58 protein-coding genes and 1 tRNA gene (1 of these 59 running past the window's edge) are annotated in these 57,671 nt (G+C 35.5%); 16 read left to right on the top strand and 43 right to left on the bottom strand.

Going from position 1 to position 57,671, the window contains the following annotated elements:
* The 4 genes in view from PUH65_RS06175 to PUH65_RS06160 are tightly spaced (at most 11 nt apart) and all read right to left on the bottom strand, a layout consistent with a single transcriptional unit that may run on beyond the window.
* Nucleotides 1–690, bottom strand: partial view of a protein-glutamate O-methyltransferase CheR gene (locus tag PUH65_RS06175; protein ID WP_305518968.1) — the 5' portion only. 132 nt of this gene lie to the left of the window's left edge; the window shows 690 of its 822 coding nt (coding positions 1–690); its start codon is at nucleotides 688–690; the stop codon falls past the left edge of the window.
* Nucleotides 691–694: 4 nt separating this feature from the next.
* Nucleotides 695–1,069, bottom strand: a complete 375-nt coding sequence (locus PUH65_RS06170) for a response regulator (protein ID WP_305518967.1) — start codon at nucleotides 1,067–1,069, stop codon at nucleotides 695–697.
* Between the two features lie 11 nt (nucleotides 1,070–1,080).
* Nucleotides 1,081–4,665, bottom strand: a complete 3,585-nt coding sequence (locus PUH65_RS06165) for a response regulator (protein WP_305518966.1) — start codon at nucleotides 4,663–4,665, stop codon at nucleotides 1,081–1,083.
* Nucleotides 4,655–5,797 (bottom strand): hybrid sensor histidine kinase/response regulator, encoded by a 1,143-nt coding sequence (locus tag PUH65_RS06160; protein WP_305518965.1) that lies wholly within the window; start codon nucleotides 5,795–5,797, stop codon nucleotides 4,655–4,657. Before PUH65_RS06160 ends, PUH65_RS06165 begins: the two co-directional genes overlap by 11 nt.
* A 174-nt stretch (nucleotides 5,798–5,971) precedes the next feature.
* Here PUH65_RS06160 and PUH65_RS06155 point away from each other — a divergent pair, with 174 nt between their 5' ends.
* Complete coding sequence (locus PUH65_RS06155) at nucleotides 5,972–7,522, top strand: serine hydrolase (RefSeq protein WP_305518964.1); 1,551 nt, start codon at nucleotides 5,972–5,974, stop codon at nucleotides 7,520–7,522.
* Nucleotides 7,523–7,591: 69 nt separating this feature from the next.
* Here the strand turns inward: PUH65_RS06155 and PUH65_RS06150 are convergent, their stop codons facing one another.
* Nucleotides 7,592–8,068 (bottom strand): histidine phosphatase family protein, encoded by a 477-nt coding sequence (locus PUH65_RS06150; RefSeq protein WP_305518963.1) that lies wholly within the window; start codon nucleotides 8,066–8,068, stop codon nucleotides 7,592–7,594.
* 237 nt (nucleotides 8,069–8,305) lie between these two features.
* On the opposite strand from PUH65_RS06150, the gene ruvX reads away from it, so the two are divergent.
* From ruvX to mazG, 4 genes are all read left to right on the top strand, one after another.
* Entirely contained in the window at nucleotides 8,306–8,722 is a 417-nt protein-coding gene (gene ruvX / locus PUH65_RS06145) for a Holliday junction resolvase RuvX (protein WP_305518961.1), read from the top strand.
* Entirely contained in the window at nucleotides 8,719–9,291 is a 573-nt protein-coding gene (def, locus tag PUH65_RS06140) for a peptide deformylase (protein ID WP_305518960.1), read from the top strand. Before ruvX ends, def begins: the two co-directional genes overlap by 4 nt.
* A gap of 55 nt (nucleotides 9,292–9,346) precedes the next feature.
* Nucleotides 9,347–9,895, top strand: a complete 549-nt coding sequence (locus tag PUH65_RS06135) for a DUF5606 domain-containing protein (protein ID WP_305518959.1) — start codon at nucleotides 9,347–9,349, stop codon at nucleotides 9,893–9,895.
* 114 nt (nucleotides 9,896–10,009) lie between these two features.
* Complete coding sequence (gene mazG / locus PUH65_RS06130) at nucleotides 10,010–10,777, top strand: nucleoside triphosphate pyrophosphohydrolase (protein ID WP_305518958.1); 768 nt, start codon at nucleotides 10,010–10,012, stop codon at nucleotides 10,775–10,777.
* 34 nt (nucleotides 10,778–10,811) lie between these two features.
* On the opposite strand, the gene PUH65_RS06125 is transcribed toward mazG, so the two are convergent.
* The 27 genes from PUH65_RS06125 to PUH65_RS05995 all read right to left on the bottom strand — a co-directional run bounded on the left by PUH65_RS06125 (nucleotide 10,812) and on the right by PUH65_RS05995 (nucleotide 35,285).
* Nucleotides 10,812–11,300 carry a hypothetical protein gene (locus tag PUH65_RS06125; RefSeq protein ID WP_305518957.1) on the bottom strand — a complete coding sequence of 163 codons (489 nt, stop codon included), beginning with the start codon at nucleotides 11,298–11,300 and terminating at the stop codon, nucleotides 10,812–10,814.
* On the bottom strand, nucleotides 11,297–11,668 hold the full coding sequence (locus PUH65_RS06120; RefSeq protein WP_305518956.1) for a hypothetical protein: 372 nt from the start codon (nucleotides 11,666–11,668) through the stop codon (nucleotides 11,297–11,299). The genes PUH65_RS06125 and PUH65_RS06120 overlap by 4 nt, the downstream gene beginning before the upstream one ends.
* A gap of 99 nt (nucleotides 11,669–11,767) precedes the next feature.
* Nucleotides 11,768–12,892: an ABC transporter permease gene (locus PUH65_RS06115; RefSeq protein WP_305518955.1), complete on the bottom strand. Its 1,125-nt coding sequence runs from the start codon at nucleotides 12,890–12,892 to the stop codon at nucleotides 11,768–11,770.
* A gap of 403 nt (nucleotides 12,893–13,295) precedes the next feature.
* Nucleotides 13,296–14,396 carry an ABC transporter permease gene (locus tag PUH65_RS06110; protein ID WP_305518954.1) on the bottom strand — a complete coding sequence of 367 codons (1,101 nt, stop codon included), beginning with the start codon at nucleotides 14,394–14,396 and terminating at the stop codon, nucleotides 13,296–13,298.
* Between the two features lie 29 nt (nucleotides 14,397–14,425).
* Nucleotides 14,426–14,788 (bottom strand): four helix bundle protein, encoded by a 363-nt coding sequence (locus tag PUH65_RS06105; RefSeq protein WP_305518952.1) that lies wholly within the window; start codon nucleotides 14,786–14,788, stop codon nucleotides 14,426–14,428.
* A gap of 57 nt (nucleotides 14,789–14,845) precedes the next feature.
* Nucleotides 14,846–15,601, bottom strand: coding sequence for an ABC transporter ATP-binding protein (locus PUH65_RS06100; protein WP_370692020.1), 756 nt, complete (start codon nucleotides 15,599–15,601; stop codon nucleotides 14,846–14,848).
* Nucleotide 15,602: 1 nt separating this feature from the next.
* Nucleotides 15,603–16,526, bottom strand: a complete 924-nt coding sequence (locus PUH65_RS06095) for an ABC transporter ATP-binding protein (protein ID WP_305518950.1) — start codon at nucleotides 16,524–16,526, stop codon at nucleotides 15,603–15,605.
* 229 nt (nucleotides 16,527–16,755) lie between these two features.
* Nucleotides 16,756–17,727 carry an HlyD family secretion protein gene (locus PUH65_RS06090; RefSeq protein ID WP_305518946.1) on the bottom strand — a complete coding sequence of 324 codons (972 nt, stop codon included), beginning with the start codon at nucleotides 17,725–17,727 and terminating at the stop codon, nucleotides 16,756–16,758.
* Nucleotides 17,728–17,793: 66 nt separating this feature from the next.
* On the bottom strand, nucleotides 17,794–19,041 hold the full coding sequence (locus tag PUH65_RS06085; protein WP_305518942.1) for a TolC family protein: 1,248 nt from the start codon (nucleotides 19,039–19,041) through the stop codon (nucleotides 17,794–17,796).
* Nucleotides 19,042–19,161: 120 nt separating this feature from the next.
* Nucleotides 19,162–19,758, bottom strand: coding sequence for a TetR/AcrR family transcriptional regulator (locus PUH65_RS06080; protein ID WP_305518940.1), 597 nt, complete (start codon nucleotides 19,756–19,758; stop codon nucleotides 19,162–19,164).
* A 131-nt stretch (nucleotides 19,759–19,889) separates the two neighbouring features.
* Nucleotides 19,890–21,269: an NADH-quinone oxidoreductase subunit N gene (locus tag PUH65_RS06075; protein WP_305518939.1), complete on the bottom strand. Its 1,380-nt coding sequence runs from the start codon at nucleotides 21,267–21,269 to the stop codon at nucleotides 19,890–19,892.
* Between the two features lie 85 nt (nucleotides 21,270–21,354).
* A complete protein-coding gene (locus PUH65_RS06070) occupies nucleotides 21,355–22,848 on the bottom strand; it encodes a NuoM family protein (RefSeq protein WP_305518938.1) in 1,494 nt (497 codons plus the stop codon).
* 3 nt (nucleotides 22,849–22,851) lie between these two features.
* Entirely contained in the window at nucleotides 22,852–24,747 is a 1,896-nt protein-coding gene (gene nuoL / locus PUH65_RS06065) for an NADH-quinone oxidoreductase subunit L (RefSeq protein WP_305518937.1), read from the bottom strand.
* Nucleotides 24,748–24,753: 6 nt separating this feature from the next.
* Nucleotides 24,754–25,083, bottom strand: a complete 330-nt coding sequence (gene nuoK / locus PUH65_RS06060; RefSeq protein WP_034720124.1) for an NADH-quinone oxidoreductase subunit NuoK — start codon at nucleotides 25,081–25,083, stop codon at nucleotides 24,754–24,756.
* 4 nt (nucleotides 25,084–25,087) lie between these two features.
* Nucleotides 25,088–25,582, bottom strand: a complete 495-nt coding sequence (locus tag PUH65_RS06055; protein ID WP_305518936.1) for an NADH-quinone oxidoreductase subunit J — start codon at nucleotides 25,580–25,582, stop codon at nucleotides 25,088–25,090.
* A gap of 1 nt (nucleotide 25,583) precedes the next feature.
* Entirely contained in the window at nucleotides 25,584–26,132 is a 549-nt protein-coding gene (locus tag PUH65_RS06050) for an NADH-quinone oxidoreductase subunit I (protein WP_305518935.1), read from the bottom strand.
* Between the two features lie 50 nt (nucleotides 26,133–26,182).
* Complete coding sequence (nuoH, locus tag PUH65_RS06045) at nucleotides 26,183–27,247, bottom strand: NADH-quinone oxidoreductase subunit NuoH (protein WP_305518934.1); 1,065 nt, start codon at nucleotides 27,245–27,247, stop codon at nucleotides 26,183–26,185.
* Between the two features lie 2 nt (nucleotides 27,248–27,249).
* Complete coding sequence (locus PUH65_RS06040; RefSeq protein WP_305518933.1) at nucleotides 27,250–28,248, bottom strand: 2Fe-2S iron-sulfur cluster-binding protein; 999 nt, start codon at nucleotides 28,246–28,248, stop codon at nucleotides 27,250–27,252.
* A gap of 26 nt (nucleotides 28,249–28,274) precedes the next feature.
* Complete coding sequence (locus PUH65_RS06035; protein WP_305518932.1) at nucleotides 28,275–29,102, bottom strand: hypothetical protein; 828 nt, start codon at nucleotides 29,100–29,102, stop codon at nucleotides 28,275–28,277.
* 47 nt (nucleotides 29,103–29,149) lie between these two features.
* Nucleotides 29,150–30,505, bottom strand: coding sequence for an NADH-quinone oxidoreductase subunit NuoF (gene nuoF, locus PUH65_RS06030; RefSeq protein ID WP_305518931.1), 1,356 nt, complete (start codon nucleotides 30,503–30,505; stop codon nucleotides 29,150–29,152).
* A 12-nt stretch (nucleotides 30,506–30,517) separates the two neighbouring features.
* Entirely contained in the window at nucleotides 30,518–31,027 is a 510-nt protein-coding gene (gene nuoE / locus PUH65_RS06025) for an NAD(P)H-dependent oxidoreductase subunit E (RefSeq protein ID WP_305518930.1), read from the bottom strand.
* Nucleotides 31,028–31,096: 69 nt separating this feature from the next.
* The gene (locus PUH65_RS06020; protein WP_305518929.1) at nucleotides 31,097–32,320 is read right to left on the bottom strand and encodes an NADH-quinone oxidoreductase subunit D; all 1,224 of its coding nucleotides are present in this window, start codon (nucleotides 32,318–32,320) and stop codon (nucleotides 31,097–31,099) included.
* 41 nt (nucleotides 32,321–32,361) lie between these two features.
* Nucleotides 32,362–32,856: an NADH-quinone oxidoreductase subunit C gene (locus tag PUH65_RS06015; protein WP_305518928.1), complete on the bottom strand. Its 495-nt coding sequence runs from the start codon at nucleotides 32,854–32,856 to the stop codon at nucleotides 32,362–32,364.
* Nucleotides 32,857–32,861: 5 nt separating this feature from the next.
* Nucleotides 32,862–33,419, bottom strand: coding sequence for an NADH-quinone oxidoreductase subunit B (locus PUH65_RS06010; protein ID WP_305518926.1), 558 nt, complete (start codon nucleotides 33,417–33,419; stop codon nucleotides 32,862–32,864).
* Between the two features lie 40 nt (nucleotides 33,420–33,459).
* The gene (locus tag PUH65_RS06005) at nucleotides 33,460–33,831 is read right to left on the bottom strand and encodes an NADH-quinone oxidoreductase subunit A (RefSeq protein WP_305518925.1); all 372 of its coding nucleotides are present in this window, start codon (nucleotides 33,829–33,831) and stop codon (nucleotides 33,460–33,462) included.
* A gap of 131 nt (nucleotides 33,832–33,962) precedes the next feature.
* Nucleotides 33,963–34,139, bottom strand: a complete 177-nt coding sequence (locus PUH65_RS06000; RefSeq protein WP_305518924.1) for a hypothetical protein — start codon at nucleotides 34,137–34,139, stop codon at nucleotides 33,963–33,965.
* 6 nt (nucleotides 34,140–34,145) lie between these two features.
* Nucleotides 34,146–35,285 carry a GTP cyclohydrolase gene (locus tag PUH65_RS05995; protein ID WP_305518923.1) on the bottom strand — a complete coding sequence of 380 codons (1,140 nt, stop codon included), beginning with the start codon at nucleotides 35,283–35,285 and terminating at the stop codon, nucleotides 34,146–34,148.
* Nucleotides 35,286–35,394: 109 nt separating this feature from the next.
* Between PUH65_RS05995 and PUH65_RS05990 the strand changes: the two genes are divergently transcribed.
* Nucleotides 35,395–36,102: a zinc metallopeptidase gene (locus PUH65_RS05990; RefSeq protein WP_305518922.1), complete on the top strand. Its 708-nt coding sequence runs from the start codon at nucleotides 35,395–35,397 to the stop codon at nucleotides 36,100–36,102.
* A gap of 76 nt (nucleotides 36,103–36,178) precedes the next feature.
* Here PUH65_RS05990 and PUH65_RS05985 read toward each other — a convergent pair whose 3' ends face one another.
* The 11 genes from PUH65_RS05985 to rbfA all read right to left on the bottom strand — a co-directional run bounded on the left by PUH65_RS05985 (nucleotide 36,179) and on the right by rbfA (nucleotide 48,571).
* Nucleotides 36,179–36,784: a YigZ family protein gene (locus PUH65_RS05985; RefSeq protein ID WP_305518921.1), complete on the bottom strand. Its 606-nt coding sequence runs from the start codon at nucleotides 36,782–36,784 to the stop codon at nucleotides 36,179–36,181.
* Between the two features lie 2 nt (nucleotides 36,785–36,786).
* Complete coding sequence (gene ribD / locus PUH65_RS05980; RefSeq protein ID WP_305518920.1) at nucleotides 36,787–37,809, bottom strand: bifunctional diaminohydroxyphosphoribosylaminopyrimidine deaminase/5-amino-6-(5-phosphoribosylamino)uracil reductase RibD; 1,023 nt, start codon at nucleotides 37,807–37,809, stop codon at nucleotides 36,787–36,789.
* A 56-nt stretch (nucleotides 37,810–37,865) separates the two neighbouring features.
* Nucleotides 37,866–38,459, bottom strand: coding sequence for a hypothetical protein (locus PUH65_RS05975; RefSeq protein ID WP_305518919.1), 594 nt, complete (start codon nucleotides 38,457–38,459; stop codon nucleotides 37,866–37,868).
* On the bottom strand, nucleotides 38,460–40,445 hold the full coding sequence (locus PUH65_RS05970) for a DUF349 domain-containing protein (protein ID WP_305518918.1): 1,986 nt from the start codon (nucleotides 40,443–40,445) through the stop codon (nucleotides 38,460–38,462).
* Nucleotides 40,446–40,511: 66 nt separating this feature from the next.
* Nucleotides 40,512–41,249, bottom strand: coding sequence for a shikimate dehydrogenase (locus PUH65_RS05965; RefSeq protein WP_305518917.1), 738 nt, complete (start codon nucleotides 41,247–41,249; stop codon nucleotides 40,512–40,514).
* A gap of 54 nt (nucleotides 41,250–41,303) precedes the next feature.
* Nucleotides 41,304–42,071, bottom strand: a complete 768-nt coding sequence (locus tag PUH65_RS05960) for an ion transporter (RefSeq protein ID WP_305518916.1) — start codon at nucleotides 42,069–42,071, stop codon at nucleotides 41,304–41,306.
* A gap of 108 nt (nucleotides 42,072–42,179) precedes the next feature.
* Entirely contained in the window at nucleotides 42,180–44,237 is a 2,058-nt protein-coding gene (locus PUH65_RS05955; RefSeq protein WP_305518915.1) for an endonuclease, read from the bottom strand.
* Nucleotides 44,238–44,433: 196 nt separating this feature from the next.
* Nucleotides 44,434–45,546, bottom strand: coding sequence for an endonuclease (locus tag PUH65_RS05950; RefSeq protein WP_305518914.1), 1,113 nt, complete (start codon nucleotides 45,544–45,546; stop codon nucleotides 44,434–44,436).
* A gap of 210 nt (nucleotides 45,547–45,756) precedes the next feature.
* Complete coding sequence (locus PUH65_RS05945; RefSeq protein ID WP_305518913.1) at nucleotides 45,757–46,875, bottom strand: endonuclease; 1,119 nt, start codon at nucleotides 46,873–46,875, stop codon at nucleotides 45,757–45,759.
* 97 nt (nucleotides 46,876–46,972) lie between these two features.
* Nucleotides 46,973–48,184: an ABC transporter permease gene (locus PUH65_RS05940; protein ID WP_305518912.1), complete on the bottom strand. Its 1,212-nt coding sequence runs from the start codon at nucleotides 48,182–48,184 to the stop codon at nucleotides 46,973–46,975.
* 24 nt (nucleotides 48,185–48,208) lie between these two features.
* Complete coding sequence (gene rbfA / locus PUH65_RS05935; RefSeq protein ID WP_305518911.1) at nucleotides 48,209–48,571, bottom strand: 30S ribosome-binding factor RbfA; 363 nt, start codon at nucleotides 48,569–48,571, stop codon at nucleotides 48,209–48,211.
* 313 nt (nucleotides 48,572–48,884) lie between these two features.
* Here rbfA and mce point away from each other — a divergent pair, with 313 nt between their 5' ends.
* The 10 genes from mce to PUH65_RS05885 all read left to right on the top strand — a co-directional run.
* A complete protein-coding gene (gene mce, locus PUH65_RS05930; protein ID WP_305518909.1) occupies nucleotides 48,885–49,289 on the top strand; it encodes a methylmalonyl-CoA epimerase in 405 nt (134 codons plus the stop codon).
* A 222-nt stretch (nucleotides 49,290–49,511) separates the two neighbouring features.
* Nucleotides 49,512–49,585: transfer RNA gene (locus tag PUH65_RS05925), tRNA-Ile, on the top strand.
* Between the two features lie 152 nt (nucleotides 49,586–49,737).
* On the top strand, nucleotides 49,738–50,658 hold the full coding sequence (locus PUH65_RS05920; protein ID WP_305518907.1) for a hypothetical protein: 921 nt from the start codon (nucleotides 49,738–49,740) through the stop codon (nucleotides 50,656–50,658).
* 95 nt (nucleotides 50,659–50,753) lie between these two features.
* Nucleotides 50,754–51,041 carry an AlpA family transcriptional regulator gene (locus tag PUH65_RS05915; protein WP_290217318.1) on the top strand — a complete coding sequence of 96 codons (288 nt, stop codon included), beginning with the start codon at nucleotides 50,754–50,756 and terminating at the stop codon, nucleotides 51,039–51,041.
* A 104-nt stretch (nucleotides 51,042–51,145) separates the two neighbouring features.
* A complete protein-coding gene (locus PUH65_RS05910; RefSeq protein WP_305518904.1) occupies nucleotides 51,146–52,306 on the top strand; it encodes a VapE domain-containing protein in 1,161 nt (386 codons plus the stop codon).
* 237 nt (nucleotides 52,307–52,543) lie between these two features.
* Nucleotides 52,544–53,410 carry a toprim domain-containing protein gene (locus PUH65_RS05905; protein ID WP_290217327.1) on the top strand — a complete coding sequence of 289 codons (867 nt, stop codon included), beginning with the start codon at nucleotides 52,544–52,546 and terminating at the stop codon, nucleotides 53,408–53,410.
* A 241-nt stretch (nucleotides 53,411–53,651) separates the two neighbouring features.
* A complete protein-coding gene (locus PUH65_RS05900) occupies nucleotides 53,652–54,107 on the top strand; it encodes a special sigma factor (RefSeq protein WP_290217328.1) in 456 nt (151 codons plus the stop codon).
* The gene (locus tag PUH65_RS05895; protein ID WP_290217329.1) at nucleotides 54,104–55,273 is read left to right on the top strand and encodes a relaxase/mobilization nuclease domain-containing protein; all 1,170 of its coding nucleotides are present in this window, start codon (nucleotides 54,104–54,106) and stop codon (nucleotides 55,271–55,273) included. Before PUH65_RS05900 ends, PUH65_RS05895 begins: the two co-directional genes overlap by 4 nt.
* Nucleotides 55,274–55,681: 408 nt before the next feature.
* Nucleotides 55,682–57,349 (top strand): T9SS type A sorting domain-containing protein, encoded by a 1,668-nt coding sequence (locus PUH65_RS05890; protein ID WP_290217330.1) that lies wholly within the window; start codon nucleotides 55,682–55,684, stop codon nucleotides 57,347–57,349.
* The coding region (locus PUH65_RS05885; RefSeq protein WP_305518900.1) for a hypothetical protein at nucleotides 57,346–57,671 on the top strand (326 nt) is incomplete at its 3' end. The genes PUH65_RS05890 and PUH65_RS05885, both read left to right, overlap by 4 nt.

Here is a 57,671-nt window from a genome sequence, read left to right as displayed (position 1 = left end):
GAAGACTTTTGTCTGGAGTTCCCGGTCAAAATAAATAATAACATTCCGACACAATATCAATTGAAATTCATTAAAAGAATTATCTGAAACTAAATTATGAGTAGAAAATATAATCTTTGATTTAAGTTCATCATTCAATTTTCCCAAAGAATAATTGGCCGTGTAATAATCAGAAAACTGTTCGCTTCCGCCTGCAGCAATATAATTTTCGGTGTAAAGTTTTATTTTACTTAATGGAATTAGTGAGTGCGCAGCATTTTCTAAAACTGCACTGTTAATGTCGGTTGCGTAGATGAGCGATTTGTGAAGAAGATTGAGTTCTTTTAAAAAGATGGCGACCGAATACGCTTCTTCACCCGTACTGCAACCGGCAACCCAAATCCTGATAAAAGGATAGGTTCCCAAGCGTGGCAGAATGTCACTTCTTAGAACGCGGTAAAATTCTGGATCTCGGAACATCTCCGTAACGTTGATGGTGATTTGCTCCAGGAAACGTTTAAAAAATCCAGGGTCTGTGCGGATTTTATATCTGTATTCCGCAAAACTCACAAAACCATCCATCTCGTAAAGTCGGATAATTCTGCGTTTCAGCGATGCTCGGGAATAACCAGTGAAATCATAACCGTATACTTCGAGCACATCCGAAAGAAGGGTTTCAACCAGTTCATCATTATTTTCGGTGGAATTCACTTTTTTAGTCGATTAATTGGTTGAGTAGTAAAAGCAGTTCATTTACATCTACAGGCTTAGAAATATATCCGTCAGCACCTGCTTCTATACATTTTTCGCGATCTCCAGTCATGGCTTGCGCCGTAATTGCGATAACGGGAATGTTTTTCAAATGTTCATCGTTTTTTATTTTGCCAATTGCTTCATAGCCATCCATTTCCGGCATCATCATATCCATTAAAACCACACCGATGTTTTTATTAGATGACAGCATCTGTAAGCCTTGTCCTGCACTAATCGCTGATACGCACTGGAATTTTTTTGCTTTTAAAACCGCGCTTAAAGCAAATATGTTTTTGCTGTCATCATCGATGATGAGAATTTCTTTTGCGTTTTTCATAAACTCAAATTTTAAATTTTGTCGTATAACCAAACTCTCAGTAAGGAAACCAACTGGTCAATATCTACAGGTTTTGAAATATAATCTGAGGCACCAACTGCGATACATTTTTCGCGATCACCCATCATGGCTTTTGAAGTTACTGCTAAAACAGGTAAATTTTTAAATTGGGAGGAAGATCTGATTTCGCGGATGGTTTCGTACCCGTCCATTTCCGGCATCATCATATCCATCAAAACAATGTCAATGTTGGATTTTTCTTCTTTTAATATTTTCATAGCTTCTTTACCGTCCATGGCGGGAATTACTTTCATGCCTTGAATTTCTAGGGCTTTGGTAAGCGAAAAGATATTCCGCACATCATCATCTGCCAGAAGCACTGTTTTGTTTTTCAGGATATTTCTTAATTCACCCAAATTTTCAAAACCTCCCGGTTTATCTTTATTTTTTTTCTGCTTTTCTTCTACCAGATGAAGGAATAAACCAGCTTCATCTAAAATACGTTGGTAGGAATATGCGGTCTTCACCACGATAGAATCTGCATATTTTTTGATGCGACTTTCTTCTCCCTGAGAAAGGCTTTTACCTGTAAATACAATAATTGGAAGATGCTCTAATCCTTTATTTTGTTTAATGGTCTCTAAAGTATCGTAGGCATTTTTACCAGGCATTCCCATATCCAGAATTACACAATCTATTTCTTTGTTGTGAAGAGAATCAATACTTTGGCTGACATTGCTCACAATATTCGTGGTGATATTGTTCGCACTTAAAAAGTAACTTAACGCTTTGGCATGTTGTTCATTTTCCTCTACAATTAATACTTTTTTGGGCGAACGATTTAAGGCATTTTCAAGTTTTGTGAAAACTTCCTGCATTTGTTCCAAAGCAAAAGGTTTATTAATAAAATCAACTGCACCTCTCAACAAACTTTCCTGTTTAAATTTCATGGATGACATGATGTGGACTGGAATAGGTTTCGTTTCTGGGTTTGATTTTAAGGCTTCCATCACTTGCCAACCATCCATAATCGGCAATTGAATATCTAATAAAATTGCAAGGGGTTTGAAAGTATCTGCCATTTCTAAACCGACGTCTCCACGAACAGCAACAATGACTTTGTAATTTTTTGTACGGGAAAAATCTCGCAGTATTTTTGCAAAATTGGTGTCATCTTCAATAATCAATATTACTTTGTCGCCCTCTTGAATATCGTCACGGTCATCTTGAATCGGCTGTGGAATATGATCTGCAATAAATCGTTCCGGCTGTTTTTCTACTTCAATAGTAGGGTATATCGTTTTTTCTACTTGAGGTTTAATTGGTTCAACTACCGTTTCTTCAGCATCAACTGGAAGTGTTAAAGTAAATACACTTCCTTCTCCTTCAGTGCTTTCCAAAGTTATTTCTCCACCTAATAAACGGGAGAGTTCACGACTTATTGAAAGACCTAAGCCAGTGCCACCATATTTTCTTTGGGTCGAACCATCTGCTTGTTGAAAGGCTTCAAATACCATTCTTAATTTGTCTTTCGGAATTCCAATTCCTGTGTCACTAACTTTAAAAAGTATTTTTTCTCTGGTAGCGTCATTAGAAACGTCCAAGGTCACACTTCCTTCCGAAGTAAATTTGATCGCATTGGAAAGCAGGTTTTTCAATACTTGCTCTAACCGCAGTTTATCAGTTTTTAAGAAGGTTGATGTTTCATCTTCGATTTCTATATTCAAAGCAAGATTTTTGTCTTTCGCTACAGGATTAAATAACATCTTCATATCAGTTGTTATTTCTTGTAACGGAACTTCGTTAAGATCCAAAGTCATTTTCCCGGATTCTATTTTCGAGAGATCCAAAATTTCATCTATTAATGTTAACAGACCTTGACCAGAACTCTGCATTACGGAAGCAAATTCAACATATTGTTCATCTAAATCTTCACTTTCAGTCATGAGTTTAGAGAGAAGTAAGATCGAATTCAAAGGGGTTCTCAGTTCGTGCGACATATTCGCCAGAAACTCAGATTTGTATTTGGTACTTTGTTCAAGTTCAAGGGATTTTTGTTGAATCTCAATGTTGTGTTGTTCGATTAGTGCATTTTTTTCTTCCAGTAAACCGGTTCTTTCTTCTAATTCCTGGTTGCTTTGCATTAATTCTTCTTGCTGCACTCGTAATTCTTCCTCCGAAGCCAATAATTTTTGTGACTGTGCTTCCAGTTCAGCATTGATGTTTTCCAATTCTGAATGCTGAGTTTGCAGTTCTTCTGATTGTGCCTGTGTTTCCTCCAGAAGTTCCTGCATTTTAATTCTGCTTTGGGCTCCATAAAAAGTTAAACCGATAATACTGGCAACCGCCTGTAGGAATTCTAGTTGCAATTGTGAATAAGTTCCAGTTGTTCCTAACTCAATAACACCCAGTGGAATATTATATCTTGTAATAGGGAACGCAATGATGTGCTTTGGCCGTGTATTTCCAGAGGCGTAAGTAATGGTTGATTCATCATTTACTATGTTTTGAATGCTTATTTCTTTCGCCGAGCGGAAAGCTTCACCCACAATTCCCTGGCCAACCTTTAAGGTTTTTTTAAGGGAACTAACGTCTAGCGCATAACTCTCTATAAGTTGAAGATGATTGCTGTCATCTTGCAGATAAATTACACCAACACTGCTTTTGGTATGATCGATGATGTTTTCTAAAATTTCGCGAGCCAATATTTCCATGCTCTTTTCGCCGATGGTACGTTGATTTAACTCTGCGATTGCAGAACTCATCCATTCTTTTTCTTCTAAAGACTTAAAAGAGTTCTGAAGGGCTGCTGCCATTTTATTCAGCGGTTCTGCTACAGAGCCCAGGCCATCTTTCACCTGTTGATTTTGAAGAATATTATAATCTCCGCCGGAAATCTGTGCGGCGACATTTTCAATGGCTATCAGACGGTTTTCGGTTTCAGCATTTTTGAGTTCCAGTTTCTCCGTCAGTTTATTTTTCTCATTGTAATCTTCAGAGACTTTTCGGAAAAAAACGAGTGTAATGATTATTGCGAGAAGCGATGAAAGAATAATAAGCAAAGGCGTGTAAGAAGCGAGTTCGTCCACATTTTCTGTACGATCTTTCAGGATGGCTTTTTCTTCGTTTTGCATATTGGCAATCGAAGTACGGATTTCATCCATATGCTTTTTACCCGATAATAATTGCTCCGTGGTTACAATATTGTTTTTTTTCTTCTCAAAGAGGTTATGGTCCAATATTTCTAACCTTGCGTCAATGTTTTCCTTTAATTTTTCGAAATTCTTATTTTGACTATCGGTATTGGTCATCTCAGATGACAATTGATTTATCACTCCCGAAATGTCTTCCTTTGCTTTTTTATAAGGTTCCAGGAATACTTCGTCATTCGTTAAAAGGTATCCGCGCTGTCCGGTTTCGGCATCTTTTACCAAAGAGAAAACATGATCCAAATCTTTAATGATGCGGTTGCTGTTGTGCACCATCTGTGAGTTGTTGATCAGATTTTTTATGCTGAGGTAGGATGCTAAAGAACTTATAAATAAAAGAACGAGAGCTATTCCTAATCCAAAGAGTAAATTTCTTTTAAATGTCATATTGTTTTTTGTTTTTTCCCTCTTTAGGATTTAGTGGTATTTTAAAATAAAACTCGGAACCTTCTCCAATTGTACTATCTACACCAATTTCTCCGTGGTGACGTTCTATAATTTCCTTGCAGATATACAATCCGATTCCCAATCCCTGAAAACGTTCAGAGGTTTCCTCAATCCGATAAAATTTATCGAAAACCTTTTGCAAATGTTCATTCGACATTCCGATTCCGTAATCTCGAACAGAAAAATAAACTTCATTGCCACGAATTTCAGATGTGATTTGAATTTCTTTACCATCGGGACCATATTTAATCGCATTGGTGATGAAATTTATGATCACTTGTTCTAATCGCATCTCATCTCCAAAAATAGTTCCATTAACGTTTGCGTTTTTTAAAATTTTGACTTGAGGGTTTGATTGCTGCATAATCTCAATAAGATGATCGAGCAAATCATCAAACTGAAAATGTTTTTTGTTGAACTTGAGTTTACCGCTTTCAATTTTAGAAATATCCAAAAGATCAGCGATAAGAATATTTAATTTATCAATCTGATTTTGAACCTTATGCAGACGTTTTCGAATGGTCTCTTTGTCGTCTTTATCCAGACTTCTTTCCAGCAATTGTATGTAACCTTTAATACTGGTCATCGGAGTTTTCAGTTCATGGCTTGCAATACTTATGAATTCGTCTTTTTTTCTTTCGGCTTCTTTCCGGAACTCAATTTCTTCGCGCAAGGCCATTTGCATTTCATTTAATGCACGGCTTTGTTCGTAAATTCGGTAAAATGTTTTTACTTTTAAAAGTAGAATATTCATATCAACCGGTTTACTGATATAATCGAGACCACCAGAAGAATAACCACGTGTAATCAATTTTACGTTGGCAGTGGCGGCAGAAAGGAAAATAATCGCAGTTTCTTTGGCTTTGCTGTAGCCCGAAATTGCTTCTGCAACTTCAAAACCATCCATGCCCGGCATCTGAACATCTAAGATGATTAAAACGTAAGACTTCTTCAGAATTTTTTTTAAGGCTTCCTCTCCGGATGCTGCAGTATCAACCTCGAAATCGTTTTTTTCGAGAACTTTTTTTAGAGAAATAATGTTTTCTGGAGAATCATCTACAATTAAAATCATTCGGTATATTTAAATTTAAGCACAAAAGATAACAAATATAATAATTTTGATCATTCTCGCAATAATTAGAAAGGTCTGTTTATCTCTATTTTACGGTGAAAATTTCGGCTCTTTTAAATCAAGTATGAGGAAATCTTTTTTAAATTTTCTATCTTCGTGCAAATCAAAATTTCAATGAAAACAAAATTCTCATTTTTTTTAATCCTTATTTCATTCTTTGCTTTTTCGCAGATTGAAGAAAAGAAACTCGACGAACTTATTCAGAATACTTTAAAAACTTTTGATGTTCCCGGAATGTCAGTAGGAATTATTAAAGATGGAAAAGTAATTTATTCAAAAGGGTTTGGCGTAAGATCACTTACCTCAAATCAAAAAATGACCGATGAAACTTTGGTTGGAATCGCCTCAAATTCTAAAGGTTTTACGGCGACCGCTTTAGCAATGTTGGCAGATGAGGGAAAATTGAAATTCGATGATAAAGTTTCGAAATATATTCCCGAATTTCAAATGAATGATGCGTACGTTTCTCAGGAAGTAACCATCAAAGATTTAATTACACACCGTGCTGGTCTTGGTTTAGGTCAAGGTGATTTGATGTTTTTCCCAGAAGGCGGACCATTAACTGTTAATGATATTGTTTATAATATAAGATACTTGAAACCCAACCATTCATTCCGTACCACTTTGGAATATAATAATGTAATGTTTATCGTTGCTGGAGAAGTTATTCATAGGGTTTCTGGTTTAAGTTGGGCAGAATTCATCGAACAACGAATTTTGAAACCCGTTGGCATGACTTCAAGTTATGGCAGTTATAACCGTGCAAAAGCTGCCAACGTTCCCAACATCATCGATGCTCACGCGCCGGTTGATGGGAAAGTAGTTGCTGTCCCTCACGACTGGAATGAAACTGGAAATGCTGCCGGTGGAATCATGAGTAACATTAAAGACATGAACACTTGGGCAGAATTTTTAATAAATGGTTTTACAACCAAAGATGGTAAGAAACTCGTAACCGATAAACAGATTCAGCAATTGTGGAATCTTCAGATCTCCACACCAGTTGCCTTAAAAAACCCGTATGACACTAATTTTAATGGTTATGGTCTTGGTTGGTTTATTACGGATGTAAAGGGTCACAAACAAGTTTATCATACTGGTGGATTAATTGGTACAGTAACGCAATTCACTTTAATTCCGGATATGAAATTAGGAATTGTAGTTTTGACCAATCAACAGAGTGGAGCAGCATTTAGCGCAATTACCAATACCATAAAAGATTCTTACTTAGGAGTTGCCGATAGAAACTGGCTTAAAACGTATGGCGACAGAATGATGAAAGTAAATGCGGAATATGCAAAAGAAAAAAAGGAAATATTCGCAAAATCTGAGGCCTTTAAAAAAGATAAAAACAGCCAGATTAAAACAGAACAAATTGTAGGAACTTATACTGATCCATGGTTTGGAGATGTTACGATTTCTAAAGAAGGAAATAGTTTGCGTATTTTCTGCAAAAATTCTCCGAGGTTAAAAGGGGAGTTGTTGCCTTATTCACCCAATGTAATGATTGCAAAATGGGATGACAGAAGTTATGATGCAGACGCTTTTGTAAATTTTAATTTAAATGAAAACGGAAAAGCAGAAGGCATGAAATTAAAACCAATTTCAGATGTTACCGATTTCAGTTTTGATTTTGCAGACTTAGATTTGCAGAGAACGAAATAATTTGATTGATTATAAAATGAAAATCCTCACCAATTTAATTTAGTGAGGATTTTTTTATAGATATAAAATTTAAATATTCTTTGGTTCATAAAAGAAAATTAATTTTTTATTCGCGATATGAAAATCTGACCAAGAATCACAGTCGATTTCAAAACCAGCAACACCGCACGTTGGGAACATAAACATATCATCGGACATGCTATTTGCGAAATTAGAGATTCCGTTGTTGTGAGAAAACATAGCCACCGAATTTAACTCATCATCTAAACCCACAGTAATATTTTCAAAATTTGTATCAGAGGCATTGTACAACTTTTGAATCGTTTCGATTTCTATTTGATATTCTTTATTGAAAATTTCACACGTAGAAAGCGCACGTAATGCAGGACTCGAAAAGAATTTTTCGATTTCGATATTTTTTTCTTTTAAAAAGTGAGACATTTTTTCCGCATCGTGTAGGCCTTTTTCAGCAAGAGGTCGATCGAAGTCATCGGTGTTTTCTGGCCAGTCGCTTTTTGCGTGTCTTACGAGAATTAATGTTTTCATGCTGAAATCTTTAAAACATTAAAATTATAAATTATTTTATTAACCACCTTGCAAAAAAATAGAAAACTGCTTAAAATCATTTAGACAAAACTTTTATCTGCAATCCCGAAATCTAGAGAATGTATTTGAAGAAAAATAGAGGTGTTTAATAAGGCTATAATTTTTTCTTATGTAATGAAATGAAAATATATTCCCACTCAAAATCATTTCAACAAAATTTTATTAAATTTGCAAACGATGTCACAGATTTTAGCAATTGATTATGGAAAAGCGCGGTGCGGTATTGCAGTCACCGATGATATGCAAATCATTGCGAGTGGTTTGGATACTGTTCCCAATAAAGATATTTTTCCTTTTTTAAAAAAATATTTTAGTGAGAATAAAGTAGAGCAGATTGTAATAGGGCTTCCGACTGATTTAAAAGGAAATTTAAATGAAGTGGAAGTTCATATTTTAAAGTTTATAGAAAAATTCAAATCCGAATTTCCAACGGTGGAAGTAGCCCGTTTTGATGAAAGGTTTACCTCCAAGATGGCTTCGTTTTTTATCTCCCAAAGTGGGAAAAGCAAAAAGAAACGCGAAGAAAAAGGATTGATTGATAAAGTGAGCGCAACGCTCATATTGCAAAATTATTTAGAGCAAAAACAAAAATGATATTACCGATTAGAGCATTTGGAGATGCTATTTTAAGAAAACATTGCCACGAAATCGATAAAGATTATCCTGAGTTGAAAACCTTGGTTGATAATTTATTTGAAACCATGCACAGCGCGAATGGTATTGGTTTAGCAGCACCACAAGTGGGTTTGGATATTCGATTATTTGTAGTTGATGTTTCCCCTTTGGCCGAAGATGAAGATTATGCTGATATCGCAGACGAATTAAAAGATTTTAAAAAGGTTTTCATCAATGCGAAAATTTTAGAAGAGTCTGGTGAAGAATGGAAATTCAACGAAGGTTGTTTGTCGATTCCCGATGTTCGCGAAGATGTGAAAAGAAAAGAAACCATTCTCATCGAATATTATGACGAAAATTTCGTTAAACATACCGACACTTTTTCCGATATTCGAGCCAGAGTGATTCAGCATGAATATGATCACATCGAAGGGGTTTTATTTACTGATCACTTAAGTTCATTAAAGAAAAAATTAGTCAAAGGAAAATTAATGAAAATTTCACAGGGAGATGTTTCTGTGAATTACAAAATGAGATTTCCGAAATAAATCCAATTCAATTTGGAGTATAAAATTATATTAAATTCAAACAAACAATAAAAAAATGCAGTTAGAAAAGATAATTTCAATTTCTGGGAAACCAGGTCTTTACAAATTGATTTCACAGTTGAAAAATGGTTTCATCATCGAAGATGTATTAACAAAGAAAAAAGTTAGTATTTCTAATTCTTCACAGGTGAGTTTACTTGATAATATCGCGATGTTTACTTTTGACAAGGAGGTTCCTTTGTTTCAGGTTTTTGAAAATGTTGCTAAAAACAGTGATTATAAAGAAACGGTTTCGCACAAATCAACTGATGCAGAATTGAGAGAATTTATGACAAAATCTTTACCTGATTATGATCATGAAAGGGTATATGTTTCTGATATCAAAAAATTGGCGCAATGGTATAATATCCTTCACAAAGCTGGTTATATAACGCCAGAAAGTTTTGTAAAAACAGAAGAAATAACGGAAGAAGAACCTGCAATTGTAGATACGAAAGACGCTAAAAAAACTGCTCCGAAAAAAGAAAAAACAACGACTCCAAAAGCAAAAGCATCGACTGCTGCGAAATCGGCACCGAAAAGTACGCATAGAAAAATGGGATAAATTCCTATTCTCTTATAAAATTACCTTGTCAAATTTAAAAGATTGACAAGGTTTTTTATTTCAACTAAATTTGCATTTCGCTTCCATCGTCAAACATCAAACACCTAACAATCTATGAACTCCAGACAAGAACAACTCGATGCTTTCAACCGTTTACTCGACATTATGAATGATCTGCGGGAAAAATGCCCGTGGGACCAGAAACAGACTTTGCAAACCCTTCGGCATTTAACTTTGGAAGAAGTGTATGAGCTTTCAGATGCTTTGCTGGAAGAAGATTTACAGGAGATTAAAAAAGAATTAGGCGACGTTTTACTGCATCTGGTTTTCTATGCGAAAATTGGGTCCGAAAAAGGAAGTTTTGATATTGCCGATGTCATCAATTCTTTAAATGAAAAATTAATTTTCCGCCATCCACATATTTATGGTGATGTTGAGGTGAAAGATGAAGAAGAGGTTAAGCAAAATTGGGAGCAACTGAAATTAAAGGAAGGTAATAAATCGATTCTTTCCGGCGTGACGAAAGGAACTCCGAGTTTGATTAAAGCCTACAGAATTCAGGACAAAGTAAAAGGAATCGGATTTGAATTTGCCAATGCTGAAGATGCCTGGAAAAAAGTAGAAGAAGAATTAACCGAGTTTCACGCCGAAACCAACTTGGATAAAAAGGAGCAGGAATTGGGAGACGTTTTCTTTTCTCTTGTTAATTATGCGCGAATTTCCGGCATCAATCCCGACACGGCTTTAGAAAGAACCAATAACAAATTCATCAACAGATTCCAGAAAATGGAAAATCTGGCTTTGAATAAAAATCTAAATTTGGCAGATTTGAATTTAGAGCAAATGGATCAATTGTGGGAAGAAGCAAAGAAAAATGAATAAACCGCCAGATTTCTGAAGGTTTATTATTAATTATTTAGTTAAAATACTCGTGGTATTTCTCCATAGATTCTTTTAATTCTTCTACAATTTTATTTCCCGCTTCTTTATTTTCTGCTTTCTTTAAATCATCGATTAACTCCATGTGCGGCATTAACCAAGCGTGCAAAACATCGTGCGGCGTTCCTTTTATGGTACAACTTTTTATTAAATTTTCATTGGTTTCACTCAGGTTTTTGCCCAGCATTTTGAAATCACCGTTTACCGGATCGTAGGCTTTTACCTGACTTTCCATTTCATTGATGAACGGTTTCATTTCGGCATTCATCGCCCATTTTGCACCGTTATTGAGTTCTAATTTCACGGACTCATCATGCTCATCTGATTTTTCTGCAGCATCATGATCTGAGTGCCCTTCTGCCGCAATTTCTTCTGTCGTTGAGAGTTCCGTTTTTGATTCTTGTTTTTTATCACAAGAAATTACGATTGCTAAGGCCAACAGGGCTGATAAAATAATCTTTTTCATTTATTAAAACTTTTTGTTGTTGCATATAAAAATAGTGCGGTTACTCCAATGCGGAAAGCCATGGCTCCGACAGTTTTTGTTTCATATAATCCACCATTATTGATGTGAATAAATAAACCAATATAAGCGAGAATTAAAATGATTAATGCTATTGTTAAAGGAAATCTGGCCCATATTTGATTACGGAAAATTCCGTAGGCTGCAACCAGATAAAGAATTCCACAAACAAAATTTGCCCAGACAATTCCGGGAACGTAATTGCCCTCTTTTGCCCGAATTCCAAACCAGTCGAAAAGCACCGAACTGCTCATGAAAACCGTTACGGCTCCGAAGAGAACGAGGATGATAAGAAGTATTGTTTTTTTCATTTTTGTAAATATTTAAAGATAAGGTTTATAAATACATTTTCTTATGATTTGAATCATTAAGAAATCAATGCTCTTTCTCTACCATCTAACTTCTGCTTTCTAACTTGTTTTGTGATAGCGCAAAACAGACCACGAAATAACCACAATAGCCAGTCCGATAATAAATCCAAAGTGCGGAAGCAGATCCATAAAACCACTGTCTTTCAACATTATTAAACGTACACCATCGACACCATAAGTGACCGGATTTAAATAGGCGATATATTTTGCCCAGTCGGTCATGCTTTCTGTCGGCGTGAAAAGTCCGCTCATTAGGATGAAAATCATCATAAAAAAGAAGACCATAAACATTGATTGTTGTTGCGTATCACTATAAACTGAAGCCAAAAGTCCCATGCCCAAAATCGCGATGAGGTAAACGGAAATGAAAGCATAGAGGAGGAGATAACTTCCCTGCATTTGAATTTTGTAAACGAATATCGTGACCAAAAGTCCGATGGTAAAAGCAACCATTGATAAGATCCAGAACGGAATTAATTTTCCTAAAATGAAATCTCTTTTCTTAATTGGCGACACATTAATCTGTTCGATGGTTCCGATTTCTTTTTCTTCTACGATATTCAATGCGGTCAAATAGCCACCGATTAAAGTCACCAGAAATGCCAGGATGCCGGGAACCAATGAAAGTCGGTAATTATAGGTTTCATTAAACCAGAATTTCGGCACGATTTCTAAGCCAGAATTTTTCTTCACCGTTTCCAGTTCCGGATTCATTTCTAACTGAATTTGCTGATTGTAATTCTGCAGAATTTGTCCAAGATAACTGGCGGAAAGTCCGGCTTTTGTTCCATTGATAGCATTGATGGCGATTACTACTTTTTCATTGTTTTCGCGCACCAGATCTTTTTCGAAATTATTCGGGATCTCAAGGATTAAATCTATTTTGTCTTTTTCAACTTCCTGATAGGCGTCGTTGTAATTCTCGCCGTAATCCATAATTTTAAAATATCCCGACGCCGTAATTATCCGAATGAGTTCGCGGGATTGGGTTGATTTATCGTGATCGACGACGGCGATTTTAATATCTTTTATTTCATAGTTTGCGGCCAAAGGAAGAATCACCAACTGAATCACCGGCATCACGAAAATGATGGCCAATATGGATTTGTTCCTGAATATCTGCAGGAATTCTTTTTTGATTAATATGAATAATGTTCTAAACATTTTATTTTAAATCTATTTAAACGCAAAGTCCGCAAAGGGTTTTATACTTTTTGTAGTCCTTTTTTTATGGGCACAACGGCGCTTCGCTTAGCAAAGGCTTTTGCAACTTTCCTACGTTTTATTGTACTTTTCAATTTATAAAAAACCTGCAGCCCGACTTGACTCTCTTATTTATATTTTTTAATTGAATCGTCGAATCACATTCGTGATTTGAGCGGAAATCCTTTTATTTTTGATGGCTGAGCCTGTCGAAGCCACCAATAAAAAAAGCGGGAGCCCTTCGACAGGCTCAGGGTAGACTCAGGCGGAAATGTCTGCCCAAATAATTATTTTCATTTTTATACATTTTCAAATCCTGTCTATTATCTTTTATCTATCAGCGAAGCGGTCTATTATCATTTTTCTATTCTAATCTTATTTTAAATTTTTTCACGGCGATGACGAATAAAACCATCATCATTCCGATGAGGACGAGCACGTGTTTCCAGATGACTTCCAGGCCGGTTCCTTTGATCATGATGTTTTTGACGATTTCATAATACCATTTTGCCGGGATTACGTTGCCAATCATTTGTAAAGGAAGCGGCATATTTTCGACGGGAAACATAAAGCCACTCAGCATAATTGTTGGCAGCATAGTTCCCACCAAGGCAATAAGCATGGCGGTTTGCTGACTGTCGGTGACGATTGAGATTACAATTCCTAAAAGCAGATTGGTGATAATGAAAATAATGCTGATTCCGAAAAGCAAAAGCAGACTTCCTTTGATGGGTAAATCGAGGACGGTGACGCTCAAAATCAGGATTGAAACCAAAATGATCATCGATAAAATAAAGTACGGAATTGCTTTGGCTAAAATAATAATGTACGGTTTCATGGGCGATACGAGTAATACTTCCAGGGTGCCCATTTCCTTTTCGCGCACGATGGCGATGGCGGTCATCAAAACACAAATAATCAAAAGAATTAAAGCCATGACGCCGGGAACGAAATTGGGTGCGCCTTTCAGTTGCGGATTATAGAGCATGCGGATTTCCGGTTGTACGCCGGACTTGGGCTGCAGTGTTTTCTGACCGTAAAAATCTATTATAATATTCGACATGAAATTATAGATTTGGTTCGCCAAATTAATATCAGTTCCATCGGTGATGAGTTGCAGTTGCGCTTTTTTGCCACTGTTTATATCTTGGGAAAATTGCGCCGGAATTACCAAAATCATTTTTATTTTTCCGCCTTTGAAAGCGTCTTCTGCTTCGTCGATCGATTTCAAATTTTTGTCAACATCAAAATATTGGTTGGCCTTAATTTTCGAAATGAGTTCGATGGAATTTTGGGATTTGTCCTGATCTAAAACACCGATTTTAGTGTTTTTCACTTCAGTACTTAAAGCAAAACCAAAGAGCAGAACCTGCACAACTGGCATTCCGAAAAGAACCAACAAAGTTCTTTTGTCACGCAGTACGTGCCAGAATTCTTTTTTAACAAAAGTGATTAACTGTTTCATTTCTTCAGTTGATAGTGGAAAGTTGACAGTTACTGTCTGCCTAAATTTTCTTTAGTTGTTTTTACTATTTTTATGAGCATTTTTAATAGTTCTGTGCAGTCTTCTATAATTGATTGATATTCTTTTTCATTTAAGAATTCGCCTTTGTAGAGGAGGAGTAACCAATAATCAGTTTCATTTGCTTCTTTCAAAGCGATGTTCATTTTGTTTAGAAAATCTGCTTTGGATTGACCGTGTTCTGCCTCTCTAATTAACGCACCAATAGCAGTTCCGCTGCGCAATAATTGTTTTGATAGAATATATTCTTTTCTATCTTGGGTCAATATTTTGTAAATTTTAATCAGTCGAATTGAAAATGCTATTGATTTTTCGGCTGCCGTATTATTTTCCATATTTTAAAATTTTATCGTTTTGGTTTTCGCTATCAACTTTCCACTATCAACTGTCAACTATTCTGATCGTTTCGCTCCGCGTGCTAATTCATAAAAAACGTCGTCCATATTTTGCGCATTGAATTGTTTTTTCAATTGTGCTGGAGTTTCTAAGGCGGCAATTTTTCCGTCAACCATAATCGAAACGCGATCGCAATATTCGGCTTCATCCATATAATGAGTCGTGACGAAAATCGTAATTCCACGATCTGAAGCATCATAAATCATATTCCAGAACTGACGTCGGGTAACAGGATCTACGCCGCCCGTGGGTTCATCTAAAAATACAATTTGTGGCTCATGAAAAATAGCAACTGAGAAAGCGAGTTTCTGTTTCCAGCCCAAAGGAAGTTGAGAAACCAGTTTATTTTTTTCATTTTCTAAACCCAGTTCTTTGATGAGTTCATCGCGTTTTATTTTTAAGTCTTTTCTCGGTATTCGGTAGATTCCGCCGAAGAAATTGAGGTTTTCTTTCACCGTTAAATTTCCATACAAAGAAAATTTCTGACTCATATAACCAATGTTCTTTTTAATCTTCTCCGGTTCTTTATAAACATCAAAGCCCGCGACCGTCGCAGTTCCGGAAGTCGGAATGGAAAGTCCGCTGAACATCCGCATCGCTGTAGTTTTTCCGGCACCATTCGCTCCCAGGAAACCGAAGATTTCCCCTTTGGTTACTTCAAAACTGATGTGATCAACCGCCGTAAAATCACCAAAAGTTTTGGTAATGTTTTCTGCTTTTATAGCGATATTATGGTTGTCTGAAGTCATCATGTTAATTGGATAATAAGCGAATAAAACTGTCTTCTATACTGGCTTTGATGGGATTAATTTCAATATTTTCAAATCCTTCTTTTTTCAAATATTCTGTAATGCTTTCGATGTTAAAATTATCAGACTGTTCCACACTTAAATGCACAAATTCTCCGTATGCATAGACATTTTTCTTTTGGTCGAAGTTTTCCAAAGCACGCAATACATTTGCAGTTCGTCCGGCTTTTACTTCGAAAAGTAAATCAGGATAGGAATTGCTGATTTTTTCCGGAGTATTGATTGAAAGAATTTTTCCGTGTTGCATTAAAGCGATTCGGTCACACAAAGCCGCTTCATCCATATAAGGTGTGGCGACGACCATGGTGATTCCCTGTAACTTTAAACGCCGGAGCATTTCCCAGAATTCTTTTCTCGAAACGGGATCAACACCAGTTGTGGGTTCGTCCAGAAATAAAACTTTCGGCTTGTGAATTAAGGCGCAGCATAAAGCCAGTTTCTGTTTCATTCCGCCTGATAATTTTCCGGCTCTTCGATCTTTAAAAGGTTCAATTTGAATATAGATGTTTTTGATCAATTTGTAATTTTCTGCAATGGTCGTATTAAAAACACTCGCAAAAAATTCCAGATTTTCTTCAATCGTTAAATCCTGATAGAGTGAAAATCGTCCCGGCATATAACCCAAAATTTTCCGAATTTCTTTATAATCTTTCACCATATCAAAACCCTCAATTGAAGCAGAACCAGAATCGGGTAGAAGTACCGTGGTCAGCATTCTGAAGATGGAAGTTTTCCCTGCACCGTCGGGTCCAATTAATCCGAATATTTCTCCAGGATTCACGTCGAAACTCACGTCATCCACTGCAAGCACTTTTTCAGTTTTCTTGCCGTAGGTTTTAGTGAGATTGTTGACGATGATTGGTTTCATTTTTTTTAGTTGAAAGTTGACAGTTGACAGTTGACAGTTGACGGTTAACAGTTAACAGTTGAAGGATTTTTTACCGCAAAAGAGACAAAAGTTAACTGCAATTTTTTAGTTAATCAAAAGACCGTAAAAGTTTGAGTGTTTATATCTCTCCATTTTGTGATCTTTTATTTCCAATAATTTCCCTTAATCTTTTGTGACTTTGTGGTTGAATTCTTTCGTTTTTTTTATTTTAAAATTTCACGTCGCCGTACATTCCGATTTTGAGGTAGCCATCATTTTTCACATGGATTTTTACAGCGTATACTAAATTGGCTCGTTCGTTTTTGGTCTGAATGGTTTTCGGTGTGAACTCGGCTTTTGAACTGATCCAGTAAATTGTTCCTGGAAGTTCTTTGGTTTTCGTTTCACCCGCATCGATGAGAACTTTCACCTGTTGTCCGATTTTTATCTGTGGCAATTGATCTCCGGTCACGAAGGTTTTTAAAGTCATCACTTCTAAATTTGCCATTTTAAAAATAGGTTTTCCAACCGTCGCAAACTCACCTTGATTCAGGTATTTCGTTAAAACCATTCCGGAGATCGGACTTTCAATCGTATTATTTTTTAACTGTTCATCGATTTGCGCCACCTTTTTCTCGGTTGGTTTTCTTTCACTTAAAATCGCGCGGTTTTGAATCGAGACATTTTCTTTGGTGGTGGAAATCTGTTGCTGTAAAATATTCAACTGACTTTGAGCCGCAGCAATCTGTTTCTGAATCACTTTTATTTGTCCGTTCGCATCATCGAGTTGCTTTTTTGTTGCGGCATCTTTGGCCACTAAATTTGCAGTTCTGTTTCTTTCCCGAATTGCATTTTGAAGTTGTTCCTGTAAAACGGAAACATTCGCAGACTGTCCGGATATCTGAGATTGCAAGACCTGAATTTGCGGAAGAGCAGAATTCGTTTTTTGCTCGATTGCATCCATGCTTGCGATCACCTGTTCCTTTTGAAGTTCTACATTCTTTGGATCTATTTCGCCTACTTTTTCATTGATTGACAATTGCTGACCTTCTTCTACATTAAGTTGCAGAATCGTCCCATTGGCTTTGGCAGTGACCATGAGTTCATCGGCTTCGAAAGTTCCCGATGCGTCGTAGGAATTATCTGAATTATTGCAGGCAGCGAGGGAAAGTAGGGCTGCAAATAAAATATATTTTTTCATCAGAAGTTTTTTAAAAGAGTTCTGTATTTAATTTTCAACTATCAACTATCAACTATCAACTATCAACTACTGATTAAGTTGTGCTTTCAAATTATATTGTGTTAAAAGATACTGTATCTCGTGGATGATTTTTTGATTTTTTGCGCGGTCGAGTTCATTCACTTCTCGCAGATAGTCATTGGTGGTAATAACACCGTTTTCCAACTGTGCTAAAGAGGCTTTCTTAATGCTTTCCCGCAATTCGATGAGTTCATTGTCTTTATTAATCAATTGCTGGATTTTATCGAGGTCGCTGTTGTTCTGAATGGTTTGAAACTGCTGATTGAAAAGGAAGTTTTCTTTAAGAACGTCGATTTCCTGCTGTTGGGTTTCGACCAAAGCCAAGTCACTCTTCCTGGTGTAAAATCCAGAGATTGGAATATTTAAACGCAAACCGCCGATGTAGAAAATATCGAATTCATTTTTTAACATATTGAAACCTGGTTTTCCATAACCACCTTGAAAGAAGGCTCCGATTTTTGGAAGATTTTTCGAGTTGATGTTCGCTTTCTGCTGTTCTAAACCTTGTTTTTGCAAGTCAAAGAGTTTCAGTTCTGCACGTTTATTTTCATCTTGAATCAGAATTTTTTCAGGTTTTTCTAATGTAGTATTTTCGTCAATATTTTTATTAATGAAAAGAGAAAGCATTTGCAGGAAACTTTTTTTAGTCGATTGAAGTTCCATTTGTTTTTGTTCGAGATTGACGATTTGTGCTTTCAAAACATCAACATTACTTCGAAAGATAACGCCGTTTTCTAATTGTGCTTCGGCTTTTTTCAATCCGCTTGATAAGTCAGATTTGGTTAATTCTGTTTGTTGAAGTTGTTCATCGGTTTGTAGAATTCCGAAATAAATTTGGTTGATTCTCATTTCTAACTGATTGGTTTCAACTTCTGTTTTTTGAAGTTCTATTTCAGAATTGATGGTTGCCATTTTCTTTTGATTGGCAATCATTCCGCCATCGTAAATGTTTTGCTGAACGTCGGCATATACTTTATACTGATCTTTGCTCACCGGTTCGATGGTCATATTAGGCAGTTGAATTGGAAACTGGATGACATCATTTTGATAAGTTGCCTGTCCTACAATTTGAATTTGTGGAAGCCAACCTTTCGCCGCATTTTGTAAATTGTATTCTTTGGTCTTCGCAATTAAATCGTGTCTTTTAATGAGCGGGTAATTTTGCTTGGCCAAATTGTAACATTCTTCTAAGTTCAATGTTTGAGCATTGCCGGAGAAGAAGAGGAGGAGGAAAAGATATTTTAAAATTTTCATTTTCTTATGTGTTTTTGTCATTCTGAATGAAGTGAAACGGAATGAAGAATCTTTATTATTTGAAGAGATGCTTCATTTCACTTTGTTCCATTCAGCATGACAATCGTCGTTTTTAAAAAGTTAATTATTCAGCATCATCTTAATCCACATTGGAACCATCGTTTTTCTTTCTTCTACGAATTTTTGAAATTCTTCATCATTCATTAAATCAAATGATTGAAGAATGGGTTTTCCTAAAAAGGGAAATACGGTCATGCTTAGAAAATTCAATAAAAAGTGAAAAGGATTAACGTCGGGTTTTCTTTCTTTAATCTGTTTCATTAAATAGGAATTATTCAATACTTTTTCAAAAGGAAGAATCGATTTCACATCCGAGGTTTTCTTCTGAATTTCACTTAAAACAAAAATTGGAAGATTTGGATTTTTTGATAGAATTTCAAAGTATTTTACACTCGCTAAATCTATTTTTTCATCTAAAGACGTTTTCTCATTGGTAACAATTGGAATAATTTGTCCGAAAAGTAAAACGATTTTTACTTTCATCACCTGTTCAAACAGTTTTTCTTTGGTTCGAAAATAGTAATTGAGAAGCGCCAAATTAATTCCGGCTTCCTCCGCAATGTCGCGTGTTCGCGTGCCTGAAAAACCTTTTTCAGTGAAAACTTTTGAGGCAGCGATCAGGATTTTATCTTCTGTTGAAAGTTCTTCGGTATTCATTTTTTTAATTCTTAAGTAAAATTAAGATTAATTTTTTGATTTAAACAAATGAATTAATCAAATGATTAAATTTAATTTTTTAAAAAACGCAAATCAAAGAAATGCGTTTTTAGTCTATTTAAAAATGGTAATTACAAACCAAACTGTTTCGCAAACAAATCAGGGAAAACACCCATCGCAACTAAAGCGAAGATAATGAAGACCGCTACAATATTGTAAGTTAACGAAACTTTTTCTGAAGTTTTGAAACTGCTTTCTTTTGGGAAAAACATCGCCATGATTAATCGTAAGTAATAAGCGATTGAAATTGCAGATCCTAAAACAGCGACTAAAACTAAGAAGGGTGATTTGTCGATCGCCTGGGCGAAGATGGCAAATTTCCCCATGAAACCTGCAGTTAAAGGAATCCCAGCCATTGATAATAATGAAACTGTTGCTGTTACTGCCAAAATCGGTTCCGTGTGTGCTAATCCTTTGAAAGCGTTGTAAGAAGTTTCTCTTTTCAGTTTTTCTACCCAGATCAAACACATCATTACTCCAACGGTTGCAAGAGAATAAGCGAATAAATAGAACGCTAGGTTATAACTTGACAGACTGTTCATTCCGTAAAAAATTAAGGATAAATATCCAACATGAGAAACGGAAGAGTAGGCTAACATTCGTTTTGCGTTGCTTTGAGCAAGACCCATAACATTTGCCAGGAATAAAGTGATGATGATTAATACACCCATAATATTAATCCATTCTCCGGTGATTCCGATGAAGCCAATCGTCATTAATTTAAAGAAAGCGAAGAAGGCTGAAATCTTCACAACAGACATCATAAATGCTGTAATGAGGGAAGGTGAACCTTGATAAACATCTGGACTCCACATGTGGAACGGTGCTAAGGAAACTTTAAATGCCAAGGCAACCAACATTAAAACTGCTCCTAAATTGAACATTAAATTCTTAGGATCATTCACTGCGAATTCGTGGATTTTATATAAATCAAAACTTCCGCTGCTTCCGTAGATTAAGGCAACTCCGAATAAAAGAAATCCGGTGGCGAATGCTCCCATCAAGAAATACTTAATTGAGGCTTCGTTAGAACGCAAATCGGTTTTGTTGCTTCCTGCTAAAACGTATAATGGAATAGAAAGGATTTCAATTCCTAAAAATAAAGTTACCAGGTTTTGGAAACCAAATAAGATGACACCTCCAGCCAATGAAAATAGCATTAATGCATATAATTCTGATTGGTGATTGCGGTGATTACTGAATGCAAAACCAGCAATGAAGAATATTAGAACAGTTGTTACAATGGCGATTCTGGTGAATAAGGCAGCGTTGGCTCCAAATTCATACATGTGTTGATACTGATTGAAGAATGAAAGTTCCGGTAAGAAACTGACATAAAAAGCAATCATCAATCCCAGAATACCGATATATCTGGAAAATTTCCCCTGTTCAAACACCCCCGCAAATAATGCGACAATTGCGGTAAGGAATATAATTATTAAAACGCTCATTTAGTATAGATTTGAGATTGATAGATTTGAGATTTCAGATTTTACTCGTGGTCTCGATCTCTTTATTTCTTAATTATTATTTTTATTAATTCATCATTGAAGTGAAAATAAACTTCAGTGAACTGTTGACCATATCTAAAATTGGCTGTGGGAAAACTCCCATCAGAATTACAAAAACTGCCAAACTTGCCAAGACTGAAAACTCAACATTGTTCACATCTTTTGCAGAGGCTAAAACTTGCTCGTCTCCAGGGCCAAACATTGCTTTACCATAAAATCTAAACATGTAGACGGAAGAGAAGATCATAGTCGTTCCACCAATTACCGCAGCAAGTATACTGTAATCGAAAATTGATTTTATCAAAATAAACTCTCCAACAAAACCATTAGTTAAAGGAAGTGCAATTGATCCTAATAAAATGATTAGGAATAATACGGCGAATTTTGGGGCAACTTTTGCGAAACCGCCCATTTGTCTTAGGTCTCTTGTTTTGAATCTTTTGTAAAGAATATCAGCACAATAAAACAAACCTACCACGTTAATACCGTGCGCGAATGCTTGAACTAAAGCACCTTCACCACCTTCAATCATTAATGTTCCTTTCATTGTTAAGATTGCTGAAGCCATAATCCCTGCAGTCATTAATCCAACGTGAGATAAAGAAGAGTAGGCGATGAGTCGTTTGGAGTCATTCTGAATAATGGCAATTAATGCTCCATGAACGACGCCAATAATTGCAAGAACTAATACGATCTGTCCTGAAATTCCTAGAATAGGTTCTGGTACAACCGGAAGTAACCATCTTAGTAAACCATACACGGCCATCTTCAACATAATCCCTGAAAGCAGCATGGACCCTTGTGTTGGTGAATAGGTATAGGTATCTGGTTGCCAAGAGTGGAAAGGGAAAATCGGCAACTTCACTGCAAAAGCAAAGAAAATAAACCAGAAAATTACGATTTGCGCTCCTGAAGTTAAATCTGCATTATATAAATCCGTTAATGCAAATGATGCAGAGTGGTTGTAAACGTAAATTAATCCGATCAACATAAATAGAGAACCTACAAATGTGTAAACAAAGAACCTTGTGGTAAATTGAATTTTCTTGTTTTCCTGACCCCATATTCCAGCGATTAACCAGATTGGAATTAAAGTAACTTCCCAGAAGATATAGAATAATAATCCATCTAAAGAAGTGAAAACTCCTACCAATCCGAATTGCATTAACAGAATTAATCCGTAGAACGAATTGCTGTATGCTGGTTTTTCATTAAAGGAAGAAAGAATAATGATTGGTGTTAAAATGTTGGTTAGTAACAACATCAACATGCTCATTCCATCGATCCCGAAATGCAGATTACTCTTGATGTAATTGGACCAAGGATAATTAATTTCATATTGCAAAACACCATCAACGGTAGGTTTGAAATCGAAATTTGACAGCATATAAAAGGTCAATAACATTTGTGCAAATGCAATTCCTAATGCAAGATATTTACTGGCGGGATTTTTCCACGCGAACACCAATCCTGAACCTACGAGAGGTAATAGTAGTACTAGTAGTAATAAGTATGACATTTACTATTGTAATATAAAGTTAACAATTAAAATAATTCCGATCGCCAGAGACATGATGAGAACGTAATTCTCTACATTTCCGTTCTGTAGTTTTTTTGCTGCTCTACCAGAATCTTCAGCTCCCCAACCGATAAAGTCTGTGAATTTGGTTAATACGCTTTTTTCAAACATATTACCACCAACTCCTAATCCTTCTGTCATTTTAATAAAAGTGACATTGTATAATTCGTCGATAAATAACTTTCTATTTGAGAGTCTTTGCCAGCCAGTATATTGCTCGTCTGGTAGCGCCATTTTTTTCTTGTTAACGTAAATGTTTTTAACAATGAACCACACTACGAAGAACATTAAAACCGTTAAACCAAGCAAAATCATTTCTGTTGCAAAAGGAACTTCTGCCAATTCTAAATCATAAACATAAAGGTTATTCAACCATTTATCTAAGTTCGCAAATTCACCATGACCAATGAAATGTGGTAGATTGATGAAACCACCAACAACTGATAAAACAGCCAAAACGATTAATGGCAACGTCATATTCAAAGGACTTTCATGAAGGTGTTTTTTCTGTTCTTCAGTTCCTCTAAACTCTCCGTGGAAAGTAAGGTAATACGCTCTGAACATATAAATCGCCGTCATTGCTGCAACTGCAAAAAGAATCACCCAAACCATTGGGTTTTTACCAAAGGCACTTGCTAAGATTTCGTCTTTAGAAATCATTCCGGAAAGGAAAGGAAATCCTGAAATTGCCAGTGTTCCGATTAAGAAAGTGATATGCGTAATTGGAATTTTTTTCTTTAAACCTCCCATCATTCTCATATCCTGTTCTCCGCTCATTGCGTGAATTACAGAACCTGAACCTAAGAATAACAAAGCTTTGAAAAATGCGTGCGTCATTAAGTGGAACATGGCTACGGTATAAGCACCAGTACCAACTGCTACGAACATAAAGCCCAATTGAGAAACGGTAGAATATGCTAATACTTTTTTAATGTCATTTTGTCGAAGTCCGATAAATGCGGCAACTAAAGCAGTTAATAATCCGATGAAAAGGATTGCATCCATTGTAGTTGGAGCCAGGGAGAATAAGAAGTTAGAACGAACTACTAAATAAACTCCGGCAGTTACCATGGTTGCTGCGTGGATTAATGCCGAAACTGGAGTTGGTCCAGCCATTGCATCCGGAAGCCAGGTAAATAAAGGAATCTGTGCAGATTTCCCTACTGCTCCAATAAATAAACTTGCCGTGATGAAGATGATAATTGTTGAATCTAATTCAAATTTACCTGAATTCTGTGCAACCGAAAGGTAATCTACAGCATTGGTTTGGTAAGCAATCATTAATATTCCGATGATCATTCCCAAGTCACCAATGCGGTTCATGATGAAGGCTTTTCTTGCAGCAGCATCAAATTTCCTGTTTTCATACCAGAAACCAATAAGTAAATAGGAGCATAGTCCAACACCTTCCCATCCGATGAAAAGAATTAGATAATTGCTTCCCATTACCAAAAGTAACATCATAAAGATGAATAAATTCAGGTAAGAAAAGAATTTATGAAAACCCTTATCAGTGCTCATGTAGCCAATAGAGTAGAGGTGAATTAAAGAACCAATCCCGGTAATAATCATGATCATCATTAATGAAAGTTGGTCGATTTGAAAACCAAAATTCACTTGAACACCATTAATTCTAAACCATTCAAATGCTCTTACAATCACTGCTTGCGAATCTGCATTAAACTTTAAAAATAAACTTAAAGCGATACAGAACGACGCAAAAACTACTGCTGTTGCTAATCCGCCTACGAATAACTTCGGAAGTTTTTTCCCGAATAATCCGTTGATCAGAAAGCCAGCCAGTGGTAAAAGTATAATCGCGTAAACTAAATTTTCCATCCTTTATTATCCTCTTAATTTATTAAAAATACTAATGTCTACCGATTTGGTATTTCTGTACAACATTGCGATAATTGCTAAACCTACAGCAACTTCTGCAGCGGCAACAACCATGATGAAGAACACCAGGATCTGTCCATTTCCGTCCCCTTTATAAGATGAAAATGCTGCGAGTAAAAGGTTTACAGAATTCAGCATTAACTCTACACATCCTAAAATAATGATGGCATTTTTGCGGATTAAAACTCCCAAAACACCAAGGCAAAACAAAACAGAACTTAGAATAATAAAATATTCTAAAGGAACTACTTGTATAAATGAATTTACTTCTCCCATAATTCTATAAATCTTTTTTACCAATTAATACTGCTCCAACAATTCCCGCAAGAATAAGGATAGAAGCCAATTCAAATGGCAAAACATATTCGTTAAACAATAATCTACCAAGGTTTTTGGTTAAACCAACAGACGTATCGACATCAGTTCCAAAGGTTTTTTGATTGATTCCTTTGAAAGCACCTAAAATCCCTACCAATAATAATCCTGAAGTAAATACTCCAATGAATTTTGGCAGATTTTTCTTTCTGCTTTCATCTTCTTTATTCAAATTCAACATCATCAAAATATAAAGGAACAATACCATGATTGCACCAGCATACACAATGATCTGTACAATCCCAAGGAACTGCGCATTGAGCAAAATATATAAGGCAGCGATCGAAAAGAAAGTCACAATCAGTGATAGAATAGAGTAGAGTGCATTTTTTGCAAAAACAAAATAAGCCCCGCTTACCAAAGCCAAAAATGCCACGAAGAAAAATATGATTTGTTCCATACTATTTTACTGCTTTTTTTTGTAATTCACTTTGGCGGTCTGTAATATCAATTCTTTCGTTGATTTTTTCCACCAATTTATCTTTTCCGTAAATGAAACTTCCACGATTGGTTTCTACATCAACCAAACGGTCGGTTAAATAGATTGCTGATTTCGGACAAGCCTCTTCACAAAGACCACAGAAAATACATCTCAGCATATTGATTTCATAAACCGATGCATATTTTTCTTCACGATACAAATCTTTTTCGTCTTTTGTACGTTCAGCACTTGTCATCGTGATTGCTTCTGCTGGACAAGTTACTGCGCAAAGTCCACAAGCAGTACATCTTTCTCTACCTTCTTCATCACGCTTCAAGACGTGAAGTCCACGCCAAACTTTGGCTCTTGGTTTAATTTGCTCTGGGTAAGACCATACTTTTCCTTTCGGACCTGCTATCGCATGCTTTAAAGTAATAGACATTCCCTTGAAAATTTCTGGGAGGTATAATTTTTCCATAAAAGTCATCTCTTTATTCGAGACTACTTTTGATCTGTTTGTCAGTTTCATATTGATGGGTTTTAGCCGCACTTTTCAGTGTTGCATTAAAACTTCTTTTTTTATTTATTTGCGAAGAAAACAATTACGGCAGCCGTAACTACTAAATTCAACAATGCCAGGGGAATCAATTTCTTCCATCCTAAGTGCATTAGTTGGTCATATCTAAATCTTGGGATCGTCCAACGAATCCACATAAAGATTAAAATTCCGATCACCGTTTTTCCTAAAATGGCGACAATACTTAAAATACCGGCAATATTTTCGCCCCAGTTTTCCGAAACCCAGTTAATTCCAGGATAATTAAATCCACCGAAAAACAAAGTAGCGATTAAAGCATTAGAAATAAACATGTTCACATATTCACCAAACATATATTGTCCGAAGTTCATCGAAGAGTATTCGGTCATAAAACCATTGACCAATTCCGATTCACACTCAGGTAAATCAAAAGGTGCACGACCTGTTTCTGCCATTGCTGCAACGAAGAAAATAATAAATGCTAAAGGTTGGTAAAAGATATTCCAGTTCATACCATCTGCAGGAATGAAACCCCAGATTTTTCCTACTCCTTGTGAAGAGGTGATGTAATGTAAATCTAAACTCCCCGCCATTAAAATAATAGAAAGAAGGGAAAGGCCCATAGCCAATTCATAAGAAATCATTTGTGATGAAGCACGAATTGCTCCGATCAATGAATACTTATTGTTAGAAGCCCAACCACCAATCATCATTCCGTAAACTCCGATAGAAACCATTGCGATCAAATACAAAACGCCAACATCAATATTAGCAACTTGTATGTCAAAAGAATTTCCACCGATGTTCAAACTTTTCCCCCAAGGAATAACTGCTCCTGTAATAAGTGAAATGAACATGGTTATTGCGGGCCCGATGTAGAAGAGAAAACGATCTGCTCCTTGTGGTACAAATCCTTCTTTGAAAAATAGTTTTCCACCATCTGCTAAAGGTTGCAAAATCCCAAAAGGACCGGCTCTGTTAGGACCAATTCTATCTTGAAGAATCGCAGCCACTTTTCTTTCGCCCCATGTTGAATAGGCGGCAACACCCAATGATACTACGAAAAGTGCAACAACTAATATTATTTTAAAAGTAATTAACTCCATAATTATTTCTCGTCTTTATCGCTTAGTTCTTTTGCATCTGGATTATCCAAAAGACTAATCATATTTTTAGGTTTTTCGTAATGGTTCAGTGAAATCACCGAATGGCGATCAATATGACGTGGACCTTCTATGGTCCAAAATTTCAAATCTTTTTTATGGAATCTACAATCATCACAGATCCAATCCTGAACTTCATCGTATTGATCTTTTCTTGCAGTTACTCTGATGACTTCTTCACCTTTCATCCAAACGACTGCTTTACCTGCACATTTTGAACATTCGCAAGTTCCGTTCAACGGTTTTGTAAACCAAACTCTGCTTGCAAATCTCGCAGTTCTGTCTGTTAAAGCACCAACTGGGCAAACATCGATTACGTTTCCGATGAAATCACTTTCTAAGGCTTTATTTAGATTGGTCGAAATTTCTGCATGTTCGCCACGGAACAAAATCCCATGTTCTCTGTTCTCTGTTAATTGATTTGCCACCAAAACGCATCTTGCACACAAGATACAACGGTTCATATTCAATTTAATATTGGGACCAATATCTTCTGGCTCGAAAGTTCTTCGCTCGAATTCAGTTCGGGTTCTTTCTAAACCATGTTCGTAACTTAAATCCTGCAAATGACATTCTCCTGCCTGATCACAAATTGGGCAATCGAGTGGGTGATTGATCAATAGAAATTCGGTTACAGCATGTCTTGCTTCCTGTGTTTTTTCAGAAGTAAGATTTTTTACTTCCATTCCGTCCATTACGCTAGTTCTACAACTTGCTACCAATTTTGGCATTGGTCGTGTATCGGCATCAGACCCTTTGGAGACTTCTACCAAACAAGTTCGGCATCGTCCACCACTTGATTCCAATGGTTTGTAATAACACATTGCGGGCGGAACAGATTTACCACCAATTTGTCTTGCTGCTTCTAAAATAGAAGTACCAGGCAAAACTTCGGTTGTTTGTCCGTCGATGGTTATCTTAAATTTTTTAATTTCTTCGCTCATTATAGATGAATTCAAAAGTGAATTAATTATTTTTTCGTGTTAAAGGTATATCCAATTCCGAAATTAACTTGTCCGAACACGAAATCCTGTGACGCTTTATCGGGTTTGTTATTTAAGGTGGTTTTTATGTCCCACATATTGATATAGCCTGCTTTTGCTTCGACTCTTGCTACAACATGTTTCCAGAATACAAAATTTAAACTGGTTCTACCGTCCAAACCAAAACCCGCTACATGGAATCGGTCGCTTCTTTCGTTACCGAATAATTTCACATTACTTTTAGGAAACATTGGGCCTAAACCGGCACCGTAACTCCAAACAATATCAAATTTTTCTTTGTTATAAATATTCTTATATTTTTCTAAACCGAAGTTAATATAATTTAACCCATCGGTATGTTCAAATGTTAAAAATTCTCCATTCGTTAAATCAACCTGTCCGTTTTGTACCATTGCAGCATAAGCCGGATCGCTTATGTTTCCTGAGAATTTTACTGTTTGGTCTTGATCCATAACATATTTCATGTGGTCAATTCCTAATACAAATGCAACATTATCTTTAATGAAATACGCAAATCTTTGGTTGGTTTGGGGTATCGTTACTCGATCTAACTGAAAATAATTATGATAAGAAAAATCTGACGGCCGATCATGTGCGACCACATTTTTCAGTGTAAAATCATAACCATTTCCTTTAAAGTGAATGTCGGAATTGGTAAATGCTGCTCGATTCCAACCCCAAAAAATAAGCATTTGTCCTTTCTGGGTTAAAGGTTCTTTTTTTGGTTTTACATCTTGACCAAAGCCAAAACCAAATCCTAAAAACAACGCTGCTAAAACTATTACTTTCTTCATGTCTCAAAGAGCGTACACTCTTTATATCTTCTAAATAAAACTTCTTCTTATTCTGCTTTTGCAGGCACAGGAATTGGATCAGCATAATGTGCTAAACCATAATTTCTTGTTTGACTTTCAGGATTGTCGATGTACCACTCAAACTCATCACGGAAATGACGAATCGCTGCGGCTACTGGCCAAGCAGCAGCATCACCCAAAGGACAAATTGTATTTCCTTCAATTTTTCTTTGAACGTCCCACAATAAATCGATATCGTTTAATGTTCCTTGTCCGCTGTGAATTTTTTTCAAAATCTTATAAAGCCAAGGCGTTCCTTCACGACACGGTGTACATTGTCCACAACTTTCGTGCGCGTAGAAATGGGCTAAAGTCATGGTGTGTTTAACTACAGACTGGTCTTCATCTAAAACGATGAATCCACCTGAACCCATCATTGTTCCAGTTGCAAAACCACCATCAGAAAGGGATTCGTAATTCATGTAACGAGGTTCACCATTAATCGTTTTCAGCAATAAATTTGCTGGAACAATTGGTACAGAACTTCCACCTGGAATACAGGCTTTTAATCTTTTACCATTAGGAATACCGCCACAATATTCATCAGAATAAATGAATTCTTCTACAGTAATAGTCATGTCTATTTCGTAAACTCCCGGTTTGTTAATGTTGCCACACGCAGAAATTAATTTAGTACCTGTAGAACGACCAACACCAATTTTCGCATATTCTGCTCCAGTAATATTAATAATTGGAACAACTGCTGCAATAGTTTCCACATTATTTACAACGGTTGGAGATTCCCAAAGTCCTTTAACAGCAGGGAAGGGTGGTTTTAAACGCGGGTTTCCTCTTTTGCCTTCCAGTGATTCTAGAAGGGCAGTTTCTTCACCACAGATATAAGCACCAGCACCACGATGAACATAGATTTCTAAATCGAAACCAGTTCCTAAAACATTTTTTCCTAAAAATCCAGCGGCTTTTGCTTCTTCAATGGCTTGTTCCAGAATATCCGGAATCCAGGCAAACTCGCCACGAATATAAATATATCCTGTGTGAGCACCCAAAGCGAAAGCAGAAATGATCATTCCTTCGATTAACAGATGGGGAATATGTTCCATCAAATAACGGTCCTTGAAAGTACCTGGTTCGGATTCATCTGCATTCACCACCAAATATCTTGGTACACCTTCTGGTTTTGCCAAGAAACTCCATTTCATTCCAGTTGGAAATCCTGCACCACCACGACCTCTTAGGCCAGAAGTTTTTACTTCTTCGGTGATTTCGTCGGGAGTCATTTTAAAGGCTTTTTCCACAGCCTCGTAGCCACCTTGTTTTCGGTACACTTCGAACGTGCGAATTCCTTCTACATGCGCGTCTTTAAGTAAAAGTTTTTTACTCATTATTTTTATAAATTAATCCAAAGCAAGCGTTCCCTGTCTGCAAAGTTCCAGGATTTCGTCTACTTTTTCTTTTGTTAAATGTTCATGATAAAATTTCCCAAGTTGCATCATGGGAGCGTATCCGCAAGCGCCAAGGCATTCTACTGTTTTTAAAGTAAATAAACCATCGGCAGAAGTTTCACCAGCATTGATATTCAATTTTTCCTTAATATATTGAATAATTTCATCGCTGCCTTTGAGCATGCAAGGTCCAGTTTGGCAAACTTCTAAAACGTATTTCCCAACAGGTTTCATATTGAACATGCTGTAGAATGTCGCTACTTCATAAACCTCAATAGGTGTAATTTCCAGAAGTTCTGCAACATAATCCATTACTGGGACTTGCAACCATCCACCAAATTCTTTTTGTGCCAAATGAAGCACTGGAATCAGTGCTGATTTTTTTCTTTCAGCCGGATATCTTGCGGTAATTTTATGAACCTGAGTTAGTGTTTCAGGTTTAAAAGCAATCGTTTCGCTCATTTTATTTTTTTCTTAAATGTACAATGCATGATGAAAATGTACTCTCTAATTTATATTCTATACATTTAACTAGGCATCGAGTTCACCTGCTATTACGTTCATACTGCATAACGTAACAATTGCATCGGAAATCAAACTCCCTTGAATCATCTCAGGATATGCCTGATAGTAAATAAAGCACGGTCTTCTAAAGTGTAATCGATAAGGCGTTCTTCCGCCATCGCTTACCAAGTAAAATCCTAATTCACCATTCCCACCTTCAACAGCATTGTAAACTTCCCCTTTCGGAACTTCAGTTTCTGCCATTACAATTTTAAAGTGATAAATTAAAGCTTCCATATTGTTATAAACATCTGCTTTTTCCGGAAGATAAAATTCTGGAAGATCAGCATGGAAAGGTCCTTCTGGTAAATTTTTATATGCTTGCTGGATAATTTTAAAACTTTCCCAAACTTCCTGTTGACGAACCATAAATCGGTCATAAGTGTCTCCCGAAGTTCCTACTGGAATAATAAAATCGAAATCTTCATAAGAGCAATATGGACTGGCAACACGTACATCATAGTCTACTCCTGTTGCACGTAAGTTAGGACCAGTAAATCCGTAACTTAAAGCTCTTTCCGCAGAAATAGGTCCGGCGTTAATTGTTCGATCCATAAAGATTCTGTTTCTTTCATTCAAATTACAGAAGTCTTTCCAAACTGCTGGGAATTTTTTCAACCAAGTGTCCATTAATTCATGAAATTTTGGACTAAAGTCTCTTTCGAAACCTCCGATTCTTCCCATATTGGTGGTCAATCTTGCTCCGCATACTTCTTCGTACATTTCGTAGATTCTCTCTCTCTCTTGGAAAAGATAGGTTAATCCTGTAATCGCTCCAGCATCCATTGCAATAACTCCGTTACAAATCAAGTGATCTGCAATTCTTGCCAACTCCATCATAATCACTCGCATATAATCTACACGTTTTGGAATTTCGCAACCTAAGAGTTTCTCAACAGTTAAATGCCATCCGATATTATTAATAGGAGAGGAACAGTAATTCATTCGATCCGTTAAAGTCGTAATCTGAGTAAAGTTTCTTCTTTCAGAAATTTTTTCAAAAGCACGGTGAATGTATCCTATGGTCTGTTCGGCATGAAGAATTCTTTCCCCATCCATCGTAAGGACGTTCTGGAAAATTCCGTGGGTCGCCGGGTGAGTTGGACCAAGATTTAAGGTGTATAATTGACCGTCAATTTGTTCCTTAGAATCGTGTTGGTTCAGTATATTTGAGAGTGCGTTGTCTTTCATAATTTTTTGACTTTAAGTAAAAAGGATTTCCTTTAAACTAATTATCTTCCGAACATTTTATCGTCTTTATCGGTTCTGGTACCATCTTCCAAACGATATTCTTTCAACATTGGGTGATATCCCAAATCTTCCATATTTAAGATTACTCGTAAATCCGGATGTCCTTTAAATTTAATTCCGTAAAAATCAAAAGTTTCTCTTTCCATCCAGTTTGCACCAGCGTACAAGTCGGTCATAGAATCTACTTCTGCATTTTCTCGGGTCATAAAAACTTTCAAACGAATTCTGAAATTAGTCATCATGTTATGAAGATGATAAATCACACCGATTTCTTTTTCTGGAGTTTCAGGATAGTGGATTCCACAGATGTCCGTTAGGAAATTGATTTGCAGTGAAGAATCTCTTAAATGATGAATCACTTTTTTTATATCTTCCTTCTTTATTTCTAAAGTTAAAAAATCATAAGGGGTATCATGCGAAATTACAGATTCCGGAAACTCTCTGGTAATTGCTTCTAAAACAAATTCGTTCGTCATTTCTATTAATCTATATCGTAAGATGCTAATAATTGTTGGTATTCTGGAAGGTCTCTTCTGCGAATACTTTCACCTTCACAAAGTGCTTGAACTTGCATTACACCTTCAATAATTTGTTCAGGTCTTGGCGGGCAACCAGGAACGTAAACGTCAACTGGAATGATTTTATCAATTCCTTGTAAAACCGAGTACGTGTCGAAAATACCACCGCTTGAAGCACATGCACCAACTGCCACAACCCATTTTGGTTCTGCCATTTGGGTATATACTTGTTTTAAAACAGGACCTAATTTTTTTGAAATGGTTCCGCAAACCATTAACATATCTGCTTGTCTTGGGGAGAAAGAGTTTCTTTCCATCCCAAATCTTGACGCATCGAAAGTTGGATTAAGTGTTGCCATGAATTCAATTCCACAGCATGAAGTTGCAAAAGGCAATGGCCAAAGTGAGAATTTTCTTGCCAAACCAATCACACTGCTGAGTTTGGTGGCGAAAAATCCTTCTCCTTCAAAACCTTCTGGTGCTTCCGCATCCATTCTAATTACTGGTTTATTATCAGACATTTTAATTTTTCTTAAAGTTACTAAAGACTTAATTTTTGGGCTATTTATCCCAATCGAGTGCACCGCGTTTCCATACGTAGATGAAAGCGATGAAAAACACAGAGATAAAGGTAAGCACTGCGTAGAAACCTTCAACTCCAAATTCGCGGATATTAACCGCGTAAGGATAGAAGAAAACAATCTCGATATCGAACAATACAAAGAGTACTGCAGTTAAAAAATACTTAACAGAAAAGGGAGTTCTTGCATTTCCTTCTACTTCTACACCACATTCAAAACTTTCATTCTTTTTGGTGGAGGTCGACTTTTGTCTTGGCCCTAAAAAATGAGTTCCTAAGATGGAAAGCAAAACAAAACCTGCAGAAACTGCTATCTGAATAATAATCGGGATATAATTTTCGGGAAGATTCATCTTTACATTATTTTCTTAATCATGCAAATTTAATGAATTAAGATGTAAGTGTGAAATTTCAATCCTTGAAATGTGATCTAAAGGTTTTAATTTTCTAATTTAGAATTAGTAAAAACAACTATTTTTGACTGCTATTTTTTTAGTTTTTTTAAAAGTAAATAAGCCAGGTAGCCAATGTATAAAAATAAGACACTCGCAAACAGGATGTTAATCGCTTCGTTCAATCGATTGTCTGTCAGTTGAAAGAACTGGTTGTAAACGATGAATATTATGATCAGCGCTGCGTAAATATAAAGTTGTTTCTTCATGGTCTACTAGTTTTCGTCATTCGAAATTTCCATCGAATACGTTCTACGGCGTTTGTGATTTACAGGATTGTAATCTTGCCATAGAACCTGCACACTTTTGTTTTCCTCCAACTCCGGATTTGTTTCCAGAATTTTTACGCCTTTTTTACTGAAGTTTCGCCAGATTTCTTTAAAAATAAGTGAAGTTACACCACGTCTTTGATAATCTGGATGAATTCCGATCAGGTAAAAATTGGCCCGTAAATTTTTCTTGCCGGCTTGTAAAAAATGATACCATCCAAAAGGGAATAATTTGCCATTTGCTTTCTGTAATGCTTTCGAGTAAGAAGGCATGGTGATGGCAAAAGAAATAAGTTCATTATGTTCATCAACAATACATACGATATAATCTTTATCAATGAAACTGAAATATTTTTCCCGATACGTTTTAATTTGCTCATCGGTAATTGGCGTGTAGGTCGAAAGCGTTCTATACGTTTCATCCAATAACCTAAACATAGGTTCTACATAAGGAAGAATCTCTTTTTTGGTCTTAAATTCTAAAACACGTAATTTATATTTTTCAGCAATCAGGCTGCTGAATTTCAGAACTTTTTCAGAAAGAACTTCCGGAAAGTCCAGTTCAAATTCTACCCATTCTTTTTCTTTTACTAAACCTAATTTCTCTAAATGTTGCGGGTAATATTCGAAATTATACAAACCAATCATGGTTGCAATTTTGTCAAAACCCATTGTCAGCATTCCAGATTTATCTAAATTGGTAAATCCCATTGGGCCTTCAATTTGAGACATTTTTTTTTCTTTGGCGTAGTCAATGGCTTTTTGAATCAAGGCTTTTGAAACATTCAGATCATCAATAAAATCCAGCCATCCGAATCGAACCTTGCTGATTCCCAATTCCTTTACTTCCTTATGATTAATCATCACCGCAATTCTGCCTGCGACTTTTCCGTCTTTATAAGCAAGAAATTTTCGGAATTCAGAATAGTCTAAAGCCGCATTTTCTTTAGGGTTCCAAATGTTTTTTTCATCATTAATTAATGGTGGAACATAATTTTTGTTATTTTTGTAGAGTTCCATCGGGAATCTGATGAATTTTTTTAAATCATCAGCGGTTTTTACTTCAAGAATCGTAATCTCTTTCATCAATTTTAGTTTGAAAAAACAAAGATAATTCATTCGGCCAAAACTAAAAACTTTGGCACGCTTTTTATTAGTGTAAAGACGTTTATTAAAATATATAAAGTATAAAAAAATGACAGGTTATTATGTAATTATTGGGCTTTCGATGCTTGTGAGTTGGTTGGTTTCAGTCAGATTAAAAGCGAAATTCGAGCATTATTCGCAAGTACATTTGCGAAACGGAATGTCGGGTAAAGAAGTCGCAGAAAAAATGTTGAGAGATAATGGTATTAATGATGTTCAGGTAATTTCAGTTCCAGGTCAGTTGACCGATCACTATAATCCAGCAAACAAAACAGTTAATTTATCAGAAGGAGTTTATATGCAAAGAAATGCTGCGGCTGCTGCGGTTGCAGCTCATGAATGTGGACATGCGGTTCAACATGCCCGCGGATATGCAATGTTGCAATTGCGTTCAAAATTAGTTCCCGTGGTGAATATCAGTTCTCGCTTAATGCAGTTTGTTTTAATTGGAGGTATCGTATTAATGGGGGCAACCAGAACTTTCGAAAATCCAAATGGTAATACTACTGTTCTGGCAATTGGTGTTGCGATGTTTGCAATGACGACTCTTTTCGCTTTTGTCACTTTACCAGTAGAATATGACGCAAGTAACCGCGCTATGAAATGGTTAAAGGATACAGGAACAGTTACAGCAGAAGAATATGTTGGTGTAAAAGATTCATTAACTTGGGCGGCCAGAACGTATGTGGTTGCGGCTTTGGGTTCATTAGCACAACTTCTTTATTGGGCTTCTATGTTAATGGGAAGACGCGATTAAAAAAAGCCAGGTATAAAGTAAAAAGAACCAAGTTCAGTTTGAACGATTTATTGATTACGATGGAGGTTTAATCCTCTCAATCGAAAAATTCAAAAGAAATATTTTGCATCTCAGACAATTGCTCTGAGATGTTTTCTTTTTCAGAGGTTTTCAGTTTTGCTAAAATCGTGCATTTTTCCTCAGTTCTAAAATCGATAATTTTCGCGCCGAATCTATTAAACAAGGTGAAAATTACATTCTGTTGATTAAAATAAAAATGAATTTCCAACTCAGATTGTAATTCTTTGGTGATAATTTCGCACTGTTCTAAAGTGAATTTTGCGGTTTCTTTATATGTTTTTACCAGTCCCGAAACGCCTAATTTCGTACCACCGTAATATCGAACAACGATGACTAAAATTTGCGTAACGTTGTTTGCGAGCAATTGATTGTAAATTGGTAAACCAGCACTTCCAGAAGGTTCTCCGTCATCATTAGCACGGTAATTTTCACCCGTGATTCCTAAGCGAAAAGCATAACAATGATGGGTCGCTTTTGGGTGGTCATCTTTCACTTTTCCCAAAGCATCTTTCACTTCTTTTTCATTTTCTACAGGATAGGCAAAGCCGATGAATTTGCTTCCTTTTTCTTTCAGAAGAATATTTTCGACAGGAGATTTTATGGTGTCAAATGAAAACTCCATAATTAAGGATTTGTATAGAACTCAATAGTATTGTCTCGAAATTCTTTCGTTTCGATTTTTTCAGCATTCAGTTTCGGGGCTTTGGTTCCGTTGAGTAATTGTAAATTTTCATTTTTAATGATGATCGCTTCATCCCAAAGTTTAGAATCAATGAACTGTTGCAAAGTAAAACTTCCACCTTCAATAATAACTGATTGAATCTGGAGTTCAAATAATTTTTGCATTAAAGTTTTTAAGAAATTTTCTTTTTCTATTTTAATGAATTTGATAGTTCCTTCAATGGTTTCTTTAACAGAATTGAAAATAATCGTTTCCGTTTCATTATTATATAAATTGAAAGTTGCAGGAACTTTTAAATCAAAATCAATTAGAATTCTGACCGGATTTCGACCCACAATTTCCCGCGTGGTCAAACTTGGATTATCAATTAAAGCGGTTTTTGTTCCAACCAAAATAGCATGTTCCTGACATCTTAATTCATGTACGAATTGCTTGGTCAAAGGATTTCCAATTTGCGTTGGTTCATAATCTTTATCTAGAAATCCATCACCTGATTCTGCCCATTTCAAAATAATAAAAGGCCTTTTCTTTTGGTGAAAAGTAAAAAATCTTTTGTTTATTTCCTGACATTCTTTTTCTAAGATTCCAGAAACAACTTCTATTCTTGCGTTTTCTATAATCTGTTTCCCTTTCCCATTGACTTTATCGTGTGAGTCTAATGTTCCGATGACCACTTTTTCAAAACCGATTTGCACGATTTTATTTGCACAAGGCGGAGTTTTGCCAAAATGAGCACAGGGTTCCAGCGAAACATAAATCGTAGATTCCTTCAGTAATTCAGGATTTTTCACACTGTTAATCGCGTTGATTTCGGCGTGATTTTCTCCTGCTTTTTTGTGAAAGCCCTCACCAATAATTACATCGTTATGAACAATAACACAACCCACCAAAGGATTTGGATAGGTTTTGCCTAAAGCTTTTTGTGCCAGGTCAAGGCAGCGTTGCATGTAAGTTTCGTGGTTCATTTGAATTAAAAAACACTCAACAAATTGCCGAGTGTTTTATTTTTTATAATTATAAATTAATTGGTAACGGCAACTTTAATCTCTGGAATTTTGAATTCAATCATGGTTGTAAGCAAATGATCTCTTTGTCTTGCCAATGATTTTGCGGAGGATTTTAAATCACCATACATTCTTTTTGAATGGGCTAAAATCAAGAAACTTTTTGCAGTACCGGTATTGTAATTTTTGAAACGGTAAACATTATATTCTACAAAAGAATCTCCTTTTTCAGGACTTTCAGATATAAAATAATCCACGATATATTCTGAACCGTCGGGACTTTCAATAACGTTTACTTTCGCAAATTTATCAGTTTTTGCTCTTTGTTGAATTCCTTCCACTTTTTGACGAACCGCCAATTCCATTTCTATTTCTTTATTGAAAAAAGAGAAATCTAAAAGTTGTACAAAATCTTCAATTCTTTCATCGGCTGGCAAGTATTGCTGGCGAAAAAGCGTTTTCGACATTGGTTTGCTCCATGATAAAAAATATTCTGTACCGTCATATTCAATCGGACCGGGAATTGATAACAAATCCGGAACGTTGTCCTGCGCTTTAACAAAAGATAAAGTGCTTATGAATAGGAGAAGGAATATTTTTTTAAACATCATTTATTGATTTTCGCCAATGAGGATACTGTGCAAACTGTGTTTCATGCTTTCGAGTTGTGATTTTTTATCATCGATTTTCTCGTACGTTTCTCTAAGCAATGGATTTTCACGAGAAGGATTGCTAAAGAATCCAAGGTTGTTTTCCATTTTCACGATTTCAGCCTCGAGATCAGCAATCTGATTTTTAATTTTTCTCGCTTTATCAGTGACTTGATTTTCAGAAAGTCCTTCTTCTCTCAAGTCGTATTCATGAATTTTGTTCAGTTTCAGTTTATCCCGAAGTACTTTATTAAACTCCGTATTAATGGTAATTTTTTCTCTCGGAACTTTACCGATATTATTCCATTTTGTTTTGATCTTCTCGATTTTTTCAACGCTTCCTTCTTCGTTACCGATTTCTTTCAATTCTTCAAGAAGTTGTTTTTTATTCTTAAAGTTTTCTTTCCAGTTATCGTTTGCAGTATTGTTTTTCTCTCTGTAATTATTGAAAAAAGTATTGCAAGCTTCTCGGAAATCATCCCAAACTTTATTGGTCATACTTCTTGGTACGTGTCCAATTTTTTTCCAGTCTTCCTGTAATTTTTTAAATAATGGAACCGTGATTTCCCACTCTTCAGACATCATATTGTCTTTGGCTGTTTTGATCAGATTCAATTTTTCGTCCAGGTTTGTTTGTTGCGAATTCTTTAAGCCTTTATAGAATTCATTTTTCTTAACATTAAAATTACGAAGATGTTCTTTGAATTCGTTCCAGTTTTGATTAGAAACTTTTCTTGGTACATTTCCGAGTTTTAAAAACTCCGTACGCAATCCTTCCACTTTTTTAATGGCGTTTTGCCAGTAATTATGATTGCTTTCTTTGGCATCAACAACCATTTTTTTAATCTCCTCGATAATTTCATTCTTGCGAATCAAATTTTCGTTTTGTTCTTTTTCGATTTGCTCGGTCAGTTCAGACTTTCTATCGTGAATTTTATTGGAGATTTCTTTGAATTCGTCCCAAGTTTTTTCTCTGAATTCTTCAGCCACTGGTTCCGCTTCTTCTTTCCAAAGTTTATGCAAATATTGCAACTCATTCAATGCTTTTTGCACAGAAGGTTCCGTTTGTAATACTTTGGCTCTTTCTATAATATGCTGTCTCTTTTCTAAATTATGTGCAAATTCCTGCTCCATATATTCTTTGTTCAAATCAAGCATTTGATAGAATTGATTTAAATGATGGAAGTAGTTGTTATTCAGTAATTTAAATTCAGATTTAGCAACTTGTCCGGCGTTTTTCCAGTCCTCTTTAATCTCTCGAATTGCTTTGAAAAGATTGGTTCCAGGTTCGGTATTGGTATAAAGATTTTTAAGATTATCAATAATATTCTGACGATGCTCTAAGTTTTTATGGTGATTTTCTTCAAGCTTTTTGTGGTATTCATCGTTCTTTTCACGATAAATGTTCAGGATGCCAGAAAGTTTGGCTTGCGAAGGATGTTGATGGGTAAAAAGTTCCACCGGATTTTCTGCCGCTACGAATTCATTTTTTAGATCTTCGGTTTGATCATGGATCAAATGATTTGCTGCTTCTTTCAGTTGATTGAATTTTCTGAAATGTGCGCCAGCGTCTTCTTTATTTAAAATGGCCTCCATTTCGCTTAAGACTTCATTTAACGATAGGTTGTTCACACTTTCTAACTCCTCTTCATGATGTTCTTCCTCTTCTTTTTCTGCTGGTTTCTCTGAAACAATTTTTTTAGATTCTGTTTTAGAAACCTCATCAACTTTTACCTTAGGTTCTTCAGAAGGCTGTTCTTCAACAATTGGTGCATCGTCTGTCGGAGTTTCTTCTACGTTTTCAGTTTCCTGGGGCTCTTCTATAACCGGATCTACTGGAGTTTCTTCCTTTGATGCAGTTGGGTTTTCAGAGGGTGTTTCGTTTAGAATTTCCTGTTTGATAGGTTCTTTCTCGTGGTTCTCAGAAAGTGAATCTTCTGTAATCATAGCAGTCTTTTTATTAAGTTTTTTTTGGTGGTTTATTTTCACATATAAACCGTGCACTAAATTAACTTATTTTTTTTGAACATTCCAAATTTCCCAGGCTTTTTCTGCTTGTTGTTCAAGCATATAAAAACCATTCGCTGTTTTTGCTTCATTTTCAGCCGCCCTCTTTAGGAATAATGTATATTCTGGATTGTAAATAAGATCGATAACCAAATGTTTCGAAGTCAAACCAGAAAACGGAAAATGCAGGCAGTTATCAACATTTGGAAAGGTCCCAACTGGCGTGCACTGAACAATCAATGGATTTTTTCGTACGATATCTTCGGTAAGGTTTTCGAAATTCAAATCTCCACTTCTGGTTACGGTTTGAAATGAGATTCCGTGTTTTTCTAAAATATATTTTACTGCTTTTGCCGCACCGCCATTTCCTAATATTAAGGCGGATTGATGATGGTTTTTTTTATGGAGTAAAAGCGTTTTCTCAAAACCAAAAGCATCGGTGTTAAAACCTTTCTTTATATTGTCTTTAATGAGAATCGTATTTACTGCTCCAATTTTTTCGGCTTCGTCACTCAACTCATCCAGGTAGGGAATTATTTTTTCTTTAAAAGGAATGGTTACGTTAAGACCGTTAATATTGGGATCGTTGAAAATTTGTTCCACTTCAGCAATATCCTGCAGATCAAAAATATCGTAAGTGTTTTTTTTTAGAAATAGTTTTTTAAACTTATTTTCGAAATAATTTTTAGAAAAAGAATAGGAAATATTTTTCCCGATGAGTCCTAATTTGAGGTGTTGATCCATGGTTCAAAATTAAACAAAGATATATTAGTAATGAGGTTTGAGTGTATTTTATTTTTAAAATTTAGTGCCACATTTTGGGCATTCACATTCTTTGATTTTATCCTTTTCTAACCTGTTAATAAATGCAGAACTAATGATCCCTGTAGGTAAAGCAAGAACCCCAATTCCGATAATGGCAATCACGGAACTTAATAGTTTTCCTAAAGGAGTAATCGGATAAATGTCACCATAACCAACAGTTGTTAGCGTTGCGACTGACCACCAAAGCGATTGTCCAATGTTTTCAAATTTGTCTGGTTGTGCGTCATTTTCAACATAAAACATTAAGGTAGATGATAAGATCAGTAGGATAAAGGCGACAAATAAAGTGAGTGATAATTCTGATCTTGAATCTTTCAGAACGCTCATAATGGTTTGTAAAGATTTAGACAATCTACCAAGTTTGAATATTCTAAGCAAACGGAATAACCGCAGAATTCGTAAAACGCGCAAGTCAAATGGAAAGAATAATGGAAGATAAAATGGTAGAATTGCAATTAAATCGATTAAACCATAAGTTGATAAACTGAATCTTAACCTCTTAGAAAAACCTGTTCCTTTTTCAAAATGTAATTCTGCAGTCCACAATCTTAAGACGTATTCGATTGAAAATATAATCACTGAAAAAATTTCGAAGAGTTCAAAAAACACCTTAAACTCCGTAAAAATTTCTTTATAAGAAGCGAGAAGTAGGGAGAATACATTTAAAATAATTAAAGTGTAAATAAACTTTTGAAACCAAGAATCTTCATTAATGAAGTCGTAAACCTCTTTCTTTAACATTTGTAATGAGTTTTTAAAGACTAATATCAGTTTTGCAAATATGAATATTTCTTAATAAAAAAAAGACTGATGAAAACCATCAGTCTTAAAAAAGTATTTAAAAGATTTTTATTGAATTATGAATTTTGCAGTTTGCTGATTTGCTTTCAAAATATAAACTCCTTTTGGTAAAGTTTTGAGCATGATCTTATTGCTGTTTTTGAAAGGCTGAGAAATACTTTGAACCATTTTTCCGCTGTAATCAAAAATCTGAACGGTGGTTATTTTATTTAAATCTTTACCGTTGATATTCAATTCCCCATTTTTCACTGGGTTTGGATAAATCGTTAAGTTAGATTTCGGAACTGTATTTTCCCCTGTTGCTAATCCTGCGTAACAAGTCCATTTCAAATCGTCAATTACAATTCTCGTGTTTGCGCTTTGGTTCGCAAGGGAGATTTCTACATTTCCTGCAATATTAATATTAGGAATGGTTGTGGTTGTAACAGTTCCTTCTGTTCCAGTTGATTCTGTGTAAGAAACGGTTCCTACAATTACATCATTTACCAAAACATTTAATTTTCCTGCGGAACCTTTAAATTTTTGTTGAACAGTAACCGTAAGGCTTCCGATACCGTTTGGAGCAGATAGTGCAGTTAATGATCCATTTCTAATCATCAATGCTTTTCCATTAAGGGTTTGGTCTGTTCTGGAATCTTCTGAAGTCCAGGAAATACCATTGCTCGTCCAGTTATACGTGGAGTAAGAAGTTGTTCCTGTTGGGATTGAATCGAAATTCTCATCACCACAATTTAAACCAATGTTATTGGTTGTGGCTGTAACCGTATTACTTGGTCCAGAAACATTTCCACCTGCATCTTTTGCTACTACATAAATTGAATACGTTGTTGCAGGATCTAAATTAGAAACATTGGATGTTGTAGTATTGGTCGAACCCATTAACTGGTTGTTCACATAAATATTATAAGAATCTACACCAATATTATCTGTAGCGGCAGTCCATTGAATTTCAATATTATTGGTGCCAATCGAGGTCACGCTTAAATTAGTTGGGTTGGTTGGAGCCTCATTATCAGTTAATGTCGTTCCTGAAACAGTGTTGCTTGGATTTGAAACATTTCCCGCAGCATCAGCAGCAACTACATAAAAACTATAAGCTGTGCCTTGTAATAAACCTGATACAGTCGCAGTTGTGGTAGGCGAGTTGCTATGGAATACGCCATTTACAAATATTTTGTAATACGTTACGGCGATATTATCTGTTGACGCAGTCCAAGATAAATTTGCTGAAGCAGTTGAAGTAGAGTTTAAGACCAAATTGGTTGGGGTAGAAGGTGCTTCTGTATCAACAACCTGAGTTCCCCAAATTGCAGCAACCCATTCTGGATGATCGATAAAAGGGTTTCTGTTTTTTTGGAAAACGAACGAGGCATTATTTCTTACAATTTCTGCTGGCGAAACTGGATCTTGTGCAGCCCAAGTTAAGAGTATATTTTTTTCCCATTCTGTTAAACCTGGATATGCGGTGTTTCCTAACATTCCTCCTGAAGAAAATCCTGAAAGTCTGCTTTCATATCGGGTTACAAAATAGAAAACCATTCTTGCGATATCCCCTTTAAATTCATCAATCGGTTCACAAACAGTTCCCGTATAACCAGGGGTAGTATTTGGACCAACTTTAGTTCCGTTTTTTGATAAAAATGCTGGATTTGAAACCATTCCAAAAGGGTAGTTGCTACGCATTCCATTTACTTTTCCGTCGGTTGGACGGATAAAATGAACGTCTGAAACCATTGGTGCTTTTGAACCAAAAAAACTTTGTGGAATTACATGTTCTCTATTATAACAATCACCTTCGTTTTTGTAATTTCCACATTTTTTAATTCCATGTTTGTAATTGTAAGGATCGCTGCCATTCGGGTTTTCCGAATACATGTCTAAAACAGAACCATCATTTTCATAAAAACTATCGCTGTCTGTGGTAGGATAAGCATCATAAAGGCCATCATAGCCTTTGTCCTGTGCTCCAGCTGAAATAATTGTGCTGAGTCTTGTTTTTAAAGCGGCACCGGTTAAACCAGTTGTGCCATCGTAATAATTGGCAGGAACTTGGGCTAGTGTTAGTGAAAACAAAAAGCCAAGCAATAAAGTAGTGATCTTTTTCATATTCTTATTTAAATTGGGAGGGTAAAGTTAGATAAAATTTCTTCAATTAAAAGTATAGCGGTATGATAAGTGTTAGGTTAAAAAGAAAAAGAAAATTCATTTATATCGATTAACAGACTGATGAGAATCATTTTTTAAAAATAATAAACCGGCACATTATAGATAATTGCCGGCTTGTATTTAAAAGATTTTTGAATTAATCAACGATGAATTTTACAGATTGATTATTGGCTTTCAAAATATAAACTCCTTTGGTTTGATCTTTAAGAATAATCTTCTTTGAATTTTTAAAATTCTGATTTACGGTTTGAATTAATTTTCCATCCATTGAATAAATCTGAATATTTGAAACCTCTTCTAAACCATAACCTGAAACATGCAATTGTCCGTTTCTTACCGGATTAGGATATACTGAAAGTGTTTTCTTAAGGGAGGAAACCTCAGTCGTGGAAAGAGTAGAAGTCCAAATCATACCCACCCATTCTGGATGATCGATGAAAGGGTTTCTGTTTCCCTGTCTTGCGTAGACCGCGTTGTTTCTGTCAATCTCTTTTTGAGAAACAGGATCTTGTGCAGCCCACTTTAATAATAAGTTAATATACCATTGTTTATAGCCTCTGTTAACAGTTCCGTCTAATGGATTTTCAGCACTGTGAAAAGGTTCAAATGAAGTCAGTTTATCTTGGTATCTGGTAATAAAGTAAAGGTGCATTCTTGCGAAATCTCCTTTAAATTCATCAATCGGTTCGAAGATCGTTCCGTTGTATCCCGGGAAATTAGAAGTTCCGATTTTAGTACCATTGCTGGAAGTCCAAGTTGGTGTCGCAGTTTCTCCATAAGGGAAATTCCCACGTCTGCTGTTAACGTAATAATCAGAAGGCACTACAAAGTGACCATCATTTGCCATAGGGACCGCATCTTTTCCGCCAAAGTAACTTTTTGGTAAAGAGTGTTCTCTGTTATAACAGAAACCTTCGTTGTTTTGGTTGGCAGATCCACATTGGTTTCCACCATCAGCAGAGGAACCGATGATATAGTCATACGCATCTGGACCCGCTGGTCTTTCAGAATACATATCCAGTAGGGTTCCGTTGTTTTCGTAATATTTATCAACATCTGACGTCGCGTAAGTCACCCACAATCCGCCGTAACCTAAATCCTGTGACCCATCGGTAGTGATCGTGCTTAATTTTGTTTTTAAGTCATATCCAGTTAAGCCGTCTGTTCCAGCATAATATCCAGTCGGAATTTGTGCTAGCGAAGTCCCTGCGATGGTAAGTGCAAGAAAAAAAGTAAATAATGTTTTCATAATCATAAAATAATTGAGGGGGCAAAGTTAAAGAAAAATACCTGCTCAAAAATTATTCTTCTGAACTTATTAGATTAAGATTATTTAATGAAAATCAGGAGAAATTTAATTTTAACAACCATTAAAGTTGAAAAATTAATAATTAATAAATCTAAAAAAAAACCGGCTACTTTAAAGAAAGTGCCGGTTTGATTGGTCGTGATTCAAAGATTATTCAACAATGAATTTAATAGATTGCGTTTCTGTTTTCAAAATGTAAACTCCTTTCGGTACATTATTTAAAATGATTTTGTTGGCAGTTTTAAAATTTTGTTTTACTGTTTGAATTAATTTTCCTTCCATGGAAAAAATCTGAAAGGTTGAAAGATCTTCTAAACCATAGCCCGCAAGAAACAGTTGACCATTTCTAACCGGATTCGGATAAATCGAAACCGTTTTTTTGAAACTGGAAACTTCCGCATTTGAAAGAGTAGAACTCCAAATCATATTTACCCATTCTGGATGATCGATAAACGGATTTCTGTTTTTCTGTCTGGCATAAATCGCATTGTTGCGGTCGATTTCCTTCTGAGAAACTGGATCCTGATTTGCCCACTTCAATAATAAATTAATGTACCATTGTTTAAAACCACGATCCGTAGAGCCATCAATCGGATTGCTTGCCGGATAAAACCGATCGAAATTCTGTAACTTGTCCTGATACATTGTCACAAAGTAAAAATGCATTCTGGCAAAATCTCCTTTAAATTCGTCAATAGGTTCGAATACCGTTCCGTAATATCCCGGGAAACTGCAGCCGCCAACTTTACTTCCGTTTTTAGAAGTCCAATTGGGAGAATCGGTTTCTCCGTAAGGATAATTAGAACGTTGTTGATTTACGAAATAATCGGTGGGAATTACAAAATGAGCATCATTCGCCATCGGTGCAGCATTGCCAAAAAAGGATTTGGGTAAACTGTGTTCTCTATTGTAACAAGCTCCTTCTACAGTGAAGTCAACAGTTGAGCATTGGTTTCCGCCCGCATAAACTTGTCCCAGTTTGTATTCGTAGGCATCTGGTCCTGTGGGGTTTTCAGAATACATATCCAGAACAGTTCCATTATTTTCATAATAATGATCAACATCAGAAGTGAAATAGGTCGTCCATAATCCACCGGTTCCGCTGCCGTATCCTAAATCGAGTGCGCCACTGCTGATGATTTCATAAAGTTTGGATTTTAAAACATAACCAGTTTTACCTTCCGTGCCGTTATAGTAACCCGCAGGAATTTGAGCAACTGTAAAACTAAAAATAGGTAAGGCAAGTAAAAAAGTAAAGAATTTTTTCATTTGGACATTTTTTAAAGTAAACTGAAAAAAGATTCCTTAATTTAAAAATAGGAATCAAAGATTTCAGCGTTCAAAATTAATTATTATAAACTGAAGTTTAGTCCGCTTTGAAATGACTTTTGTTAACCTTTGAAAAAAGGCGTGCCACTACAATTCCAAAAACCCCGGCAGTTGCACTTACGATAAGATAATTCATTGGGATGATTCGAACTGGGAAAGCCAAATCCGTGTTTGAACCTGCTTTAAAAAAACCTGTGTTAATCTGAATATAACACATTATCGTTCCCACAATCAAGCCACATATAATTCCAAAGAAAACAATTAAAATACCGGTATAGAAATAAATATTACGTAAAGATTTCAAATTCATTCCCAAAGAAATAAGCGATTTTGCCTGCTCTTTTTTATCGAGTTGTAAAATAATTATGGCACCTGCAAGATTAAAAGTAGTGATGCAAATAACTAACGCAAAAATCAAATAAATGAAGAGTTTTTCGGTATTGATCATTTTCCAGAAAGCCGCATTTTCTTCTTTCTTGGTTTTTAAATCGTAGTCTTTGCCCAGTAATTTTGAAAGGTCGGCTTTTACCAGATCAGCATTTTCAGGGTTTTTCAGTTTAATGACGATTTGATAGGCAGCATTTTTGGGTAAGTTCAAAAGTTCCTGCGCTAATTCAAGCGGCGAAATAATGGTATTGTCGAGTTGATCATTTCCGGGGAAAACTCCGGAGACAAATATTTCCCTGGTGGTAAAAATATCTTCTTCTTTGCTGATCATTCCTGTGCCGGGTTTGGGCATCAGAATCGTGGCGTAATTTGCACCTTCCCCAACCGGAATCGCCAATCGGTTGTCCAGTTTATTTTCCATTAAAACTTCATTCGAATATTTAAAACTCGGATAAGTACCGTAGAAAATATTTTTGTTAATGGGATTAACGAAGATGTAAGCAGAATCAACTCCTCGTAAATTAGCAATATCCCCATTTTCCCGAAAACGGATATAGGCTTTCTCCTCAATCACTTTTGAAAAATGCGCAACCTCTTGATTCGCACCGATAATTTTGGTGGCTTTAACAATATTCGGCAGTGTTTTCCCCTCTTTACTTTTTACAGTAATATCAGCATGAAGATTCGCAATCAAATCCTGATTCAAATCCTCCAGACCCGAGAAAACGGAAATAATAATAAACATTGCCGCTACCGCAACCAACATCGCCAAGGCAGCCAGCCACGTAATAAAAGTGACCGCAGTACTTCCTTTTCGAGCCAGGAGATAGCGCGTTGCGATATAAAAAGAGGTGTTTTTCAAAAGAAAATAAAGGATTATAAAAGGTTAAAGAATCGGGTTGTCACCTTCACCTCTTAATTCTTTTTCAATTTTTTCCACGTCGTCCAAAGTGGTGTCCAGATAAAAATTCAATTCCGGAATAATCCGAACCTGTTTCCCCATTTTCTGACCAAGGAAGTTTCTGTATTGGGTTTTATTCACCAATATTTCCTTCATAATCGACTGGCGATATTCTGGCGGAAAAATGCTCAGATATATTTTTGCAATGCTTAAATCAGCCGTTACCTTCACATCAGAAACGGAGATTAAAAAAGTTTGTTTGCTTTCCGACGCTTGTTTGCGGAAATATTCAGCGAAATCTTCCTGTATAATTTGGGCGACTTTTCTTTGTCTGTTACTTTCGTTCATGGCGCAAATTTACTACTTTTGTTTGAATTATTTTGGGCGTGCCCATTTTTTACAGCACCAATAAAGCCAACACAAAAAATGGTCGGTCTACGTGCAGTCGCTTTTTTCCGCCAGCGCCAAACCAGCCACAGAAAAAGAGCTCCAACAATGCACTCCGCCCTCACGCAAACCCCGTCTAAAAATTCATTCATGTATAAATAGAAACTAAGAACCAAAAAACTAGTAATCCATAAACTAAAGTTCTACTTTTATCAACTATCAACTATCAACTATCAACCATTAACTAATACCCACCACCTAACACCTAAAAATAATGAAAATTGAACATCTCGGTATCGCCGTAAAATCTTTAAAAACTTCCGATGATTTATTCGCCAGATTATTAGGCAAAGAAAACTACAAACAAGAATCTGTAGAAAGAGAAGGCGTCACCACTTCATTCTACGAACTAGGCGAATCCAAAATCGAATTGCTCAAAGCTACCAATCCAGAAAGTCCAATCGCAAAATTTCTGGACAAACGCGGCGAAGGAATTCACCACATCGCTTTTGGGGTCGAAAATATTTATGCAGAAATCGAGCGATTAAAAGCTGCCGGATTCATCTTTATTTCCGAAGAACCCAAAGACGGTGCCGATAATAAACTCATCGTTTTCCTCCACCCGAAATCTACGAACGGAATTTTAATCGAATTGTGTCAGGAGAAACCTGCGGTTTAAGAGCCAATTTCCTTTTTGAGTTTACGTCTTTGCGTCGTTAGAAGTTTAATCAAAAAATTCGAATTGTAAAAGAATTTTTTGCGTCTTTGCGTTTAAAAAAAATCTTTCACTTAGTTAACATCTCAATTTTCTCAGGAAAAACCTCAAATAAATTTTGTTTTTTTATAAAAAACGCTATTTTTGCAAACCAATTGAGACGGTATTTCTTCGGAAATAAAGTTAGGCCCTATAACTCAGCTGGTTAGAGTAGCTGACTCATAATCAGCAAGTCCCTGGTTCGAGCCCAGGTGGGGCCACAACATTGGAAATCAAGCACTTACAGCGATGTAGGTGCTTTTTTTATGGGTTCAAATTTCTCTTAGGTACAACATAGGTACAACAAATTCACTTTTTCAAAGATAATTTTTATTTCATTTAATTGCAAATAGTTGTATTTTTAGACCGTAATATGGAGAAATTTTTGACAAAAATTAATTCGCGAATTCTTGATTTAAAATATCAGGGCATATCTGCTTGGACTTTTTTACTAAAGTCAAAAGTTACTTTGGCGATAATTTTAGTTGTGATGATTGCCGTCTTAACCTATCTTAATTACCTCTTTTACGAAATATTATTTAAGCCTCTCTGGATTATTTTTCTATTAACGACAATTTTTATTTTAGTCACTGTTTTACTTCCGGGCTTTCTTTTAGTTGGTGGAACAGACATTTATAAGAATATGAGGGATCTTAAAGATAAACCCAAACAGAATAATAATCAATTGTTTGATAAGGTCGAAACTTTTGATTCAGTCAAAAGTAAAGAATGTATTAAGGTCAATAAAATCACTGACTCTGTGGAAATCATAGAAAAGTCTAAAATGACCGATAATGAAATTTTTCAAATTGACGATAAGTATGATGTTGATTTTAAAATAACCGATGCAGCGGAAATCAATGTTGCTGTATATCGTCCAGCTAGTGATGAATCAATTAAGGTTTTATTTGAGCATTTGAAGGATAAGAATTTTTTTGATACTACTTTAATTAGAGAGAAGCTTCATTTGCAAAATATAGAAACTGAACACGTATTTAAATTTGAATATTTTAAGGAATTTATAAATGATATAAGAAGTAATGGGGAAACAACAAACCATCTTTATTTATTTGCCGATCAAAAAACTGTTGGGTTTTTAATATTTGAAGCTTTCAAACCAATTTTGAAACGTGATGTATCTAAAATTTCAGAGTACTTTTATTATTATCAAATTAAGAACGGCTTTAAACCGATCAATTATGATTCTATAATTTCGCCCAGTAAAAGAAGTATACATCTTCAAACTCATAAATTTCTCCCTACATTTCTCTCAAAGTTCCGATCTGATTTGTAAAAGTTCTGATTTGAATTATAAAAGTTCTGCAACATAACTATCGTACCTTTCATCGGCTTTCACACTAATACATTTGTGGTATTAAAATTTTTATTATGACCACAATCGAAATCAAAATGCAACTTCACGAGATAAAAACTCTCGTTGAGCAAGGCGCGCTAAATGCTAAAGAAGTGTGGACTTCTTCTGACTTGATTAAGTATACTGGGATGAGTTACTCTAAGCTCACCAAACTTACGTCTTCTGGAGCAATTCCATTCTATAAACCTACTAATGGTAGCCTTTACTTTAAAAAATCTGAAATTATAAACTGGATCACAGAACACAAGATTTTTTCCGATCAGGAGGCGGATGCTTTCATTATAAACCATAAGAAAAAATAAAGCCCAACTATAGCAGTAGTCAGGCTTCAATTTATTGTTTCACTTGGAAGTGAAGTACAAATATAGTAATTATTTGTTTCTACTTCCCAAATACCTAATCTTTTATGGAGGAAGATAAAACGCTGTATCAAACTGGTACAGTAGGCAAAACTATATTTGATCGAACGCTGAAATATCTAAATGCTAAGTATTCTTTGAGATTTAATACCATATCGCTGGAGTTCGAAATTAAACGTACTTCAGATAAAAAGTGGTCTGATCTCAACTTGAATTCGTTGTTTATAGAACTCGCTCAATCTGGAATTGATATTCCAGTCAATAAATTAGAAATCCTGGTGAGAAGCCATCTGATTGACCAATATAATCCCATTTCGGAATATTTTGAAAGTCTGGAACAGTGGGACGGAGAAGATCATATAAAAAACCTTTGTAGTTACGTAAAAACCAATAATGATAATGCTTTTCTGTATCACATGGAGAAGTGGTTTACGAGAGCGGTTTTATGTGCTTTAGAAAAAGAAAAAATAAATAAACATTGTTTAGTCCTCGCCAATACGATTCAAAATAGCGGAAAATCAACCTATTTAAGATTTTTCATTCCCAGAAAATTAATGAATTATCTCTCGGAAGATATCGGATTGGATAAAGACAGCAGAATTAAACTGTGTAAAAATTTGATTATCAATTTAGATGAACTCTCGATTTTAGCCAAAGCAGATATCAATTCATTGAAAGCATTTATCTCAAAAACCCATATCAACGAAAGGCTTCCCTATGCACGTAAAGCGGAGTATTTGGAGCGTATTTGCAGTTTCGTGGGTTCTACTAACAAAACGGATTTTCTAACCGATGAATCGGGGAGTGTGCGTTGGATTATTTTTGAAGTGATCGAGAAAATCAACTTCAATTATTCAATGGAAATCGATATTGATAAAGTTTGGTCACAAGCATACTTCAATGCTTTTAAAAGAAAGGGTTTTAATCCGGAACTGACTTTAGCAGATATTTCCGAAAACGAAAAGCGGAACGAGCGATTTACGCAGATGACTTTAGAACAGGAAATGATCAACAAGTTTTATGAACCATCCGATAATCTGGAAGAATTCAAGACTGCGACCGAAGTGATGATAGATTTGAGCACGCAGGGAATTCGATTAAATCATTTAAAAATCGGGAGAGCATTATCATCTTTCAAATTTCCCAGAGTAAAACATCCGCAAAGACAAATCTATGGTTACCTAATTCGGTTGAAAACCACAGATTAATTTTAAAAATAGAAAATAAACTACCTACTTACCTAACGGTTTTAAATCATTCTATATCAGATTGTTATAAAGGTAAGTAGAATTAAATAAAGTTACCTAAAGTTACCTATTTAAAGAAATTGGGTAAGTAGGTAAATCAAGGTAAGCATGAAAAACGCCTTTAATTAATTGATTAACAGTCACTTGGTAAGTAGGTAGGTAGTTTAGCAAAAAACATAGAAGAAATATACAACTATTATGAATTGTTCAGAAGCAAAGAATATATCAATCAAAGCAGTATTGGAAAGTTTTTCTTTTTTCCCGAGTAAAGAAAATTCCCGAACCGCATTTTATTTTGCACTTGACCGCGAAGAGAAAACTCCAAGTTTATCAGTCGATTTTATTAAGAATACGGCGTTTGATTTTGGTACTGGAAAAAGTTATGATAGCATCTCAATTGTTCAAGCAGTGAAAAAGTGTTCAGTAAGCGATGCATTAAAATATTTGGAACAATTTAATTTTTCCTTTCAAAAGCAAAATCTAAAATTAGAAAACCTTCCAAAAGGTTATGAAATAATTGACGTCAAAGAAATTCAGCATCCTGCTTTAATACATTATTTAAAAAGCCGAAATGTTGAAGATCAAAAAAAATGGGTTGAAGAAATTCATTATCGGATGAACGATAAAAATTATTTCGGGATCGGTTTCAAAAATGATTCTGGTGGATATGAAATTAGGAATGCTTATTCAAAAATTTGTCTGGACAAAAAAGATATTACATCGATAAAAAACGATTCTAAAGATGTAAGAATTTTCGAAGGCTTCTTTGACTTTCTCTCCTTTAAAAAAGTAGAAAATTATCTGGAAAAAGAAACTTCTGATTATATCATTTTGAATTCCGTTTCGATGATTCATAAAATTAAAAACGAGATCGGAAATTATAAAAACATTGAACTTTATTTTGATAACGACGAAGCCGGAACTCGAGCCGTTGAAATTATTAAAAATGATCTAAAAAACGCAGAAGATTGTCGGGTTTTGTATTCTGATTTTAAGGACTTGAATGATTGGCTGCTCCAGAATAATCCTACAGAAGAAAGGCAAGTAAAATATAGAAGAAGGTGATTAAAATAAAAGCATATAGAAATGATTTCAAAAAATTCTAAAAGGTTTTTGCCTGTGTTCTTTTTACGCAGGTGCAACCTGAAACAACGTGCGTAAAATAGATTCAGGTGAAATATGGTAGGATGCTAGTGCAAAAAGTACCCAATGTTTACAAAAAGCGCGTGCTGCTTTTTCGTAAAAATGGGAGTTTTTGATTTCTTCCTATCGTCAGAAATACAATTAGATTAAAAATTAATAAAAGATGAAAGCAGATAATTTGAAAAATTTTATAGATAAAATGGCTCAAGAAAATGAGCGAAAAATGAATGCTGAAAAAAGAAAAAAACACTTCCAAGAAATTGGACGAAAAGGAGGTTTAAGGAAAAAATCTGAACAGCAATTATCTAAAGTAATTTCGTTTCGATTGAAGGATTTTGAATATGAAGATAGCCAGAAAAAAGCGAAAGAATTTAATCTGAAATTATCGTCCTATTCAAGAATGGTTCACCTGCAAAAAGAACTAAAAGTGAATGAATTTGAAATCGATAAAACACTGTTAAATTACGGAAATAATTTTGCCAGGATCACTAATCTTTTGCGAAATAGAGAATGGAATATGTTCCAAAATAAGAAGCGAATTTTGATGGAAATCCAAGAAGTTATTGACCTTATCCGTCAATATTTATATTCAAGAATGAATGATAAAAATAAAGAATGAATAATTCAGCAACAACCAGAATAATTTCTAAAATCGCTTTGGAATACAACGGAAACGACAAAGGAATGGCGGAACTTGCGGCAGTAAATTTTCTTTTGAGCAGCAATCCAGAAGATCAATTTCACGAAATGAAAATCGTCGCCGACCGGAATTCTAATGTTGAAAAATGGGCATTAACCGGATATATTTCTCCACCGGAAGAAATTGGGAAATCTCTTTCCGATGAAGAATTGACGGACATTGCGATTGAAGCATTAAAGAAAGTTGGAGTTACGGACTTAAATCAATTTCGTTTGGATATTCATAATAGCACAAAACAGAAACACATTCATTTTGTGGTGAATAGAATGAACATTCATGGGAAATGTACAGTAAAATCACGCAAAATAGGAGAGAGGTTTGGTGAAGCAGTCCGACAAATTTGCCAGGAACGAAATCTTAAAACCGATGTTGAAATTGGAATTGAGAAAAAAGCCGAAATGTTGAAAAACCTCACAGAATCTTTGCGAACATCCAATAATTTTGAAGAATTAATTTCAAAAATGAAAGCAAAAGGTTTTGATGTGCAACTTTCTTCCAATGTCAAAGATGGTATTTCTGGAATGCGAATCATTCTGGAGAAAGATAAGAATCCTTATACAGAACGACAATACAAAGCAGGTTACACGCTTTCTCAAATTTCAAATAAATTGAGAATTTCGGAAATAAAATTGCTTTTTGAGGTTAAACAAACGGTTCGGAAAAATCTACAAAATGCTACTAGCTTGAATGATCTCAGACAAAAATTGCAGCAAGATGGCTTTAAAATGAGAGTTCAATACAAAGGAGAATTTAAACCAAATCAGAAGAAAGAAATTCAGGATATTTGGATCAATAAAGTTGGACGCTCTCAAACAGGTCCACAAAAAGACGGGTTCTTTTTTAAAAACTATCAGGGTTTTTCTCTTTCGACAATTGATAATGTTTTTGGTAGTTTACTGAAGCCTGTATTTGCGCCTTCGGAAATAAGAAATAGAGAAGACGATTTTACTACTACTGTAAAATCAACAACGATAGATAGTTTACAAGAAATTGCTAGTGAAGCAATAGAAGATTTCCTGAAGCCTAATTATGTTTCGCAGCAGGAAGATGAGTGGTGGAGGAAGAAGAAAAAATCTCGGCGATGATTTAGAATAACGATTAGTTAAAATTTCTAAAAGTCATATTTACATATGCAGATAAATATCAAATTATGTGATGTCATATCATTCAATAGATTCTTTTTCTTTCAAATATATTTAGAACTAACTGCTTTTTTTTGTTAAAAGGTAGAGTTTTAACGAATTAAAGAGGTTGAAAAAAGAAATTAAATTGATTTGTCAACCGGGAGTTTATAAAAAATAAAAAGGATTTCTTAAAACTGATAAAAATTAAGGTTTTCTTTTTTCATTCTTATGTGGTTAAATAACAGATTGTTACTGCTTAATCACACTTCTCTTTTCAGTTATTGTTTTCGAAATAAAGAGAAAATGGTCGTATACCCCGATTTTCGTATTACTATTTATTGTACTTTTTCTCCATTGAAAAACCAATTTATGAAAAAACTTTACATTGGGGTGTTATTTCTTTTCGCCATACTCTCGGTTTCCGCACAAGAAACCAAAACCTTGTGGCAAAAAGATATAAAATCTTCTACTCAGGATTTTCTCACCCAACTTTCCATCACTATTGATGGGCAATACCTTGTTTCGGGAAGTTCGATACAACCTTCCAAAATATCTTCGGTAAGTTCTGACGGATCAGCTAATCAGAATAACGGTTATGATTTTCATGTCATGAAACTTAATCAGCAAGGTCAGCAAGTTTGGGAAAAATATTTTTCAGGAAACCGACATGATTATTTAGCTGCAACTACTGCGACCAAAGAAGGTGGTTTTTTGCTTGCCGGGACTTCTTATTCCACTTTGGGAATCGATAAGAAAGAAAAGTCGTTTGGGAGATCGGATATTTGGATCATTAAAATTGATGAAAATGGAGAAGAAGAATGGCAGAAAACCATCGGCACTCAGTATGGAGACGAAGCCCGATCGGTTATACAGACCTTGGATTTAGGTTATGTTGTTGCTGGAAATACCAATCTGTCCTCACAAGGGTTTGGAGGAACGGATGTACTGCTTTCTAAACTCGACAAAAACGGAAAATTAATCTACCAAAAAGTGTTGGGTGGTAGTGATAGAGATGAAGTGGAAAAAGTGATTCCAACCAAAGACGGCGGATGCTTGATAGGAATCTATTCGTACAGCGGAACCTATAACGGAAAGAAAAAACAAACCATTAGTTCACAAATCCTTCAAAAACCTTCCAATTCACAAAACAATCCCAAAAATCCTGATCAACCAAAACCGGTTGATGTTGATTTTTACGGAAAACAGACTGAGAATTACGGTGTAGGCGACTATTGGATCGTAAAACTAGATCGATCGGGAAAAGTGGAATGGGAACAGAATTTCGGTGGCAAAAACGATGATCACTTGCGACAACTCTCTTTTACTGAAGACGGATATGTGATTGGAGGAGAAAGTCGTTCAGAATCATCCGGGAACAAAAGACCTTCTTTGAAAGAAGGAACCGATTTGTGGCTCATTGCACTGAATGAAGACGGAAGTGAAAAGGCGCAATACTCCTATAATTTTGGTAATCGCGACATCCTGATGAGCATGGATGCGATTAAGGACAAAGAAAATAAAACCAAAGGCTTTTTAGTTGGCGGTTATACCCAGGCAGAAGAAAAGATACAAACCGATGATGGAAAATTCTGGATGCTGTATATTAATAATGAAGGGAAAGAAGAATGGCGCAAACATGTAGAGGGCAAATCTAAAAAGAAAGAGGAACGCTTAGTATCTGCTAAATTACAGAACGATGGAACTTTTCTTTTGGCTGGAACAAGTGCCGAAGAACTGGGACAAGAGAACTGGAAGATCTTGAAATTGGGTGATAAAGATTTGGATAATCTCATTGAAAAACAAGACATAAGGATTTACCCAAATCCTGTGGAGGATTATTGTTATGTGGAGATTGGGTTTGAATTTAATGGCGAAGCTGAGATTGCGCTGCATGATATGACAGGAAGAGTAATTCAAAATATAAAAACGAAAAATAGCGTGACGAAAATGAATACAAGTGCTTTACCCCAGGGAGTGTATGTGGTGAGTGCGAAGACGGAAAAGAAAGTTGTGAATAGTAAAATTGTGAAGAAATGATGAGAAAATTATGTATTATTATATTAATGCTATGTCAAAGTGTTTGGTCGGATTGTCAAATAAATGGAAGTGAAAATTCAGTTCAAAATATATTTCCAACTGCAGTAACTGCTGAAACATATGGAATATCCAAAATAGGACAGAATTCAATTGATTTATTTAGAGGAAAGGTTAATGTTTCTATCCCTTTGTATACTATAAAAGTTGATAACTTAACTATTCCTTTATCTGTTTCATATAATACAGGAGGTATAAAATTAAATGAAGTCGCTACTAGTGTAGGATTAGGGTGGTCATTAAATATCCCTGGTTATATCAATCA

Origin of the sequence: Kaistella sp. SH40-3, from assembly GCF_030686865.1 — a bacterium.
Classification (GTDB): domain Bacteria; phylum Bacteroidota; class Bacteroidia; order Flavobacteriales; family Weeksellaceae; genus Kaistella.
The sequence above is the reverse complement of the archived record's forward strand: the minus strand, read 5'-3'. Positions and strand labels throughout refer to the sequence as shown.

Bases quoted from the DNA above. Each gene is read 5' to 3' on its own strand.
- PUH65_RS05970 (WP_305518918.1), bottom strand. From the start codon at position 40,445: ATGATTACAGAAGATTCACTTTCTGAGAACCACGAGAAAGAACCTATC.
- PUH65_RS06010 (WP_305518926.1), bottom strand. From the start codon at position 33,419: ATGTCTGATAATAAACCAGTAATTAGAATGGATGCGGAAGCACCAGAA.
- PUH65_RS06075 (WP_305518939.1), bottom strand. From the start codon at position 21,269: ATGAGCGTTTTAATAATTATATTCCTTACCGCAATTGTCGCATTATTT.
- PUH65_RS06005 (WP_305518925.1), bottom strand. From the start codon at position 33,831: ATGAATCTTCCCGAAAATTATATCCCGATTATTATTCAGATAGCAGTT.
- PUH65_RS05990 (WP_305518922.1), top strand. From the start codon at position 35,395: ATGACAGGTTATTATGTAATTATTGGGCTTTCGATGCTTGTGAGTTGG.
- PUH65_RS05950 (WP_305518914.1), bottom strand. From the start codon at position 45,546: ATGAAAACATTATTTACTTTTTTTCTTGCACTTACCATCGCAGGGACT.
- nuoE (WP_305518930.1), bottom strand. From the start codon at position 31,027: ATGAGCGAAACGATTGCTTTTAAACCTGAAACACTAACTCAGGTTCAT.
- PUH65_RS05975 (WP_305518919.1), bottom strand. From the start codon at position 38,459: ATGATGTTTAAAAAAATATTCCTTCTCCTATTCATAAGCACTTTATCT.
- PUH65_RS06080 (WP_305518940.1), bottom strand. From the start codon at position 19,758: ATGAATACCGAAGAACTTTCAACAGAAGATAAAATCCTGATCGCTGCC.
- PUH65_RS06150 (WP_305518963.1), bottom strand. From the start codon at position 8,068: ATGAAAACATTAATTCTCGTAAGACACGCAAAAAGCGACTGGCCAGAA.
- ruvX (WP_305518961.1), top strand. From the start codon at position 8,306: ATGTCACAGATTTTAGCAATTGATTATGGAAAAGCGCGGTGCGGTATT.
- PUH65_RS06160 (WP_305518965.1), bottom strand. From the start codon at position 5,797: ATGATTTTAATTGTAGATGATTCTCCAGAAAACATTATTTCTCTAAAA.
- PUH65_RS06040 (WP_305518933.1), bottom strand. From the start codon at position 28,248: ATGAGCGAAGAAATTAAAAAATTTAAGATAACCATCGACGGACAAACA.
- PUH65_RS06050 (WP_305518935.1), bottom strand. From the start codon at position 26,132: ATGAAACTGACAAACAGATCAAAAGTAGTCTCGAATAAAGAGATGACT.
- mazG (WP_305518958.1), top strand. From the start codon at position 10,010: ATGAACTCCAGACAAGAACAACTCGATGCTTTCAACCGTTTACTCGAC.
- PUH65_RS05910 (WP_305518904.1), top strand. From the start codon at position 51,146: ATGGAGGAAGATAAAACGCTGTATCAAACTGGTACAGTAGGCAAAACT.
- PUH65_RS06135 (WP_305518959.1), top strand. From the start codon at position 9,347: ATGCAGTTAGAAAAGATAATTTCAATTTCTGGGAAACCAGGTCTTTAC.
- PUH65_RS06120 (WP_305518956.1), bottom strand. From the start codon at position 11,668: ATGAAAAAAACAATACTTCTTATCATCCTCGTTCTCTTCGGAGCCGTA.
- PUH65_RS06035 (WP_305518932.1), bottom strand. From the start codon at position 29,102: ATGAAGAAAGTAATAGTTTTAGCAGCGTTGTTTTTAGGATTTGGTTTT.
- PUH65_RS05945 (WP_305518913.1), bottom strand. From the start codon at position 46,875: ATGAAAAAATTCTTTACTTTTTTACTTGCCTTACCTATTTTTAGTTTT.
- PUH65_RS06155 (WP_305518964.1), top strand. From the start codon at position 5,972: ATGAAAACAAAATTCTCATTTTTTTTAATCCTTATTTCATTCTTTGCT.
- PUH65_RS05895 (WP_290217329.1), top strand. From the start codon at position 54,104: ATGAATAATTCAGCAACAACCAGAATAATTTCTAAAATCGCTTTGGAA.
- nuoF (WP_305518931.1), bottom strand. From the start codon at position 30,505: ATGAGTAAAAAACTTTTACTTAAAGACGCGCATGTAGAAGGAATTCGC.
- PUH65_RS06095 (WP_305518950.1), bottom strand. From the start codon at position 16,526: ATGAAACCAATCATCGTCAACAATCTCACTAAAACCTACGGCAAGAAA.
- PUH65_RS06070 (WP_305518938.1), bottom strand. From the start codon at position 22,848: ATGTCATACTTATTACTACTAGTACTACTATTACCTCTCGTAGGTTCA.
- ribD (WP_305518920.1), bottom strand. From the start codon at position 37,809: ATGAACCACGAAACTTACATGCAACGCTGCCTTGACCTGGCACAAAAA.
- PUH65_RS05960 (WP_305518916.1), bottom strand. From the start codon at position 42,071: ATGTTAAAGAAAGAGGTTTACGACTTCATTAATGAAGATTCTTGGTTT.
- PUH65_RS06170 (WP_305518967.1), bottom strand. From the start codon at position 1,069: ATGAAAAACGCAAAAGAAATTCTCATCATCGATGATGACAGCAAAAAC.
- PUH65_RS05985 (WP_305518921.1), bottom strand. From the start codon at position 36,784: ATGGAGTTTTCATTTGACACCATAAAATCTCCTGTCGAAAATATTCTT.
- PUH65_RS05915 (WP_290217318.1), top strand. From the start codon at position 50,754: ATGACCACAATCGAAATCAAAATGCAACTTCACGAGATAAAAACTCTC.
- rbfA (WP_305518911.1), bottom strand. From the start codon at position 48,571: ATGAACGAAAGTAACAGACAAAGAAAAGTCGCCCAAATTATACAGGAA.
- def (WP_305518960.1), top strand. From the start codon at position 8,719: ATGATATTACCGATTAGAGCATTTGGAGATGCTATTTTAAGAAAACAT.
- nuoL (WP_305518937.1), bottom strand. From the start codon at position 24,747: ATGGAAAATTTAGTTTACGCGATTATACTTTTACCACTGGCTGGCTTT.
- PUH65_RS06115 (WP_305518955.1), bottom strand. From the start codon at position 12,892: ATGTTTAGAACATTATTCATATTAATCAAAAAAGAATTCCTGCAGATA.
- PUH65_RS06015 (WP_305518928.1), bottom strand. From the start codon at position 32,856: ATGACGAACGAATTTGTTTTAGAAGCAATTACCAGAGAGTTTCCGGAA.
- nuoH (WP_305518934.1), bottom strand. From the start codon at position 27,247: ATGGAGTTAATTACTTTTAAAATAATATTAGTTGTTGCACTTTTCGTA.
- mce (WP_305518909.1), top strand. From the start codon at position 48,885: ATGAAAATTGAACATCTCGGTATCGCCGTAAAATCTTTAAAAACTTCC.
- PUH65_RS06055 (WP_305518936.1), bottom strand. From the start codon at position 25,582: ATGGAACAAATCATATTTTTCTTCGTGGCATTTTTGGCTTTGGTAAGC.
- PUH65_RS05900 (WP_290217328.1), top strand. From the start codon at position 53,652: ATGAAAGCAGATAATTTGAAAAATTTTATAGATAAAATGGCTCAAGAA.
- PUH65_RS05905 (WP_290217327.1), top strand. From the start codon at position 52,544: ATGAATTGTTCAGAAGCAAAGAATATATCAATCAAAGCAGTATTGGAA.
- PUH65_RS06110 (WP_305518954.1), bottom strand. From the start codon at position 14,396: ATGAAACAGTTAATCACTTTTGTTAAAAAAGAATTCTGGCACGTACTG.
- PUH65_RS06020 (WP_305518929.1), bottom strand. From the start codon at position 32,320: ATGAAAGACAACGCACTCTCAAATATACTGAACCAACACGATTCTAAG.
- PUH65_RS06100 (WP_370692020.1), bottom strand. From the start codon at position 15,601: ATGATGACTTCAGACAACCATAATATCGCTATAAAAGCAGAAAACATT.
- PUH65_RS05995 (WP_305518923.1), bottom strand. From the start codon at position 35,285: ATGAAAGAGATTACGATTCTTGAAGTAAAAACCGCTGATGATTTAAAA.
- PUH65_RS06105 (WP_305518952.1), bottom strand. From the start codon at position 14,788: ATGGAAAATAATACGGCAGCCGAAAAATCAATAGCATTTTCAATTCGA.
- PUH65_RS05920 (WP_305518907.1), top strand. From the start codon at position 49,738: ATGGAGAAATTTTTGACAAAAATTAATTCGCGAATTCTTGATTTAAAA.
- PUH65_RS06165 (WP_305518966.1), bottom strand. From the start codon at position 4,665: ATGACATTTAAAAGAAATTTACTCTTTGGATTAGGAATAGCTCTCGTT.
- PUH65_RS05890 (WP_290217330.1), top strand. From the start codon at position 55,682: ATGAAAAAACTTTACATTGGGGTGTTATTTCTTTTCGCCATACTCTCG.
- PUH65_RS06085 (WP_305518942.1), bottom strand. From the start codon at position 19,041: ATGAAAATTTTAAAATATCTTTTCCTCCTCCTCTTCTTCTCCGGCAAT.
- PUH65_RS05955 (WP_305518915.1), bottom strand. From the start codon at position 44,237: ATGAAAAAGATCACTACTTTATTGCTTGGCTTTTTGTTTTCACTAACA.
- nuoK (WP_034720124.1), bottom strand. From the start codon at position 25,083: ATGGGAGAAGTAAATTCATTTATACAAGTAGTTCCTTTAGAATATTTT.
- PUH65_RS06000 (WP_305518924.1), bottom strand. From the start codon at position 34,139: ATGAAGAAACAACTTTATATTTACGCAGCGCTGATCATAATATTCATC.
- PUH65_RS06125 (WP_305518957.1), bottom strand. From the start codon at position 11,300: ATGAAAAAGATTATTTTATCAGCCCTGTTGGCCTTAGCAATCGTAATT.
- PUH65_RS06090 (WP_305518946.1), bottom strand. From the start codon at position 17,727: ATGAAAAAATATATTTTATTTGCAGCCCTACTTTCCCTCGCTGCCTGC.
- PUH65_RS05965 (WP_305518917.1), bottom strand. From the start codon at position 41,249: ATGGATCAACACCTCAAATTAGGACTCATCGGGAAAAATATTTCCTAT.